The sequence below is a fragment of the Prosthecobacter sp. genome (assembly GCF_044378005.1).
Taxonomy (GTDB): Bacteria; Verrucomicrobiota; Verrucomicrobiia; order Verrucomicrobiales; family Verrucomicrobiaceae; genus Prosthecobacter.
On sequence record NZ_JBILYB010000014.1, the window covers coordinates 1 to 57,671 of the forward strand.

A 57,671-nucleotide genomic window follows, 5' to 3' on the forward strand; every position below is an offset into this window, starting at 1 on the left:
GGGAGACGGCTCTTATTGGCATGGTGCTGGCGTCACCGGCAAAGCGCGCATCCACATCGTGATCAGCGAACAGATGGCCTATTTTTACAAAGGCGAGAATCTCGTGGGCGCGTCTCCCGTGTGTACCGGCAGTGACCAGTTTCCGACTCCCAAAGGCAACTTCCGGGTGATGGACAAGGATCATGATCATCTCTCCTCGCTTTATGGGGACTACATCGACCCGCATGGCAACATCGTGGCGACGCAGATCGACAACCGGAAGGACCCGCGCCCGCCAGGCACCAAGTTTGACGGAGCAAAAATGCACTGGTTCATGCGTGTGAAGGGAGCCGTCGGCATGCACGAGGGGTACCTGCCCGGCTATGCGGACTCTCATGGCTGCATTCGTCTGCCGACGCACATGGCAAAGATCTTTTATGAAAATGCCCCCGTCGGCACGCCCGTGAAAATCACCGAATGATCTACTGCTGGTAGATCACCACGACACTGGAGGTCGGGGAACTCGGGGAGCTGTCGAACCCGAACCCCACGGTCTGAAGATGGGATGCCTCAATGCCGCTCTCGATCAACTGCTGGCGTACGGCCTGGGCGCGGCGCTCGGTCAGAGAACGTGCGAAGTCCTCCGGCAGACCTGGGGCGACGTAACCTGCGATGAGATACTTGGGTTTGCTGACACTCCATTCGGCGGCGAGGGCGGAGAGCGTCTTGCGGTGTCCTCCTGTGATGGCGTAGCCTTCATCCGCAAAGACGAGGGCCGGACATGCCGGCTTCAGGGCACCCAGCAGGGGACTCTGGAATCCATCACGGGTGCCGAGGGCAAACACGACGGAGGGCTCCTGCCCGGAGGAAAGGCCCGTCAGCTTGGACATCACGCTGCATGAGGGGGCGGCGAGCAGAAGCAGCGCAGAAGAGAGGCGTGTCAGAGTCTTCATGGCATCAGTGGGCTCATTTCATCCAGCGTGGCTCGGTGATCTGGCCATGCTTTTGCAGGATGGCGCGGCGCTGGCCTGAAACCAGGTGATGCACATACAAGGTGCCGTGCTGGGCATAACAGAGCGTCAGTCCATTCGGACTCCAGGAGGGGTGCGCGGCACCGCCGGTCTGAATGACACGCGCGAGACCATTGGGCCAGCCTTTCACGACCACGGCCAGAGCACCGCTGATGCGGGTGGTGAAGGCGACGCTTTTCCCGTCAGGGGAAAACTCGGGGTCAGTGCAGAAGCGGTATCCGGTGCGCCAGCGCACCAGCTTCGCTTCAGACTCATTCGTCTCAGGCACTTCGGCGATGTAGAGCTTCGGCCCGTCGCCACGATCATCGGAGAAGATCACCTGCTTGCCATCGGGATGCCAGGCTGGGCTGCTGGGTGCCCCAGTCGTGTCGCTGATGCACGCGGCTGTGTTTGAATTCAGGTCGGTGACGAAAATTTCGGGATTGCCGAGGAAACTCATGACCAGCGCGAGCCGCTGCCCATCAGGTGCAAAGGATGCTCCAAAGCTCGTGCCAGGAGTGTCCGTCACGGTGCGCTCCCATCCCTGGCCGAGATCGAGCCATTGGACGATGGGGAAGCCGTTGCGGTAACTTGTGTAGGCCACGGCAGATCCATCCGCGCTCAGCGATGGCGAGACGGCACCATGGCTGTGATGCGTGACTTGCAGCACTTCACGCCCCTCAGGATCACAGAGATAAACTTGCTTGCTGCCAGACTTGTCACTGACGAAAACGATCCGGCTCGTGGCGAGTCCGGGCTTGCCCGTGATGGCCAGGATGATGTCATCAGCGAGCGCCTTCGCATTCTCATCCAATCCAGGAGCGGCGTAGGTGCGCGCCATGAGTTCCTTCCCAGACGCATCCGCCAGACGGCCGTTCACACGTCCCCCGATGGAACTGCCAGTGACTGTGAAATCAGGTTTTTCACTCGTCAGCATGAAGTCACGGGATGACGTGAGTTCATCCACGAGCGATTGCCGCGCACTGCCGCCAGTGCCCCCGCTGAAATCGCTGACATGGATGCGCTTGGGTGTGGTCAGAGGCGCTTTTGCCCCGGAATCAGATTTCCAAAACGGCAGCCATCTGGGCAGCGTAAGAGCCTCGGCTGCGTGCACATGCAGCACAAGGAGCCAAAGGAGGGAGATAATGCGTGCGACGTTCATCTACTCAATCAGAAGATTCACTCGCAGAGGGTAGCTCTCTTTTGGGAAACTTGAAGGAAGACTCTTGGCAATCTTTGGAATACGATCGAGCGCCGAACGGACAGACGCATCGAGCGCTTTAGAACCCGATGGCGTTTGCAGGACTACCTCTTTCACCAAGCCATCCCTCAGAATGACCAAATTCACGGTCACCCGGCGCTGCGAGTGCGGCACCGTGTCCAGCGGCGGCGGCTCCCACTCACGCAGAAGCGCCTGCTGAAGCGCGTTCTCAACCTCATCGAGTCCAGAACCGGCGCGGGGCTGACCCACCTGGGTCGCCTCATTGAGTTTGGCGATGTCCAGCAAGTTAAGCGTCGGCTTTGCCAGCAGAGCCGCCTTGCTTTCGTGGATGAAAGAAAGCGTAATGTACTTGTTTGCGGCGCGTCCCTGCCCTGCTGGTGGAGCAGGCGATGCAGTTTCTGGAGTGGCTGGGTCGCCTTGAGACGAGGGTGCAGCGGGCTTTTGTGTTGTCAGCAAAGAGTTGCCGAGGCCCGCAAGCGTGTCCGCAGGAAGTAATGACAAAGCTCCCTGGCTCGGCTGGCCTAGGATATGGGTCGGCGAGGATGACACCGAGTTCAACGTGTGAGCCGAAGTCATTCCCGCCAGACTCTCTGTCATCGAGGTTGGAAGCGACGGCCGGGGCCCAGGCGCGGGAGATAAAGCCCCTGCCACGGCAGGCTCCGACTTTACCCCTGCGGACTTCGGCGGGCTTAGATAATCCTCTGGTGAGTGCCATGCATAAGTCGAAGCTGTTGGTGCTGATTTCGCTCTCAGCGGCAGAAACGGGTACACAATCCAAACACACATGACCAGAAGCACATGCACGAGCCCGATCCCCACCACCGCTGGAATAAACGGTTCGAGAGGTGGGCGGCGGGTGGGTGAGGCGGACATGCAGTTGCTACGGTTGTGTCATCGGCTCAGTCGTCACCGCTGTGTGGCGAACATTGGAGGAGCGGAGAGCCTCCATGATTTGTAGCAAAGCTGGAGTTTTAAGTTCGGGCGGGACGCGCACCAGAACCCCCAGGTTCGGCTCGTCTGCCAGACGCGCCTTGAGTTCGCCGATAAGTTCCGTGTCCAGCACACCTTTGCCGGCAAGAGTCAGTTTCAGGTCCGCAGCCACCACGAGTTCCAGAGTCCTTTTTGGACTTTGCCTGACGGCGGATGGCGTGTCGCCATGGCGCTCTCCACGCAACACCGGCACGAGCACAAGCACCGCCAGCAGGAGCATCAGCATCAGATCCAACAGCGAAGTGATCTGCACCTCGGCGAGGAGGCCTGGCAGTTGACGGCTGAAGACTCTCTTCATAAGCGGGCAGGACTGCGCGGAGAGGCACTGGGCATGGGCATCGCAGGAGCACCCAGCGTGCCTAAACTCGGAAGCCCCTCCTCCAGCTTCCGATGGTCCACAAACTGCCGGTCAAACAGACCGCTGAGTTCCGAAGCAAAATTGTCCATCCTGACGATATGACCGCGGATGCGGTTTACGATGCCATTGTAACCCGCCACACTGGGCACCACCACCAACAGTGCCGCAATCGTCGTCATCAGCGCCGAACTGATACCTGGTGCCAGCGCAGCCTTCGCATCCAGATCCAGTGCAGCGAACACATCCAGCAAGCCCACCACCGTTCCCAGGATACCCAGCAACGGAGCCAGCGTGATCACCGTGGCCACCAGGTTCAATCTCAGCTCCAGTTTCAGCGCCGCACTGCTCACCGAGCGCTCCAAAGCATTGTGTACCGAGCCCATCTGACTCGGCGTGATGCGTCCCGCCCCCTGAAGCCGGGCCGAAAAACTCCTCCCCGGCTCCTCCTCTCCCACCAGATGAAACGCCAGCTCACGGCAGGCCGCATTGTAGAGAAAAAACAGCGGTGAGAACTCCACCTGCTCCTTTGTCAGATAGATGGCCAGCGGGTGCGGACTATCATGAAACCCGCTCAGAAAGCGCCGGTTGGCCCGCTCCGTGCGCCTCAGCAGGTGCCATTTGATCAGCAAAGCCGACCAACTGAGCGTGGAAAGAATGGCCAGCAAAATCAGGATACCCCACGCGAAAGGCGTGATGTGATCCAGGCCAAATTGCAGGCCGCTAACGACGGAGAGCGAGGATAAAAACATCACAGAGAAAAGTCTGGTAGTTAATCAACCTGAAGCGTCTGGCGTCAACCTAGGAATCGCTGATTCTAGCCCGCAGCCTGCTTGAGCTTGCCGTGTGGAAGACATGGAGTTGCTGCGAGAGTGGCTGATATAAGCGATAAGTGCAGATTCGAGATGCCGCTGTCCTTGGCCGCAACGGACTGTTCGTGCTCCATGGTGCTGAAGGATCCTCCTCCCCGTTCGGTTTTCCGACGGCATTTCATGGCTTCTATCTTGGAACATGATTGCGCCCAACGAAAGTCACTCCTGGTGAAATGAGGTTTCCAAAGATGCCTTTAAAGGAAAAAGGGCAAAAGAAAAGCTTGGGCTACCTGATGAAAACTGATAAATCAGCGGACTTGTTTGGCATTTGAAAATGTTTTCAATGATTTACCCGCTCGCCCAGTCCTCCAATTACTCCCGCATTAAGCGTAAGTTATTTATTGTCTTTGTTTTAGTTTCACCTGCACTCCTAACTCTGGGTGCAGATTCTGAAACCGTAAGCATCGCCGAGAGGGAGATTCAAAGCCGGATCCATAAATTGGGGGAATCGGAGAGGAAGCTTGAGATAGCAGACAAGTTGCTTCGAAAAAATCAATCCGCCGAATCTCTTGTTCTTTATCAGGAAGCTTACAATGAAATTCCTGATCTACCGGTTACAAAGAGCCTGCGGGCAGTCGCTCAGGAGGGATACCTGCGGGCAGGTATTATCCGGGCGAGAGAACTGGCGAATTCTGGGGATTATCCAGCAGCGACCAAGATTCTCGACGCATTGGATGAAAGTACCGTGTCGAAAGGTGACCCAGAAACCCAAGCGCTTCGGAAAAAAATAGCTGACCCAGATCGCTTTCCGCCTGCCTTGACACCAAAACATATCAAGAATGTTGGTGAAGTGCAGAGACTTCTCATTTTGGCGGCATCACAGCATGAAACTGGCATGTATGACCTCGCGCTTGGGACTTATGAGGAAGTAATTCACATCGATCCCGCCAACACCGCAGCCCGGCGTGGTATGGAGCAGATCGAAGCGGAGCGTGCGCGTTATTTGGAAACAGCCAAGGATCACCAACGCTCTCGCATGCTCAACAGAGTCAATGAATTGTGGGAAACCAAACCCGGCCTTAACCTGAATGAACTGAAAGCATTGGCTGAAAACTCCATTGGAAATACTGATGGTATGTCAGCGAAAACAGGCCGGGACAGTCTGGTGGCAAAATTGCGGGAGCTGAAAATTCAACGTATAGACTTTACCGGCGCTACATTGGAGGAAGTGATCGAGTATCTCAGAGTACGCTCCAGAGATGTGGATCCAGATCACAAAGGTTTGGATTTCGTCATCAGTCTGCCTTCAGACACTCCAAGACGTTCGATTTCCCTCAACTTGATTGATGTTCCAGTCGAGGAAGTGCTGCGTTATGCCACAGAGGTGGCAGGCGTAACCTACCGGATTGAGGAGTTTGCAATCCGCATCATATCTCTGACAGACACAAACACTTCTCTGATTTCAAAAACCTACCGGGTGCCTCCAGATTTCATCACCACGGCAGCAGTTGACCCGGCTTCAACACCATCCGACCCATTTGGCAAGCCTGATGCTGCCGCGACCACTACGGGATTGATCCGCCGCATGGGGGTCAAAGAGTTTTTAGAATCACGAGGGGTCACATTCCCAGAGGGTAGTGGTGCCAGTTACAATCCCGTCACCAGCATGCTCATGGTTCGCAACACTGCCGCGAACTTGGCGTCCGTAGATTCTGTGGTCGATCAGGCTCTCAGCACCTCCCCAAGGATGGCAGTTATCGAAGTCAAAATAATGGAGATCAACAACACGAAACTCGACGAGATGGGTTTCGATTGGTTACTCGGAGGGTTCGGCGGAAAAATCTCTACCGGTGGTGGTACTCCTGGCAACCAGCAGTCATCAACTTTTGCCAACGATGAGTTCCCAAGCTTCAACGGACTCAACAACAATGAACTCGGACCCGTAACCGCAGGACTGAGAAGCTCACCAGACCTCAACTCCACTCTTACCATAGAAGACGTGCTTTATGGCGCTGTGAGTAATACTTCGTCCCGTTCTCCGGGCATCTTCTCACTGGCAGGAGTCTTAACTGAGCCTCAGTTTAATGTGGTATGGCGGGGATTGGATCAAAAAACGGGTGTGGACCTCATCTCCAAGCCTTCTGTCGTGACCAAAGGTGGACAAAAGGCATCTATTGAGATCATTCGAGAATTCATTTACCCGACCGAATTTGATCCACCGCAAATCCCCACGAATGTAGGTAGCACGAACAACAATGCGGTTGTCGTAGGGCCAACCAGCCTTCCACCAATTCCAGTCACCCCCACGACTCCAACTGCCTTCGAGACACGCCGTATAGGAATGGTCTTGGATGTGGAGCCTGTGATCTCAGAAGATGCACGCTCTGTCGATCTCACGATCACACCTGAATTCACGGAATTTGTGGGATTCGTCAATTACGGCAGCCCCATCAATAGTGTTCAGCAAACGACCAATCCAGACGGTTCAATTACTGCCACAGATATTGCCTTAACCCCGAACACTATCCTTCAGCCCATCTTCTCCACCAAAAAGATCAACACGGCAGTGAAGGTCTATGACGGTGCCACTGTCGTTCTCGGTGGACTCATCACCGACAATACCATCATGATTGATGACCGTGTGCCGCTAATCGGCAATCTGCCTGTCGTGGGTAAGCTATTTCAGAGTAAAGTGAAGCAGCGCCGGATGAAGAACATGATCATGTTCGTGAGCGTCAAAGTGATCGATCCCGCCGGAAATCGCGTTAACCGGCCATGATTTCCTTGGAGATATAAGGTGCCGTCGTCGCATGGGTGGATGAACTCACGAAATTAAACTCGAAACAAGGAAGCGGATTTTTAGTCACCCACTCCAACCCGTCGGCTACGCCATTGGATTAACCAGAGTCCCAATGCCACTGATCTCGATGGCGACTTCGTCACCTGACTTGAGAGTGAATTCATCGCCGGGGACTATGCCAGTGCCGGTCATGAGAAAGGCACCTGTGGGGAAAGTGTTGTCGCGGTAAAGGAATTCCGCGAGTTCCTCCGGAGTGCGTTTGAGCTGGGCGAGTGTGGTTTCACCAGCGAAAACGACGGCCCCTGCGCGTGTAATGGCAACAGTGATCTTCGTCTCGCTTGAAATCGCCTCTTTCGTGATAAGCAGGCAGGGACCGAGTGCGGCGCAGAGTTTGAAGCACTTGGCCTGCGGCAGATAGAGTGGATTCTCGCCTTCGATGTCGCGGCAGGAGAGGTCGTTGCCGGCGGTGTAGCCGATGATTTCGCCATGTGGATTGATGACGAGGGTGAGCTCGGGCTCCGGCACCATCCATTTCGAGTCGCTTCGCAGATGCATGGGCTGGCCGGGATGGGCCACACGCTGCGGGGTGGCTTTAAAGAAGATCTCGGGGCGCTCGGCGGCATAGACGCGGTCGTAAAAGCTGCCGCCACCAGCTTCTTTGCTCTCCTCCATGCGGGCGGTGCGACTGCGGAAGTAGGTGACGCCTGCGGCCCAGACTTCCTGCGTGCCGATGGGGGCGAGGATGCTGCCTGGAGTGGGGGCATGGACCACGGTCAACTCATTGGCCACCTGGCTCAAGTAACCGTGCAGGTCTTCATGAGCGATGAGCGCATCCCAGTCGGTGTCAGGCAGGCGGAACCAGGAGTCGGTGTGCAGGAAAAAGCCGTGATTGGTGCGGTAGAGGTGCATGTGGGCGGCGAGGGTAGCGGCAGCCTGCGGCGTGTCAAACTCACGGCTTGGAAAGCGAGCACTCAGCCAGGATGGCAGGAGCCCCGCGTCCATAAATTAAGAAAAAAGATCTATTCCCCTAGTCTTCACGATGTTAGAAGAAGGAATGGACAACCAATCCCTCCCCCGCCGTCTTTGCATCCATGCCGTGTGGATGTTGCTGATGATCCTGACCGGGGGCCATGGTGCCTTGGCACAAGAGCCGAGTACGACGGGCACCTACCATGGGCTCGTCACCCGCACGATCGATCCTCCGCTTTGGAGCAATGCCCATTTGGGCGCGCGATTCGAGCTCACCGTCGCCGCCAATGGCAGCTACAATGGCACGGTCATCACCACCGGCACTCCGCTCAGTTTCAGCGGGTTCATCACAAGCACGGGCATTGGAACGGGAACGAGTTCGACGACGATCCCTCGCGGTGCATTGCCAGCACTGACTCTGGATTTGGATTTCTCCAACGATGCCGTCGGCGGCACGATCACCCATCCAGATGGAGAAATGGCCTCCGTCTCGGCTTGGCGTCGTGTCTGGGATAACACCGCGCGTCCAGCCACGGACTACCTGGGACGCTACAATTTCTATCTACCCACCAGCCTCGGAGAAGCAGGCCACGGCATCGGCACCTTCACCGTCGCAGCGAACGGAGATCTCACGGTCAGCGGGAAGCTGCCCGATGGCACGGCTTTTAAGACCGTCACTTTCCTCGGTCCAGACGGGCAGGTGCTGATTTATCAAACCCTGCCCTATGGCAAAATGGGCAGCCTTATCGGCATGCTGCGGCTGACGCCTGCAGCTGAAGCCATCCTGCCAACTCTGAGCGTGGGAGAGGTGGGGATGAGTTGGTTCAAACCGCAGCAGACGGCCGCTTCAGAAAGGTTTTTCAAAGATGGCTTCATCACCGACTGTTCTGTGATCGGAGGCATCTACGTAGCACCGGCCTCGGGTGACATCGCTGCTGGCCTGCTGGACGTGAATGTGAACGGCGCGATTCTTTTCGAGGGGCTGGCTGCCTATTCGGAAACACCCGCAAACTCCTACTTCACGCTCACTTCAGCGAACAAGCTGACGATGGCTGTGGCCGCCTTCAACCCGGCCAAGACAACCCTTACGGTGAAGCCTGCCACGGGTGAAATCAGCGGCGGGTTCACGCTGGTGGACAATGATTACAATCAGCAAACGGGCACGGACAAGGATGGCAACCCTGTTTACAAGAAGCTCACCCGGAAAGTGAAGTTCGAGGGGATCATCGTGGATGACGGCATCACCGCGACAACCTCTGGCTTCTATATCACCCCGACGAACCCGGACCCCTCCACCGTACCACCGACCACGTTGACCACCTCACCGCTGACCGGCGGCACGGTGAGCCTTGCGCAAAACCCAGAGGCACCGCCGCCGCTCTACATCGGCTTTGATACCGCTTCACTCTACGTCACTGAAGGGGAGCCAGCCATACTGTCCATCTTCACCACTGAGCCCCTTACTGAGACACGCACATTCACCATCTCTGTGGCGCCAGGCACGGCCACAGCGGCGGACCTCAGCGCCACTTCGATCAAGATAAGCATCCCCGCAGGCTCCGATCACGCCATTGTACAAGTTCCCGTGAAGGATGATGGGCTCGATGAAGAAGATGAGATCTTTTATCTTCGGGTGGATGATGGTGCTGGCTTTGATTTAAGTGATTCCGCTGTTTGCGAAGTGACCCTAACCGATGATGATTACCCCGTCGAAATCACCGGAGATCCGCAATCACAAATGCTCGCTCTGGGGGGCGTGGGCGGCTTCCGAGTCGAAGCGCAAGGCAGCGACCTGCAATTCCAGTGGCAACGCAACAGCACCGATATTTCAGGAGCCACGAGCAATCCGCTGGCATTCACGAATGTGCAGCTTAGCCAGGCCGGCCTATATCGGGTCAAGGTGTCCAACGCCATTGCCGCCCCATTCTCTGGCGCTGCCGAACTGGCCGTGGTGGACACGGGCGTAAGACTCGTCTCGCTGGCGCCAGGAAATCAGGCCGTGCTCACGGCGAATGTCGCCGGACCGCCAGGATCGCTGACCTATCAGTGGATGCTCTCGGGCAGCACCGTGGAAAACGACACCGGGGGAACATCCCGCATCACGGGTGCGACGACGCCGACACTGACGATCCGCAACCTTTCGGCTGCGGACATCGGAGACTACGTCTGCGTCGTCCAACAAACCTCTTCATTCCTGGAGTTGAGTTCGGGTGAATTCCGCCTGCGTCTGCCGAGTGTGAAGCCAAGTCTGGCGGATGTGGAACTTCCCGAAGGGCAGATCCTGCGGCCTTACTTTTTTGAGACGCTGTTTGATACCGATTTCGAGGCGGCTCCAGGTAGTTTCAGCGCGACGGGTCTGCCCGCAGGACTGAGCATCGACCCCAATACGGGCATCATCAGCGGCATCCCGACGACTGCGGTCACGAACGTGACCGTCACCATCACGGCAACGAACCTTCTCGGCAGCACGAGCGTGCAAAGCCTGCTGACCGTACTTCCCTTCCCTGCCGCAGCCCTGGGGACTTTCCACGGTTTGGTGGATCGAGTGACCTTGATGGATCCGATGTTTGAATCCACTCCCTGGCCGCGCGCGGAGATGGGAGCACGCATCGAGCTTCAGACAACGGCCACGGGTGGCTTCAGTGGCAAGCTGCTCAATGGCAGCACACTGCCCTTCAGTGGCCAACTCAACTTTGATGACACAGGCATCCTCAGCGGCAAGACCACCGTCGCCCAAACAGCGAGCGGACTGCCACCGCTGCATTTGCAGGTGGTTTTTGATCTCGATACGCAAACCTTCAGCGGCACGCTCGGTGATCAGGATGCCACTCTCGAACCCGATCCTTTTGACCCGAACCCAACCATCGGAACCTTTGCCTCTGTCTGGGGCTGGCGCAATGCCTGGAGCCAGGCCACGCCCGCCACCGCCTACCTCGGACGTTACAACTTCACCCTGGCCAGCGATGGTTCTGGTGATCCCTATTTCACGCCTGAAGGGACAGGATTCGGCACCTTCGTTTCGATTGCCTCGGGAACTTTCAATGTCACCGGGATGATGCCCGATGGCACGACATTCATCTGCAATACCTTCCTCGGTCCAGATGGGCAGGTTTTGCTCTACCAGCCATTGTTTAAAAACCCCGGCAGCCTGCATGGCGCCATCCAGGTGAATCTTCAGGTCGATGATGGTAGCAGCGGCAACCCGCCTGGACTGGATCCAATTCCGCCCACCGTCACCCTCATCCAATCAACCTTCGAGACAAGCCCCGAAGGTCTGCGCTGCTCCTGGAACAAGCCCTCTCAGACAGATGCCAAGGACAAGCTCTACCGCGTGGGTTTCCCCACCGTGTATTTCATGGTGGATGGTGGCCTGTACCCCCCCCCCGAAGCCGGTGCCATCGTGATGGATCTCCCAGACGTGGCCCTGAACGCGGAACTGCAGTTTTACTCCAGCACGGCCAGCACCGAGTTTCCAAGTCAGGATCTGACCATCCCTTCGACGGGCAAGCCGACCGTCCCGACCGACGTGAACAACCCAATGAAACTCACCTTCACGCTGAACGCCGCCACCGGGGAGTTCAATGGCGCTTTCACCAAGCTGGATGAGGATCCCAACCGCCCACCACTTTATAACGATGTGACCGGCAGGCTCATCCGCCCGCAGGGCTACTTCTCACGCAGCGCCCGGTACTATGGCATCATCGTCAACAACTCCATTCTTGCCGGTGGCCCCGGGATGTCCATGGGCAGCGGCCTGTTCACCATTCCTCAATTGCCCACCACGGATACTGATCCGCCCGTGACAACAGCCAACGCCCAAACGATTTCCGGGCGTCTGATGTTTGCACGCAATCCTGAGTCAGAAGAACCCCTGACCATCGGCTTCACCAGCGGAGGCTTCTTCAGCTTCTCTGAGTCCGAAGCTGGCATGGTCATGCCCATTACCGTGAACATGAGCCAGCCGCAGAGCAGCCGGCGCACCATCCCTCTGAGCATCCAGCACCGCACGACATCAGCAGCCGACTTTACGATCTCTGCCACTTCCGTTGTCTTTGAACCGGGAGCAACCGAAGCCTATGTCAATCTCGTGATCACGCAGGACAATCTGGACGAAGTGGATGAGGTCTTTTATCTCAAGCTCGCCGACGGTCCTGGCTACAATCTCTTCAGCAGCCGGCAGGCGATTGCGATCATGGATGATGACACCGCAGTGCAGATCAACCGTGATCCCTCCCACCAATTGGTGAGCACCAACAATCCTTTCAGCCTGGATGTCGAAGTCGAAGGTTCCGATCCATTCAGCTTCCAGTGGCGTCGCGATGGCGTGGACATCCCGGGAGCCATCCAGCAGATGTTGAGCGTTGATATCGCCAAACTCAGCGATGGTGGGCGGTATGATGTGGTCGTCACCAACCGTGTCGGCAGCGTCATTTCGGCGAAAGCGAATGTCGCAGTCATGGACAGCAACGAGCGCTTCTTCCCATTGGCGGCAGGCAGCAATGCCAGCCTGAGTCTGAACATCAACGCACCGGCTGGCTCCGTCACCTACCAATGGATTCGTGCACTGACTGGGACGCCGATCTCTGATGACGCCCACATCACGGGCAGCACGACGAAGACCCTGGTGATCAACAACACCACGATTGATGATGAAGGAGACTATGTCTGCGTCGTCACTCAGCCAAGCTCGGACATTTTCATGCCTGGCCTTGAGCTGCCCAGCCCGCTGCAACATCTGATCATCGTCAGCGAAAAGCCCGCATTGATCGCCTTGCCTGCCCTCACGGGAGCCGTGGCGTTGCCTTTCGGCTATCAAGTCGAGTTCCAGCCAGAATCCTACCGTCGGCCTGCCAGCTTCAGTGCCACCAATCTGCCTGCTGGTCTGAGCATTGATGTGGTGACCGGCCTCATTTCCGGATCTCCCTCGGCGGCAGTTACCAACCGTGCCATCACCGTCACAGCCACCAACGCTGGCGGTTCCGACAGCGTGAACACGACGATCACCATTGATCCCCTGCCCGCCAGCATCATCGGGACATTCCATGGCTATGTGGACAGAAACCTTGGACAGCAGATCTCTGATATCCCGCCAGAATTCCTGCCCCCATGGTCAGATGCCGAACTTGGCGGCCTGATGGAGATCACCACCCTGCCCACGGGCGGTTTCTCCGGCAAGCTGACCTATGGCGGCACCGCCCACGGATTCACCGGCAAGCTCATCCAACAGGAAGGTGCAGGCATCATGGCAGATGCGCTCATCCAGCGAACCGGCAAGCCGCCGCTCTTACTTACCTTCTCCCTCGATCCACTCAATCCCGACATGATCATGGGCCAGGTCGATGTTTCGGCCATGCTCCTCGCCCCAGCACCGATGCAGGCTTGGAAGCAGGTCTGGTCAGTCGGAACACCGGCCACCGCCTATGCAGGCAACTACACCTTTGCCCTGGGGACCGATTCCGGTTTTTCTGACTTCAGCCCTGGTGGCGCAGGTTTCGCCACCTGCACCGTGCCTCTGAATGGTGCTCCGTTCGAGATCAAAGGCCGCCTGCCAGACGGCACAGCCTTTGTCTGCAGCAGCCTCCTCGGACCGCGTGGTGAATTCATCGTCTATCAGGGCCTGTATGCCCGACTTGGCAGTGTCCTGGCCGTTCAGCGTCTAGGTGCTGAGCCGGATGCGCCTGCTGGAGATCCTGTGTTTGTCGAAGCCTATGCGCTATCCACACTCTTCAAGCCCGCACAAACCTCCGCCAGCGAAACCATCTACCGCAACGGCATCGGTCCAGTGGGCCTGATGTTCGAAGGAGGCAGAGCCGTCGTGACTGCGCCCACCAATATTGTCATGGGGCTGACCGACGGAGACGACAACGCGATGATCAGCTTCATGAACGCCAATGTGGAAGGTAGCGAAACGCCCCCCAACACGGTCTTCCGAATCCGCGCAGGCGGAACCACCAACATGAAATCGGGGGTCGAGAATCCCGCGAAAGTCACCGTGACCGTCAAACCTGCCACTTCGGAGTTCAGCGGATCTTTTCTTCTCAGCGACACGAATCCGCTCAATCCATCAAGCAGCCTGCCACGCTCATCGAGCTTTCTGGGCATGTTCATCCAACGGTCGGATGGCAGTCAGATTGGCCGTGGTTACTTCACCCTGAAGCAACTTCCTGATCCGGGAGCCATTCCGCCTACCACAGTGAGCACGGCTCCCAGCTTCACGGGTCTTGTCGAGATCATGGCCGGTCCTGGAGTTCCGTAAGGCAACCGGCGGCCTGTGAATCCGGTTCATTCGAGCCGGGGTTGGCTTGCGCCTTTGGATCACATCAAAAGCGCTCAACGTGTTCTCAACGAGGCCAGCACCCGATGACTGAGAAGGCACCCATCCATCCAATGCTTTGGTGCAGCCACGCTGTGGAGCTTCACACCACTATTTCAGCGACCCACCGGCACCGCTTTTTGAGTTTCGGTGGGCACCTGTGCATCATCCGCAACAGGTGCTGTCTCGATAGGTGAACCACGTTGCGCTTTCGGAGCCGAAGGGACGGAGTACCAGTTGAGTTGCGGCACTGCAGAAAGGTTCACCCAGCTTTGCGAACCGAGTTTGGCCCACTCCAGCTCGGCGATGGCCCAGACTTGGGCACCCCAGGGGATCTTGTCACGAAGCTCGCGCCCGAGGTCGGATTCGCGATCCACAAACACGACGCTGGAGAAGGGGTTCGGGGGGGCTGGGCTGATGCGGAATGCATCCTTGTTATTGGAGGCGTTGGGAACCTTGTCTTCAAAGTAATGAATGCGCGTCATGCCGACGTGGAAACGAGCGGCACCCTCTTGATACCCCTGAAGGAATTTCTCCAGCAGACGATCCTTAAACTCGACGAAACACAGCCAGTCCACTTTGGAATTACCGCCACTCATCTCGAGCATGACGGGAACAGGAAACTCCCACACTTTGCTCTCCATGCCGAAGACAGCATGAGCTCCACCGCCAATCTGGGGCTTGGGATCATAGCGCACAAGAGCCAGGGCATCGACCAAGATGGGGCCATCAGGATTGTTGCTATAATAGCGTTCCATGATCGGGCGCATGAGATCAGCAGCTAATGTGTATTTGAGTCGCTCCTGCAGGTTGCCGGCCTGAAGAAATTTTTTCAGCGCCTCGGCCGCAGGCTTCGCCTCTTCTGTCACGTCATCCAGACGGATCGATGTTGCAGCGGTGCTCCCACCAGCGGCATGAGGTGAAGCGTCTACCATTTTACCGTCTGGTTTCGGCGGCACTTCCACCAGCGGACTGGTTGTGGGAGGATTTGGCGCAGGGATGGGTGTCAGTGGCCCAGGAGCCTGGGGAGAAGGCTTCCGCACCTCTACCACGTCTCCAGAGCCAGTCGGCATGGGCATCTCTGCCGGACGAAGCGGAACCGAATCACCCGGAACAGGGTTTTCAGGCAAGGGTGCAGAAGGCGGACTTTGGACGACTTGCTTGGAGTCTGAAGCTGGCACGGCTTTCGACGGCTCGACCTCTTTCTTTTCAACAACCACTGGGGGTTCTTTCAATTCGGTGATCACCTCAGGCACAGGCACCACTTCGGGGGAGGCCTCAGTGAACTTCGCCACCAACTGCATGACGGGTTCACGGAAAAGCCAGCCCGCAGCCACCAGGAAGCCGCTAAGGAAAAGAAGCGCGAGGCCGATCATGAAAATATTCGTGGCGCGCTTCGGCTTGCGCATCGGGCGGGAGGGGGTGGAAGCCCCACCAAGTGAACTTGAAGGCATCACAAAGCCAGTTGTCGCAGGGGATGGTGAAGCCTGGGCAGTTGCCATTGGGTTGTGGGGAGCAGAGGGGAGCCCTCGGGCCATCAAGGAACCACCCAATTGAGCTGCTTCCCCCCCCAACATCGGCAGCGTGGGTGCGCCCGGAATGAGCGAACTGTGGCCACTGGCCCCTGCACCCTGGCGGGGAACGAGGGGTGACATTTCTCCCATCGGCGCAGGTGCGGTCGGAAAACCACCAGCCCACATCGGTTGCGCTGGCTGTGCGGGGGCACTCAGTCCAACGCTAATTGGTCCAGAAAACGGAATCTGCCCATTCCCTCGACGCTGGGGGAGGAAACTCTCCGCCTGCATGGGCATTGAGGCAGGAGCCTGCGGCATCATGACCTGTGGCTGAGTAGGAATGGCCGACTCAAGGATTGTCTGTCCGAGACCGGGCGTCTGCCAAGCAGGCGCCTGCGGCTGGCTGCTGGGCATTCCCGAAGGCTGCATCATGGAAGCCATGGGCATCTGACCTGAAAAATCAGGGGAGCGTGGCAATGATGGCTGCTGCGGCGCTGGCTGAGCCGCTCCAGGGACAAAAGCTGGCGGCGCAAAGAATGCGGAGGCTGCCGGGGCAGGAGCAGAGGGTGAGGTGATGGTATTCCCACAGACCGGGCATGGCCCACTGATCCCCGCCATGTGGGCGGGCACGGTGAGTACATGCTGGCATGCACCACACGAAAATTGGATGATCTCTGGGTTCATTGGACTGGGGGAAAGAAAACCTAAGTAATGTTGAATTTCGCTCACTGGGCGGGTTTCGACAAGTAAACCTTTCGCTGTAATTTATAATTTTCATAATTGAAAGCGCCTTTATCCCCCTCAATCGCGGGCTTTGAGCACCCCGACCATGTCCAATTTACGCAGCATCCGGGCCACGAGTGCAAAACAAGCAACCGCGGCCCCAATGACGACAAGAACAGCGGTGGCGTAGGTCGCATCACTGATCACCAACGGCAGTCGAACCGTGTCCGTGCGCACCTTGGTGATAATCCAAGTCACCAGTCCCCGGCCAAAGAGCAACCCCACCGGCAGTGCGATGAGTAGCAGCAGAGTCAGTTCGCCCAGCAACACCCCGGCCACCTCCCGCTGGGTAAAGCCCACGACTCGGAGTGTCGCCAAATCACGCCCGCGTTCGCTCAGAGCGATGCGCGCACTGTTATAGACCACGCCGAACGCCACGATGACTGCCAGCGTGAGGTAAAGCCGCCGCAGGATGCCGATGCTTTCCCCCGTCGTGGTTCGGAAGGCTCGAAGTTGGTCCTTTTTCACAATGGTGGCAGCGAGCCGGGGAGTGCTTTTGATCTTCTTCATGAAGGCATCCCACTTCGTGTCATCCACCGTGAGGTACGCACCGCTCACTGTCGCCCCCTCTTTCATTGCACGGCGCAGTGCATCGATTTCCATGAAGGCGGACACGCCTGCGAAGTCTTCGATGAGTCCACGCACTGGCAACTGAAGATGCGGGCGCTGCCCCTCCAGCACCGCCACCTGCACCGACTCCCCTACCCTGATCCCGAGTTTCTCTGCCAGAGCCTGGGACATGACGAGCCCCTCATCCGGCAGTTCGATCCGCCGCCCCTTCCCATCCAGCAGGCGGTTCAGGATGCTTCCCTTCGGCAGACCCGTGATCGAAAGCCGCCGCTCTCTTTGCGCATGATGAAAGCGTGCCTGCACCACGCGGATCGGCTCCGCAAACAACACCCCCGGCAGATGCTCCAGATCATGAAGAGACTCCGCTGATCCCGGCTCCACGAGAAAAGCGATCACGTCCTGCCGCTGTGAATCATTCCACTGATAGGTCAGCAAGTAGTCGATGCTGTCCTCCATACTTCCCGGCAGCACCATGAGGCCCGTGGCCAAAGAAAGACCTGCGACAGTGAAGGCAGACTGCCAGGGACGCCGCTCGATGTTTCTTAACGCCATGCGCATCACTGGAGACATCCAGCCCGTGAGGCCCGCACGCTCCAGCAAACTCGGCTTGAAGCTCGTCGGCGGCTCAGGTCGCATCGCCTCGGCAGGCGGCAGCTTCACCGCCATCCAGACCACGCTTAGCACGCCGATCAGAGATGCCACCGTGCTCACCACCAGTGCCAGCGCCAACGCCGAGTAATCCATCTTGAACTCCAGTGTCGGGAAACGGAAGAACAGCCGGTATAAATTTAGCAGCCCGCTGCCCATGAAGCGCCCCGCCAGCCCGCCGAGGATCGAACCGAGCACCACGATCACAAAAGCAAAGCCCAGGTAATGCCGCCCCACCTGCCAGGACGAGTAACCCAATGCCTTCATCTGCGCGATCTGCTCCCGCTGGAGCCGAACCAATCGTGCGAGCACAGCATTCACCATGAAGGCCGCCACACTGAGAAACACGATGGGATAGGCCACCGATAAGGCATGCAGCACCTCCAGCTCATCTTCCAGACGTTGCGCGCTGCCGTGATCTTTGCGCGTGTAGCCGCCAGTGGCACCGTAAGTCGCCAGCAGCCGATCCATCTCATCAATCACCGTTCCAGCCTCCGCTCCGGGAGATAGATCGATGCAGAAATCATTGAAGGCACCGTCCATGTTGTAGGCCGCCGCCAGCGCGCGGTAGTTCATCCAAAAGACCCCGAAGCGCTTGTTGTCCGGCAGAGTCTCCCCGGCACGCGCTTCAAAGACAAACTCAGGCGAAAGCCCGATGCCCGTGATCATCAATTGATCTCGCCGACCATTGATGATGGCCTGCACCGAGTCGCCGAGCATGAGATGATTTGCCTCCGCGAAAGCCTCGCTCACCACCGTCTCGCGCCGAGCATCCTGCCGTGGCATCCGCCCGCGTCGCAGGAAGACCTGATTCAGCAAAGGCGCGCTGCCATCCTCCGGCAAAGACACCAGATGCCCCGTGCATGGCTCCAGCACACCTGGCAGATCCAGCACCGCATCCCTCACCACGCGCATTTCCAGCGCCGCCACTCCAGGGATCTCCACCAGCCTTTCCCTCAGCGACAAAGGTGCCCGCTTCAGCGAGCCAAACACATCCGCCATCCGATGACTTTGATAATAGGCATCCCGCGTGCCTTCCAGCGTCAGGATCAGACTGCGCGTCATGATCATCATCGCCAGACCACAAGCCATGACAAGCGCCACCGCCATCACCTGCCCCTTCATGCGCCCGACATCGCGCAGGAGTTTTAGATCAAGGGGCGTGAGCATGGGGAAGACAAACTCAGGCTAAGCCAAAGCAGGGCCTAAGTCTCAAAATACGTGTAGCCGCGAAGTCCCGCCTCATAGGCACCCATGATCTCTTTGCGTTCGGAGGGCGTGATGCGCTTCGAGGTGACGGCGCTTTCGGCGAGGTTGCGGAAGCGGGTGGCGAGATCCTTGGGATCGTATTCCACATAGCTGAGCACTTCGGAGACGCTGTCGCCTTCCTGCTCACGGCGGTACTTGAGCTTGCCGTTCTCGATGGAGACGCTGACGACGTTCGTGTCGCCGAGGAGATTGTGCAGGTCGCCGAGGGTCTCCTGATAAGCGCCGACGAGGAAGATGCCGAGCATGTAGTCCTCACCGGACTCGAAGTCAGGATCGTGCAAAGGCAGACTGCCGCAGATCTCACCGCTGTGGGCAAATTTGTCGATCTTGCCATCGCTGTCGCAGGTAATGTCGGAGAGCACCGCATTACGCGTGGGCTTCTCTTTGAGATGATGAATGGGCATCACCGGGAAGATCTGGTCGATGGCCCAAAGGTCAGGTAGGCTCTGGAAGACGCTGAAGTTCCCGTAGTAGTAGTCCGTCATCACCGACTCCATGCGCTCCATCTGGGAGCCGTCATGCCCCACGGATTCGAGCTTGCTGGAGATCCAGGTCATGATGTCCCAGTACATCTCCTCGCCGATGGAGCGCTCTCGCAGGCTGATCTTGCCGTAGTTAAATTCGCTGCGCAGCTTGTCGCGGTAATACACGGCATCGTTGTAAATCTCCTGCACGCGTTCGCGGGAGAGCTTGCTGAGATCCTTGCTGCGTTCGTCGCGTAGTTCCGCGAGGTGGCGCACCATGGGGGGCGCGTCTTTGGCGAGTTCCACCTGACGGTTCATTGGCTCAAAGCGGTTCACATCGAGGATGTTGATCACCAGCACCGAGTAGTAGGCCACGATGGCGCGGCCCGACTCCGTGATGATGTCTGGATGAGGCACGCCGGCTTCGGCAGTGACTTCGCTGATGGCCTCGATCACGTCGGCGCAGTATTCCTTCGTGCCGTAGTTGCTGGAGGCGGAGGTCGCGCCTTTAAAGCCATCGTAACTGATGGCCAGGCCGCCGCCGAGATCCAGGATGCCCATGCGAGCGCCTTCTTGAACGAGGCCGCAATACACGCGGGTGGCTTCTGTGACAGCCTGACGGATCGCACGGATGTTCGGGATCTGGCTGCCCTGGTGATAATGCAACATGCGCAGGCAATCGAGCATCCCTTCATCACGCAGAGTGTCCACCACATGCATGAGCTGGGAGATGTTCAGACCAAAGACGCTGGCATCACCGCCGGAGCCGGACCAGTGGCCTGCGCTTTCCGCGCTGAGACGGAAGCGCACGCCCAGAGTGGGCCGCACGCCCATCTTCTTGCTGCGATCAAGGATCAGCTTCAGCTCGCTCGGCATCTCCAGCACCATGATGACCTGCAAGCCCATCTTCTGTGCATTGAGTGCCAGATCGATGAACTCCTCATCCTTGTAGCCATTGCACACGATGTAGGCCTCCGGGTCGTGCATGTAGGCCAGCGCGGCGATGAGCTCGGGCTTGCTGCCCGCTTCGAGACCGTAGTGATACTTGCGGCCATAGCTCGTGATCTCGTCGATCACCTCCTGCTGCTGGTTCACCTTGATCGGATAGACGCCGCGATAGGCACCCTGATACTTCGCCTCACGGATGGAGCTGGCAAAGCCCTCGTTCAGTTCATCGATACGCCAGCGCAGCAGATCGCCGAAACGAATGAGCACGGGAAGCTGCGTGCCACGATCACGCAGACCTTTGACGATCTGGGCCAGAGACACAGGCTTGGTCTTCTTGCCATCTTTGAGATTCACCACCACCTCGCCTTTGGCAGAGATATCGAAGTAGCCATGACCCCACTCACGAATGCCGTAAAGTTCGGCGCTGTCTTCGATGGTCCAGGTAGGTGATTTGGGGCGGCGTTCCATGAGTAAGTTTGAAGAGAAAGGAGGGGCCGCGATTATGGGGGCATTCCCCCGGATGAAAAGTGAAGATTACCCCTTATCTCACCCCTCCCGCCGCCGCATTTGGACCCTTCCGCGATTCCACGATTGACGCCGCGCCGCTGTGCCGTTCATGCTTCCCCACCTCTCATGACCTCGCGCCGCTCCTTTCTTTCCTCTGCCACCGCCGCCTCCGTCTCGCTCACCGCGCTGCCTTTGCTCGCGGCAGATGGCAAAAAATATCGCACCGCCCTCATCGGCAGCGGCTGGTGGGGGATGAACATCCTGCGCGAGGCCATCGCCTCCGGCCGCATCACCGTCGTGGCGCTCTGTGATGTGGATGCGAACGTGCTCGATAACGGCGTCGCCGACATCGAATCCGAGACCGGAACAGCACCGAAGGGCTACAAAGACTACCGCCAGCTCCTCACCGAAGCGAAACCCGAGATCGTCATCATCGGCACACCCGATCACTGGCATGCCCTGCAAAGCATCGCCGCCTGTGAAGCGGGCGCGCATGTCTATGTCGAGAAGCCCACCGGCCACACCATCGCCGAGAGTCGCGCCATGGTTCAGGCCGCGAAGAAGGCGGGCGTCACCGTGCAGGTCGGCCTGCACCGCCGCATCGGCCCGCATCATGTCGCCGCCATGGACTTCCTGAAGTCGGGCAAAGTCGGCAAGGTCGGCATGGTGCGTCTCTTTGCCCACAGCCGCGGCGGCCCCGAACAGCCAAAACCAAACAGCAAGGTGCCCGACTCCCTCGATTGGGACCTGTGGTGCGGCCCAGCCCCCATGCGCCCCTTCAACTCGAAGCTGCATCCCGGCGGCTGGCGTGGCTTCCTCGACTACGCGAACGGCACCATGGGTGACTGGGGTGTTCATTGGCTCGATCAAGTGCTCTGGTGGAGCGGCCAAAAAGGCCCCAAACGCGTCTTCTGCACCGGAGGTCGTCCCGTCTTCGGCGAGCCTGTCTTGAACGACAAAGAGCAGACCACCGACGCGCCGGATCATCAGGTCGCCACCTTTGAGTTCGAAGGCTTCACCGCCATCTGGGAACACCGCAAATTCGCCGGGAACGCCGCCGAGAAGCACCAGGTCGGCGCTTACTTCTACGGCGACAAAGGCACCCTGCACATCGGCTGGAAGGACGGCTGGACCTTTTACCCCGCCGACGGCAAAGCCGAGATCACTCACGGCGACAACCAACTCCAGGAGCCCGAAGGCGACGGCCATAACATCGGCGCACTCTGGGCCGACTTCATTGATGCCATCGACAAGAAACGCACCCCCGTCGCCGACATCGAGAGCGCCCACCGCTCCAGTTGTCTGCCCCTGCTCGGCATGATCTCCTGGCGCACTGGCCGCAGCATCCAGTGGGATGCCGAGAAAGAAGAAATCATCGGCGATCCCGAAGCCTCCAAACTCCTCCGCCGCGAGTATCGCGCGCCGTGGAAGTATCCAGCCTGATTCCCACCCATGAGATCGCTCATGCACGCCCAGATAACCGGGCTAAATTCACTTTGACGATCCCCCCCTCGCCTCCCACACTCGCGGCGTCACGACAGGGGCGTCCCACCGCAGGGACTGAGACGGATTTGTTCCGAACCCTCCGAACCTGATGCGGGTCATGCCGCCGAAGGGAGTTCGCTCGGAGGTTTCTCAGTTTCAGCGCACAGCGCCCCAACCAACAGAGAACCGAGAACCCTGAACCGAGAACTTTCCCCGCCATGATCGCCGATCCTAAAACCTCCTTCGAAGGCCACTCCTCCGAGCAGCTCCCCGCCTCCACCCGCATTTACGTCGAGGGGCAGATCCACAAAGACATCCGCGTCCCCATGCGCGAGATCACGCTTTCTCCGACGAAAGCCTTCAATGGCCGCATCGAGATGAATGAACCCGTCCGCGTCTATGACTGCTCCGGCCCCTGGGGCGATCCCACCTTCCACGGCAAATCCGAAGAAGGCCTCCCTGCCCTGCGGGAAAAATGGATCGCCGCCCGCAACGACGTCATCGCCTACGATGGCCGCGAAGTGAAGCCTCAGGACAACGGCTACCTCAGCGGCAAACACGCCGAATTCGCCAGCACCGCCGAGCGCAACCGCCTCGTCGAATTCCCTGGTCTTAATGGCGAACGCCGCCGCCCGCTCAAGGCCACCGGCCATCCCGTCACCCAGCTTTGGTATGCCAAACAAGGCATCATCACCCCCGAGATGGAGTTCATCGCCATCCGCGAAAACATGTATCGCGCCAAGATCGCCGACCAGACGAACGACATCGTCCGCAACGACCTCGACAAGCAGCACGTCGGCTCCTCCCAGGTCCAGACCGACTACACCCCCGGCATCTTCAAGCGCTTCCCCCAGCGCATCCCGAACGAAATCACTCCCGAGTTCGTCCGCAGCGAAGTCGCCGCAGGCCGCGCCATCATCCCCGCGAACATCAATCACCCCGAGCTCGAGCCGATGATCATCGGCCGGAACTTCCTCGTCAAAATCAACGCCAACATCGGCAACAGCGCCGTCGCCTCCAGCATCGAGGAAGAAGTCGAAAAAATGCGCTGGGCCACCAAGTGGGGCGCGGACACCGTCATGGACCTCTCCACTGGCAAGAACATCCACGCCACCCGTGAATGGATCCTGCGCAATTCGCCCGTGCCCATCGGCACCGTGCCCATCTATCAGGCGCTCGAAAAAGTGAACGGCAAAGCCGAAGACCTCACCTGGGAACTCTTCCGCGACACCCTCATCGAGCAGGCCGAGCAAGGCGTCGATTACTTCACCATCCACGCCGGCGTCCTCCTCCTCTTCGTTCCCATGACCGCCTCCCGCATGACCGGCATCGTCAGCCGCGGCGGCAGCATCATGGCCAAGTGGTGCCTCGCCCATCACAAAGAAAACTTCCTCTACACCCACTGGGACGACATCTGCGACATCATGGCCGCCTACGACGTCAGCTTCAGCATCGGCGACGGCCTCCGCCCCGGCTCCATCGCCGACGCCAATGACAAAGCGCAATTTGGCGAACTCGAAGTGCAGGGCGAACTCACCAAGCGTGCCTGGGCCAAAGGCGTCCAGGTCATGAACGAAGGCCCCGGCCACGTCCCCATGCATATGATTGAGGAGAACATGGCCAAGCAGCTCGAATGGTGCCACGAGGCCCCCTTCTACACCCTCGGGCCTCTCACCACCGACATCGCCCCCGGCTACGACCACATCACCAGCGGCATCGGAGCCGCCATGATCGGCTGGTATGGCTGCGCCATGCTCTGCTACGTCACGCCGAAGGAACACCTCGGCCTCCCCAACAAAGAAGACGTCAAAGCCGGCGTCATCACCTACAAACTCGCCGCCCACGCCGCCGACCTCGCCAAAGGCCACCCCGGCGCCCAATACCGCGACAACGCCCTCTCCAAAGCCCGCTTCGAGTTCCGCTGGGAAGACCAGTTCAATCTCTCCCTCGACCCCGTCACCGCCCGCGAATACCACGACGAAACCCTCCCCCAAGACGGAGCCAAGTCCGCCCACTTCTGCTCCATGTGCGGCCCCCACTTCTGCTCCATGAAGATCACCGAAGACGTCCGCAAATACGCCGCCGAACAAGCCATCTCCGAGGAAGTGGCGCTTCAGCGTGGGATGGAAGAGAAGTCGAAGGAGTTCGTGGAAGCAGGTGCGGAGGTTTATTCCAAAGCGTAAATCACCAGATCTGTCGATCCCCACAGCATCATATCACATTCAATACACACTCATGAGCTTGGAAGTGCCTGCCAACTGCATAGACCTCAAATTACCGGCAGCTAATAGTGGTAAATATCGCTTCAAAGTCAGAGACGCGAAGTTGCAGTTTGGGAGTAGTTTTAGCGCTAGAACAACGGAGTTTCATGGCGGGTCTATTTGGAATGGCAAATCGGCTACGACGCGATTGTGACTGACGTTAAAGACGGAAAGAAAACGACTGCGCTAACAGATCACTCTTTTGTCGGAGCAAATGGCAAAACCAAGCATCTTTACGAACTCTCCGAATTGTTAGTTCATGCCACAAAGCTTAAGCTTGTATCACGAGAGCAATTGGAGGAATTGCTTGATTCAGCCGGCTCCGTTTTGGAATTCCTGGATAGCAGAGAGATTCAAGTGTCAAAACCTACGGATACTCGGATTGCCGAATTTGACTTCCATGAAACAAACATCGCTTTGCCAACCTTCTACATGTTGGACACGCCGGATCAAACGCAGATCGAGGTCACGATTCAGAAACAGCAATATGCGTCCGGAACTCAACCGATGGTCTATTTTTGCATTCCTGTCTCTTCGTTTAAAAACTGGGGTGATCTAAAAGGGCGGCAGTCCAAACCAGGCGATGAATTCATTTATCAGATCGATAAAACAAATGTCTCGAATCTTTTGTCGCTGATGAAAATCTTTTCGCTATGCTCGAAGAGCCATCAACACGATGTGAAGGAGATTCTGAAGGTGGCATTGGAAATCTGTAAGGATTACGATTGAATGCGTAGATGATGCTAAAATGGACAGGTACACTTCCAGCCACTTAACAGAGGATCAAAGGTTAAAACTCGGTGGCTTTTACACCATCAGAGAGTTAGTGCGAAATGTTGGTGTGTACATAATGCCATTTATTGAAGCGAAAAGAGGCGTGATAATAGTCGATAGCGCTGCCGGAAGAGGAGCATTCGAGGACCTCATCGATGGAAACGACTATCGCTTCGCTGATTGTGACGAATATGCATGTCAGTTCCTCACTGGATCACTTCAGCTACAAAAAGTGTTTCACTGCAATGCCTTGCTTCATGTTTGCAGGGAAATGTTCAATATTCCGGCTGACGCTTTTGTGATTCAAGTGGGCAACCCGCCTTACAACGACACGACCTCCGAATTTAGAAAAGGAGGCAAAGGTGAAAACAGATGTGACGTGGACCTATTTGATCGAGATCTTGGAATATCCTTTCTAAAGTCCTATGACAAACTGAAAGCGGATGTTGTGTGGGCTCCCATGGTCCAGAAGAGGTGCTGCACCTTGCAGCCCCCTTTTTTGGCCGCCTTCCGAAAAGCATCCGCGCGGTGCGGGGATTCGTGGATGTTCTGAAGTCCCTGCGGGGTGAAGTTGATGAGTGCGACGTAGGTGTTCATGGCTTGAAGCGTGGATGGGCCACGAAGAAAACGTCCAGGCAGCCCCCGGCACTCCCCACCCTTGGCGCATGAGTGACCCGTTCTTGTCGCTCCAGAGAACGGGATCAGGGTGTTCTGAAACCCGAGTCAAACACCGCAAGAGGCAGGATAGGATGCTCCTACCAAAGCTATGCCATTCGCGGTTTGTCTCTCACCCAATGAGCGCTTGCAGCCGCAGCGAAACAGAAGCCCGCCAAGATTGCGGAGCCGCCGGTGCGGAGCTAGTCTCCGTATCCATTCGCTGCCTCACTCGACACGCCCATGACCACTCCCCGCATCCTCGCCTTCGGCGGCAGCCTACGCCGCGATTCATTCAACCAAAAACTCGCCGCCGCCGCTGCGGCAGGAGCACGGGAGGCGGGGGCGGAGGTCACCTTGATCGCCCTGCGCGATTTCCCCCTGCCGGTCTTTGACCAGGATCTGGAGGACGCGGATGGCATGCCAGCAGCGGCCAAGGCTTTGAAACAACTTTTCCGCGACCATGATGGACTGCTCATCGCCGCACCGGAATACAACAGCAGCCTCACCGCCGCCTTGAAGAACGCCTTCGACTGGGTCTCCCGCGCCGAAACCGACGACGAACCGCCGCTGGTGGCATTCGCCGGCAAAACCGCCGCCCTCTGCGCGGCCTCCCCCGGAGCCCTGGGCGGCCTGCGCGGTCTGGTGCATGTCCGCGCCATCCTGGGCAACATCGGTGTCACCGTCCTGCTGGATCAAGTCGCCATCAGCATGGCGCACGAAGCGTTTGCGGCGGACGGCACGCTGTCCGACGAAAAGCAGGCTGCCCGCGTGCAAAAACTCGGTGCCCAACTCGCCCGCCACCTGACCAAGATGCTGGCCTGAGACGCGGCCCCTCGGTCGGCTTGATCAGGCCGTCGCCAAATCGACCTAGTCAGGCCGATCCGACGGGAGGCATTGAACGGGACAATAGACAGTGCCCCCAACTCAACTTGTGATGGTAATCGCTGCTGGTGAAGTTTACTGAGTTGGCGCTCGCCCCCCATGAACCCTACCCTCTGCATTCTCGGCGGCTGTAATGGCGCTGGAAAGACGACGCTCGCTCGCGAGTTGTTGCCGCGATTGGGCTTGATGCGCTTTCTGAATGCCGATGAGATGGCCCGCGGGCTCTCGCCGCTTGATCCCTCGCTGAGCGCGTTCCGGGCAGGACGGTTGCTGCTGGAGGAAGCGCGTTCGCTCATCGCGGCGAAGGCCAGCTTTGCCATCGAGTCCACGCTCAGCGGCAAAGTTCAAGTCGCGCTGATCCGCGAAGCCAAAGCGCGCGGCTACCGCATCCTGCTGCACTACATCGTCATCGGCTCCGCCACGCAGGCAATCGCCCGTGTGGCCCTGCGGGTGCGCGTGGGTGGTCATCATGTGCCTGCGGAGGATGTGCGCCGCCGATTTGACCGCAGCCGCAGTCATTTCCTAGAGGATTACCTGCCCCTTGCCGATGAGTGGGGCCTGTGGGACAATCAAGTGCCGCCAGCGGTGAAGATCGCCAGCAGCGAGACACACACGCTCGACCAACTCCACACCATGCTCGCCTCCAACAACCTTCAAGAAACGCCTCCGCGTGAAATGTCGGAGATGTCGAAGATCGTGCTCGAAGCCAGCCGCGTGGCCACCGAGAAGATGCTCGACTACTACAAGCGCATGGGCATCAAGGTGACGCCGGAGATGACCCTGGCCCCCGAGAAGCCGAAGCGGGTCCGCCGCAAGGCGGTGTGATTTACCGAGGTGTGTTTCCGACTCGCGTCGTCACCGCTACAAGTCACAGGTTGAAGAAGCTGGAGCTAACACCTAAACTCCACCATGATCAGCGCAGAAGAACTGGTGGGCGAGGAGTGGGCCGAGTGGTATCGGCTGACTCCGGCTCAACGCTGGACAGAGACCTCGCGTCTCTGGCAGACTTACCTTGCACTTGGAGGCTCCCTTGATCCCGAACCCGATACGCAAAGTCCTTTCTTCGATGCGCGAGCACCAGGTCCAGTGCCTGCTCATGGGCGGCCAGGCCTGCGTGTTATACGGCGCAGCGGAGTTTAGCCGCGATACCGACTTGGCGATCCTCGCCAGTGAGGAAAACGCCGAACGGCTCACGAAGGCCATGCAAGCCCTCGAAGCTGAGGTCATCGCCGTGCCGCCGTTTCTGCTCCAGCATCTCGAAGCCGGTCATGCCGTGCATTTTCGCTGCCGTCATCCCGAAGCCGCAGAGATGCGGGTGGATGTGATGTCCCGCATGAGAGGCGTGACGGACTTTCACACGCTCTGGGAACGCCGCACCACGCTGGTGATGGATGATGGCACTCTGTGCGATCTCCTTTCCTTGGGCGATCTCGTGCAGGCCAAGAAAACCCAGAGCGACAAGGACTGGCCAATGATCCGCCGCCTCTTGGAAGCCAACTACTTTGCCAATCAAGCAGCACCAACGCCCGAGCAACTCACCTTCTGGTTCCAAGAACTCCGCACGCCCGAACTGCTGCGTGATCTCGCCCAAGCGCATCCTCTCCTCGCTCGCGACGCAGTCACATCCCGTGTACTGATCTATCACGCTATCTCTGATGATGTCCCCGCACTATCCGTGTCGCTGGAAGACGAGGAGCGTCAAGAGCGCCTCGAAGACAAGGCTTACTGGCAACCGCTGAAGCAAGAGTTGGAGCGTCTGCGTCGGCAGTAAGGCCTTCGCTAACGCCACATAACACTCGGAAACTTCTTAGCCACCGCTTGGCGATGCTTCGGCCATTCGCGAGCCACGAAACCCGGCCACTCACTGGTAATGGCCAGACGTTTGCCATCGGGCGTGCAAAGCTGGAGTTGCACTGGAAGCCTTCCTTCGCAGAGCGTTGGATGCGCTGTGAGAGCGAAGCATTCCTGGAGCTTCACTTGGGCTTCGGGGGTGTCGTTGATGTAGCTGAGCTTGATCGTGCCGCCGCTGTGCCAGGGGATGCTGAGTGGCGCTAACTCATCCAGCCAACTGACTTGGCCTTTGTCCAGATGCTGATGGAAGGCGGGGAGGAGTGGCGCGGCTTGGGCTTCTTTGACCATCGTGAGGCCGGTGAAGGCTCGAGCGAGGCTGGTGGTGAGGGCGGCTTCGTCGAAGGGGGCGAACTCGAGTTCGGGCAGGGTGGCGTGGACGAGGTTCACGCGGGCGATGAATTGCTTCAGCCGATGATCCATCAGCGGCAGATCGAAGGCTCCGGCGCGGTGGGCTTCGGCGAGGCAGCGTCCGCTGGCGACGGGATCGAGGTCGCGCTGCTGGGCTTTTTGCTCGATGACGAGATCGCGATAACGCACGAGCTTCATGGCGGCGACCCGCTTGTTTTGGGCATCGAAGAGGTGCTCGATGGTGGTGCTCAGATGCTGCGGAAACATCTCGGCGATCCACGCGGGCTGCACGGCGGTGGCGAGGCTGAGCAGGGTCTGGCGCGACGGTGTTTCGCGCAGATTGGCGGCGACGAAGTAGGCGGCGGCGGTCACCACGCTTTCGCGCGCGAGCTGGCCGCTGCGTTGATCGGTGAGGTCGCACTCGGGCTTGCCGGGAGTGCGGCGTTTGGCGAGTTGATCGACGAAGCCGGCCATGAGGCAGCGCAGCAGGGCTTCGTCTTTTTTTGCCGGACTGGCGGGAGCGGCATCGCGGTCGTAGAGGCGCTGCTGGTGGGCGGCGTGCAGGATCTGCTGGCAGGTCTGCTCCACCTGACGAGCGACTTGGGTATTGATGCCGTAGCCACGACAGCGATCAAAGCTGAAGCCGTTCGCTTTGGCGAAGTCGTAGGCTCGCATCAGCGTGATGAAATCGGAGTCCGCGCTTTCCTCGAACATCTCGCGTGCGGCTTTGGTTTGCGCATCATCGCGATCCAGTCGCGCGAGCAAGTCGCGACCACTCACCAAAGCGGCGCACAAGGCAGCATCGGGCACGCAGCCGCGTTGGCTGGCCTCGATCAACATGCGTGAGTAGCGCGGATGCATGGGCAGGCGCAGCATTTGGCGACCGATGGGCGTGAGGTCGGCATCGAGCAAAGCCCCGAGCATGGTGAGCAGGCGCTCGGCTCGGACGACGGCCTGCGGATCGGGTTTGTCCAGCCAGTCAAACGTGGCGGCTTCATGGATGCCGAGCGAGTGCAGCAGCAGCACGACCTCCGCGAGGTCGCTTCGCTGAATCTCCGGCGTGTTGCGCTCGTCGCGGTCCTTGTGGCCGATCAAGGTCCACAAGCGATGACAAGTGCCCGGTGCGGTGCGTCCTGCGCGGCCTTTGCGCTGATCCGCACTGGCGCGGCTGATCGGCTCCAGCAACAGCGTGCCGATGCCGCGCTCCGCATCGTAACGAGCCACGCGGGCGACACCGCTGTCCACGACATGGCGGATGCCGTCGATGGTGATGCTGGTCTCCGCGACGTTGGTGGCGACGATTACTTTGCGCAGCGAGTTCGGCGCAAAGGCGCGGTCCTGCTCCTGCGGCTCCAGTTCGCCATGCAACGGGATGCACGCCACGCGCTCCCGCGTTCTCAGGCCGCGCAAGGCATCCAGCGTGCCATTGATCTCGCCACGCCCCGGCATGAAAACGAGGATGTCGCCGGGGTCTTCGTCTTGAAGGATGCGCTCCACCGCATCCGCCGCCTGCACCGTGATCGGGCGCTGATCCGGCATCGAGAGATAGCCGACCTCCACCGGATAGCTTTGCCCTTCGGACACAAGGATCGGGCACTGATCCAAATACGCCGCCACCGGCTCCGCATCGAGCGTGGCCGACATCACCACCATCGCCAAATCCGGCCGCTGCGTCTGCTGCAAGTGCTTCACCAACGCCAGCGCCACATCGCTGAGCAGGTTCCGCTCATGGAACTCATCAAACACCACGGCACCGATCTTCGACAGCGAGCGATCATCCTGAAGCCAGCGCAGCAAAATGCCCTCGGTGACAAAACAAATGCGAGTGCCCACGCTCGTGTGGTCATCAAAGCGAATCTGATAGCCGACTTCCGCACCCAGCTTCCCCTCCCGCTCCCAAGCCACCCGCGTCGCCACCGTGCGAGCCGCCACGCGTCGAGGTTGCAACACCACGATCATCTTCTTCCCCGCGATCCCCGCATCCAGCAGCATCTGCGGCACCTGCGTCGTCTTCCCCGATCCCGTCGGAGCGACGAGCACCAGACGATTCCCATCACCCAACGTGCGCAGGATGTCAGCGTGGATTTTCCAGATGGGCAGGGACGTGGAGGCAGGCATGAAGGGGGGCTGCATGAGCTACTTCAAACCCCCAGCATGCGTAGCGTGGACGCGGCGAAGGCTTGGTGGAGTTCTTGGATCACGGCGGGGGGCTGACCGCGCAGGGCGGGAGGGAGACGTTTGCTGCCGGAAAGGAAGTAGCGCAGGGAGCTGAGGAAGATCTCAGGCTGGTCTTCAAGCTCGGCGTCGAGCGTGGCGGGGAAGACGGCATCGAGCAGCTCCACGCCGTCCTCGGTGAGCACAGCGAGCTCTTGTGCCCAGCGCATCACGGTCTCCACCGGCGCTGGCTTGGGGTAGCGCCGTTTCACCAGCGTGAGAAGGTCCGCACGGGTGGCGGCATTCATGAGCAGGGCGAGGAAGAAGCGGTGCTCCGGTGCGGCGATGGTGCTGCGCATATTTTTGATGAGATCACAACGCACGCCTTCTTCGAGGGTGTCCTGCACACCAGTGGCGAGCTGGCCGTGGCGCTGGCGGAAGACCTTCAAGGCCGCGTGCCACTCGCCGCGATTCCGCAGCCGGGCCATGCTGTGCTGGAGGATGTAAAAGCCGCGCTCGAAATCCAGTGTTCCCAGCATTTCATTCACGATCCCAGAATAGGTTGGGTCATCGCCCTGCTCCAGCACGTCGAGTAATTGCTTCCGGCGCATGGTGAGCGTGTCCGCATGCATGGGGTCGATGGCAATGTGAGGCGGCAGGAAGTTGAACTGCGGACTGGTGCCGGGGTCATTGTGAGTACGCACGACGACGGTGACGGACGGGCTGTCGAGGTGGAAGAGGGAGTGAATGCAACTTTGCCCCGAGACGATGGGGACGGTGCGGCCGGTTTCGAGCAGCTCTATCTGTTTCATGCGCACGTCTCCCAGGCGCAGATGCGGAGTGACGGACCGGGCATTTTCAAAGGTGTAGTGAGCGTGGATGCTCGATCCGTGCATGACATGAAACGCGCCGGAGAACTCGTGCTGATGGATGTCCGTGGTGCCGTCGAGCCAGAAGAGCAGTTGGATGTAAAAGCGCGGATGCTCGTAGGCGATGAGTTCCGGCTGCCCAAAGCCGGACATGGACTGGAGCGGCTGCTCGTCATTGAGCAGATACTCCCGCATCAGTTCCGGCAGCGCGACGTGCTTGCTCGGCGGGCGAGATTCGAGAGCTTTGCGGGCGATAGAGGGGAATTTCTCCAAGGAAAAGTTCACCTTATTCCACTGCGCGAGCACCTGGCGGCCCAAATCATTGAAGAATGCGTTCATCAACCTTCCCTTGGACCCACCTGAAGGGAGCAACAAGGATGATCTAGTGAGCTCGGCCACTCGGTGGTGGTAGCGAGGCGCGTTGCCTTGAGGTGCTGAGTGCGACAACGAGGCGGTCTTCGCAGGGGCTGAGGATCGCGAGGGGCGCGGCTTGGGCTTCGTTTACCAGGAAGATGCCTGTGCCTTTCATCTCACTCCGCCGCAGCCGGGCGGAAGCGTTCAGCAATGCGATCCACGCCGCCGTGTTTGCCGTCCACGGGCACGAAGCTCTTCGTCGCCGCATTCCATCCGGTCTGCATTGGATACGGATAAATCGTCATCTCCCACGAGGGCTTGCCATTCTCGGCATGACGGCCTTGCAAGGCGAAGGGTGCTGTGCCGGTCTCGCGCCAGGAGCGGACGGCATCGAGGAGGTTGGGCGGTTGATTGATGCCGGGGCCGCCGCCGTGGGCGAGGCCGGGGACGACGTAGAAGCGGAAGAAGGACTGTGCTTGGTCGAGTCCGCCGAGACGCTCGATCACGCGCTCGTAGTAATCGATGGAGGCGTGGTAGGGCACGACGGAATCGGCGGTGCCGAGGGTCATGATGAGCTTGCCGCCGCGCTTGGCGAAGGCGCTGAGGTCGGGGTTCTCGGCGTTGAGATAGGGCGCGAGCTTGGCGGTGTAGGTGTCGATGTCCGCGCCGAAATTGATGTCCTCCAGCTTCTTGTCTTTGCCGAAGACCCAGTGGAAAAGATAGAGGTGCCCGTGCGAGGCTTCGATGGAACTGCCGAGCGGGATGCCGTTGAAGATGCGCTCGCCAGTGACCGCATGGCGGGGTCCGTCGAAGAGTTTTGTCAAAGCCGCTGCGTGCTCGTCGGTGAGCGTCGAGTCCTTCTTCCGTGCCAGCGTGATGACGGCTTCAATGTCCTGGGCGGTGCAGCGCGGGTCAGAGACGAACTTGCCTGCGGCGATGGGTATCTCGCGCGAGGTCATGTATTCATTCGCAGCAGCGATGACGCTGGCGTCCTGCGACTTCGTGAAGGGGCACTTCTTCAAGATCTGCTCGTTCCACAAGAAGTAGGCATGCAGCGGCGTGCGGCAGTGCGCGGCCACGGCAGCGGCGATGCCATCATAGTCTTCGGGATAACGCTGCGCCTCCTGCAAAGCCTGCTGGCCGCCGGTCGAGCCGCCGCTGAAATACGAAAGCTCTGGGGCCTTGCCATAATGCGCCCGCACGATCTGCTTGCCCACGACGGTCATTAGATGTGTCGCGCGATAGCCGAAGTCCTTCCATACTTCGGGATTGCCGATGCCCGAGTCAGGATTCGGTGCCGTCCCCATGTCCGTCGTCGCCACGGCATAACCCGCCGCACTCTGTGACGCTAGGCCAGCGGGATTGATCTTCCCAGCCGCACCGCCATTACCGAGGCCGAGAAAGCGCGCGTTCCACTTGTCGGCATCGGGCAACCAGACTTCGACGTTGATGTTCGAGCCCTTCGCCGGATTGAGCACCAACTTCACAATGGTCCGTGTGGTTGTGGAATCACGCTCCACGGTTGTGATTGTCGCGTGTTTGATCTTCAGCGAGCGCAGGGCTGCGAGCTTGGCATCGGCGACTAGAGGTGTCTCTGCCAAGACTGAGAAACAACTGAGCAATGTCGCGAAGCCAAGGAAGGTGATGTTTCTGTTCATAAGATGAGTTTATTCGGGCGTGTCATGAGTCGTCGATCAAAACTATCGATTTGTCCTTCGAAGGCTGCCTTGACGGAAGCTCTCCATCCATGATCTCATGGACAAAATAGCATCGCTCTTTCTAAAGCATCGAAATGAAAAAGAAGCTCTCACCCATCCAACGCGAAGAACTGCTCGGCACCTTGAAGGTCCGCTTTGAGCGCAACATGAAGTGCCATCAGGGGCTTGAATGGTCGAAATTGCACGCAAAGCTGGAGGCCAATCCTGACAAACTGTTGTCGCTCCATGAGATGGAAGCCACCGGCGGTGAACCTGATGTGGTGGGCTATGACAAGAAGACGGGCGAATATCTCTTCTTCGATTGCTCACCTGAAACGCCGAAGGGCCGCGTGAGTGTTTGCTACGACCGCGAAGGCCTGGAATCGCGCAAGGAACACAAACCGAAGACCACCGCGATGGACATGGCAGCAACCATGGGCATTGATCTACTGACGGAAGAGCAATATCAAGAGCTGCAGAAGTTGGGCGAGTTTGACCAAAAGACATCGAGTTGGGTGAAAACGCCTGCAAATTTTCGCAAACTCGGTGGCGCTCTTTATGGAGAACGTCGCTATGGCCGCATCTTCGTCGGGCACAACGGTGCACAGTCGTATTATGCCGTCAGAGGGTTTCGTGGTTCGCTGAAGGTCTGATTTTTGCATGTCTGGGCACAGCATTCACTTTCTCCGCTTCTCTTCCCCACACTGCTTGCTTAGTCATCCGCAGTGCTTTCACCAGAGCAAAAAGGAGACCTCGACAGGATCATCGTTGCGCCAGAGGATGTTCTAGCCCACATCCAGAACGCTCATCATGAAGTCGATCCCCTTTTTCCTAGCCTCCGTGCTGTTACTCCTCACCAACTGCGAAACGTCACCGAAGAAAAAAGATCGTGTGCCGCCCTCGCCAGTCCCCTTGTCAGCATCAGAGCCGTTGCAGGCGTCCCAAGCGCCAACGGCGACAGTGGATGCTTCAGGCGTAGTGACGACGCCCAGCGGCCTGCGTTACCGCGTGCTGTCCTCCGGCCCGGCGGATGGGAGATCGCCCAGCACTTTCGACACCGTCCTGGTTCACTACCGTGGCACGCTTACCGATGGCACGGTCTTCGATAGTTCGTATGACCGCGGTGCGCCTGCGAGCTTTGGGGTCGGACAGGTCATTGCCGGTTGGACTGAGGCTCTGAAGCTCATGAAACCCGGCGACAAGTGGATGCTGCACATTCCCTCAAACCTGGCCTATGGCAGCCGTGCCGTAGGCGGCAAGATTCCCCCGAACAGCGACCTGATCTTCCAGGTCGAGCTTCTGCAAGTCGTAGGTGGTCTCTGAGACGGAAAACGGGGGGCAAATCATTAACCCCTCCTGGCTGGAGTGTCATTACTCCTCATCCCGCACATTGCTCAGACTGGCGATGCACTCACGCACGATGCGCAGACAATCCTCCGGACTCGCAGGCATAGGCAGGGTCAATGGGTGCCCCTGAACTCGCAACTGGCGGACGTCTCCCTCACGTCGGACGTGGGTGACTTCAATGCCGTGGGAGGCGAAGAAGCGGGTGACTTCCTGATTGCTGGCGTAGCGGCTCATGGGTGGGGGTTACTCCGCCTGACGAAGATAGGCGACGATGTCCGCCACATCCTGCGCGGTCATGCCGAGCATGGTGGCGCTCATCATGAGGGATCGATCCATCTTCTTGCGGCTGGAGATCTTTTCCTTTGCCACAAATTGAGTCTGTCCGCCCATGCTACGCACGATGAGGATGTCTCCCTCACTGAGGACCATGCCGTCGATCTTCGTTCCGTCTTTGCACGTGATGGACATGCCATCGAAACCGTGGGCGATGTCTTTGCTGGGCTCGATCAATGCCTGCGCAATGATTTCGCTCGGCTGGCTGATGCCCCAGCCTTGAAGATTCGGACCAAACTCGACGCCCTGACCATTGAACTGATGGCACATGACGCAGCGGACGACGAGTGACTGGCCGTGCTGCACGTCTCCTTTGAGCTTGAGCACTTCATCGACCTTGATCGTGCTGGGAATGGCGGGCGGCGTCTCGATGGTGACGAGTTTGGTGGCATCAGGATCAAAGATGCCCTGCTTCTTCAATTCACCTGCGATGCCATAAGCGGACCAGTCATTGGTGCTGCGATTGATCAGCCACCACATGGCATCGCCATGAATCGGTGAAGTCTTGTCTTTGGCAGCGACGAGCATGGCCTGTGCAGCGCTGGCGTCATTCGTGAAGGCCAGGGTATCGAGCGCCAGTTTGCGCTCGGCAGGAGTGAGTTGCTTGCTGGTGGTGCGCATTTGCAGATCTGTCACGGCTTCGACGGGATGAAGTCTCCAAGTCAGATTCGCGAACTTCTCTGACCAGGAGAGAGGATCTCCATCCAAGATCTTCTTCAGCACCGTCCACACAGGGGCTTCTTTGCCAGAGCAGCCGAGGCCCCAGGCTTCGAGGTAGGAGCGGTCCTTGCCATCGTAGCGCTTCGCCAGTTCGACAAGGATGTTTTGGCTCTGTGCCACAGGAACATCACGAAGCGCCACGGCGACTTCACGACGCACGGCAGGCGAGCCATCGTGAGCCATGGTGTTGAGCAGGTCGATAACATCAGGATTCGCTACGCGAAGAGCACGAAGGGCGACGAGGCGCTGCGTGGCATCTTCCGATTCGAGCCAAACGCGCACACGCTGAGTTCCTGCTTCACCAAGCTGCGCCAGGAGCCAGATGGCCCGCGCGGCGACGTAGGGGTTCTCATCATTCGACAAAGCGGACACAGCCTTGGCTGACTCGCCTGCCTTTTCCTTCAGGCGGGTGAAGGCGACGTGGCGGATGTTCGTGGCCGGTGATTTGAGCGCGGCGATCTGGCCTTCGACGCTGTCGAAATCGTGCTTCGGCGAGGTGGACTTGGAACCTTTGGCGATGATACGGTAAATGGTGCCGCTGCAAGTTTCATCGGTGTCCTGATGGCCGCCAGTGCGTTTATCAAACCAGTCGGCGACGTAGATCGCACCATCGGTGCCGACGCAGACATCACTGGGGCGGAAGAGCGTCTTGCGCTCATCGGACATGTTGTTGCTACCGCCAACGAAATCGCTGCCTTTGAAGACGCCGCTGGTGTTTGTGGTGCAGAAGTCGATGCGCTCCAGCTTCATGCCAGCGCCATCGGGCTTTGGCAAATAGCCAAAGACGACATTACGCCCCGTTTCACAGCTCAGGAGAAGGCCGTTCCATTTTTCGCCGAGCGCGCCGTTTTCATAAAAGGCCATGCCGGTGGGTGCGCCGCCGCCATAAACATCGCCCGCAGGAATGCTGCCGGGATCATCCTGACGCCACTCCGCCGTGGGAATGGTCTGGCCTGGGCGCTTGTCCGCACGCCACTGGCGCTTGCCATCAGTGGAGAAGAAGCCAAAGGAACCGCCTTCGATGAGATGACTCACACGGCATGCCGGTGGATCGTCGTTGTCGTTCAAATACATGTCACCGAAGGAGTTCTTCACGCCTTCGTAGCTGTTGCGGTAGCCGTGACCAAGAATGCGTGCCCCGTGGCCGCTTGGATCAATGCTGGCTGTGAAGCCTCCGGTATAAACATGGCCGTCGTCGCTTTTTTCGCCGGTGTAGGGATTGTTCAGATAAGCGCCACCGATGCGGAAGGTGTTACCGCTTTTGTCGCTGAACATGGCACCGCAGTTGCCATTGCTGAAATACCAGCGGCCATCGGGTCCGGCATAGACACTGTGCAGGCTGTGATCGTGCTGCTGCTGCTCGAAGCCGCTGAGGAAAACTTCACGCGTATCAACGGCGGGGTCGAACTTCAGATCGCGGTTCACATCCACATACTTGATGATGTTTGGCGCGTTGGAGACGAGCACCACATTGTCAAACACTGCGACTCCGAGCGGGCATTCGAGTTCTTTTTCACGCACAAAGACGTGGCTACTGTCCGCCTTGCCATCGCCGTCCTTGTCCTCCAAAACGCGGATGCAATCCCCTTCCCGGCTGCGTCCGCTGTGACGGCGGTAGTTGATCCCTTCCGCCACCCAGATGCGTCCAGCGGCATCCACATCCATGTTCGCTGGATTAAAAAGCATCGGCGAGGTGGCCCAGACACTGATCTCCAGCCCTTCGGGCACTTTGAACATGCTCGTGTCGAGATGCTCGGGCGTCACCTTTGCCGCATCAAAGGCAGGCGTCTTCGGATCAGGGGTGAAGGCCGGCTTGCCGACGACATAGTTGCTGGGTTTCTTGGGTTTGTCCGGCTTCGCGGCGAAGACGGTGAACGAGAGACCAGCGAGGGCAAGCAAGGCGAGGGTTGGGCGCAGCATGAGGGGCGGATGATGGAGGGCCGCACAGAACGGGCAAGACGATTGTGGTCTTGCTGAAATGCGAACTCAAAGAAAGCCCACCAATCACGCCCCCAGCAGCCGCGTAAACGGATGGCCTTCGTTTTGGTCGATGCGTTCAGGCAGGCCTTTGTGATTGTAAGTAAGCTTGGTGTGGTCCAGACCCATCAAGTACATGATCGTGGCGTGCAGGTCGTGGACATGGAGACGATCTTCAATGGCATACAAACCGAGATCATCGGTGGCACCGTAGGTCTGCCCGCCTTTCACACCGCCACCGGCCATCCACATGGTGAAGCCGGTAGGATTGTGATCGCGGCCATCGCCTTGTTCGCTCATCGGCGTGCGGCCGAATTCGCCGCCCCAGATGACGAGGGTCTCGTCCAACATGCCGCGAGCTTTCAAGTCGGCGAGAAGTCCGGCGATGGGTTTATCGACGGCGTTACAGAGCTTCGAGTGATTCACTTCGATGCCTTTGTGGCTGTCCCATTTGCTGCCAGCACCGCTGTAGAGCTGCACGAAGCGCACACCGTTTTCGATCAAGCGACGCGCGAGCAGGCAGTTGCGGCCATAGACAGCCGTTGCCTCGTTGTCCATGCCGTAGAGCTTCTTCGTGGCTTCAGTTTCCTTGCTGAGATCCACCGCCTCGGGCGCTTCGGCCTGCATTTGATAAGCGAGTTCGTAGCCCTTGATACGGGCGTCGAGTTCCGTGTTGCTGGCACGCTTGGCACCGTATTCTCGATTCAGCGCGCCGAGCAGATCCAGCTTGTCGCGCTGACGTTTGCGATCCACGCCCTTCGGGTTGTCGAGATACTTGATCGGCGTGCCGTCGCTGTTGAAATCCACGCCCTGATACACGGCAGGCATGAAGCCATTGCCCCAGTTGCGCACGCCATTCACCACCGTGGCCTCGCTGTCTTTGATGACGACAAAGCCGGGCAAGTTATGATTCTCGGTGCCGAGTCCATACTGTGCCCAGGCTCCCAACGATGGCCGGCCACCGAAGACAGAGCCGGTATTCATCGAACACACACCGCCCGCGTGATTGATGCCGCTGGAAGCGCAGGAATGGATCACCGCGAGGTCATCGGCATGCTGCGCGACGTTGTTGAACCAATCGGAGATCCACAGCCCGCCCTGGCCGTGTTGCTTCCAGGTGCGTTTGCATTCGAGCAGCGGCGACTTCGATTCACCCATCGCCGTGATCGGTGGCTTGAAGCTGGCGGGCAGTGACTGACCGGCGAGCTTGTTCAGCAACGGCTTGTAATCAAAGGTGTCGAGATGGCTCGGGCCGCCTTCCATGAAGAGGAAGATGACGCTCTTGGCCTTCGCGGCGCGCTGAGGCACTCGCACGGGAGCCGCCTGGGCTTGGTCGCCCATCAGCGCCGCCAATGCCACGGCGCCAAAGCCTCCACCTGCGGTTTGCAGGAACTCACGACGCGTGTTGGGAATGTCGAATCGGTTGCAACTCATAGTCTTAATGAAGGTAAAAGAACTCGTTCGTGTTGAGAAGGATCTGGCAGAGGTCGTTCATCGCTTGTCGATAAGGATCGTCCGCTTCGACGGTCTTCGTGTCGGAGCCATTCCAGGCGAACTGCGAGGTCAGCGGATCAGCGCTGCGCCAGGTGACGAGACCCGCGCTCCATTTTTCAGGATCAGCGTTAAGCGCCTTGTCCGCGAGAGCGCCGCTGACGACGCGCAACGCTTCGATGTGGCCGTCCCATTGATGCGTCGGCGCACGATTGTTTAATCCACCGATCACAAGCTGCGAAGCACCCACGCTGAGCTTGGAGCGGATGTCCATCGGCACCACGGCGGACTGCACGGCGGCTCCAGGCGTGTCGAGATCGCGCACGCTGAAGGTGACGCTGTGCCCAACGCAGGAAACACGCGCGGCAATGTGGTAACGGCGGCCCAGCTCGATGTGGATATTCGACGGCACGACCTGGTAGCCGATGTTCGCGTTTTCATCTTCACCGACGACTTGCACGATGACGTTGCGCGGCTTGTAGCGCGACTTCTCACCGGTCACGCCGAGGCTCCAACCAAAGGCTTCGAGACTGTCTTTACCGCCATTCCAACGCGAAGCGATGGTCCTAACGGAGGCGTTCACATCAATGCTGTTGAGGCTGGCGATGGCCTCCACGGTAAACTCATCGCCTTCCTTCTCACCGCTTTGAACGATGAGGCGCTCATGTGGCGAGTTCTCTTTGAATCCGCCGAGTTCCTCGGTCGCTTCAGCGCTCTTCTCCGCCGGTGGTGTGGAGGTGCCCGCTCGTTTTTTCAGGAAGCCTTCCGCCGTTTCGCGCTCGCTCTTCGATGGCGGTCTGCCGAGTACCGCAAGCCAGGCATCATCAATATTTTCAACACGATCCGCCAGTTTGCGGGAGCGGGCGAGCAGCCAGTCGCCGTTGAGAAGTTGCAGCGCCTGCGTGGGCGTCGTCGTGCTTTGACGCTCGGCGACGCTGGAGAATCCGGCAGGCGCATCGAGTGCGCGCAGCAGCTCGTTCTGGTTGTTGCGCTTCTTCATCGTGAAGACGGAGCGCCGCGTGCCATTGCCATCTTCAGCAGGGCCGCCGGACTTCGGATCGAGTTCTCCGCTGGCGGCGAGCAAGGCATCGCGCACTTGCTCAGCATCAAGTCGGCGCGGATTGAAACGCCACAGATAGCGATTCGATGGATCTGTCTTCAATGCGGTCTCGGATGGCTCACGTCGCGCCGTCTGGCGATACGTCGCTGACAACATGATCTCGCGATGCAACGGCTTCAATTTCCAACCATTGGCCACGAAGCGACTCGTGAGAAAATCGAGCAGCTCAGGATGTGTCGGTGGCTCGCCCAGCTTGCCGAAGTCGCTCGCAGTAGCGACGATGCCGCGCCCGAAATGATACTGCCAGACGCGGTTCACGATGACGCGCGTGGAGAGCTGGTTGTCGGGCCGTGTGATCCAATTCGCCAAAGCCGTGCGGCGTCCGGTGGAGTTGCCTTTCGGTGTGATCTTCGGCTCCTTTGGATCTAGGAGAGAAAGGAACCCCGGCTCGATCTGCTGCTCGCCTTTGCGCGTCTTGATCGCCACCGCAGGCGCTTTCGGGCCTGCATCCGTCGCCACGAAGGCATCCAGCAGCGGTTTCGGCTTCAGTTCGTCGAACTTTTTTAGCTCTTCTTCCAGCGCCTTGTATTCCGCCTTGGCCTCGTCGGTCTTGAGACTCTTCATCGGGTCAAAGGTTTTGCGTTCCTGCTGCATCTGCCGTTCGACCAGACCCGCGAGCTGCTTTTCCAAAGCCTCGCGCTCGGTGGCTGGCTTGCGCACCATCGCCTGCAAGTCTTCTGTGAAGCGTGTCAAAGCGCGCTCCACTTTCGGTTCGAGCAGCGGCTTGGTCAGCGCGTCCATCTTCGCGCGGATCTCGGCAGTAGCGGCTTCCCATTTCGCCTGCTGCGCATCATGCGCTTTCTTTTCCGCAGGCGTGGCCAGCTTCAAATCATCGCGCCATTGCACCGGAGCCAGGAAGGCCCGCAGGCGGTAGTAGTCCTTTTGCAAGATGGGATCGAACTTGTGATTGTGGCAGTGCGCACAGCCCATGCTCAAGCCGAGGAACAGCTCGCCCGTGGTGTCCGTCATGTCGGTGAGAATGATGTCCCACTGGCCGCGAGCATCGCGCTGATTCCATTCATACACCGGATGCCGCAGGAAGGCGGTGGCGATGAGCACGTTCGGATCGTTCGGCGCGATTTCATCGCCCGCGAGCTGCTCGCGCACGAACTGATCATAGGGCTTGTCGTCGTTGAGCGACTTGATGACGTAATCGCGATACGGCCACACCGACGGACGATACGCGTCCGCATTGTAGCCATCGCTCTCCGCATAGCGCGCGAGATCCAGCCAATGCTGCGCCCAGCGCTCGCCGTAGCGCGGACTGGCGAGCAACTCATCCACCAGCTTTTCATAGGCCTGCGGACTCTTGTCATTCACAAAGGCATCCACCTGCTCACTCGTCGGTGGCAGGCCATGCAGATCAAAATACGCGCGCCGCACCAGCTCATGGCGATCCGCTTCCTCGGCGGGATCAAGTTTCATCTCGGCCTGCTTCGCCGCGACGAAGCGGTCGATGTCATTGCGCACCCACTTGCTCTCCACCTTCGGCGGCGAGACCTTCGCCACTGGCTTGAAGAACCAGTAGTTCCGCTGCTCCTCCGTGAATCCGCCTTCAGTCACCACCACCTTCTTCGCCGAATCCTCAGGCCAAGGCGCGCCGAGCTTGATCCACTTCTCCAGGATCGCGATCTCCGCGTCCGGCATCTTGCCGCCATTGTTCTTCGGCGGCATCTGGAAGTCCTCGTCCTGATAGCGGATGGCTTCCATGAGCGGTGATTTTCCCGGCTGGCCAGGAATCAAAGCCGGACCGGTGTCTCCGCCCGTTTTCAGATAGCCGATGTGATCCACGCGCAGGCCGCCCTTCTGCTTCGTGTTGCTGTGGCACTCAAAACAGCGCTTCACCAAGATCGGCCGCACGTCTTTCTCAAAAAATGTCATCGCCGCGCGCTGCGCGTCATCAGCGGCAAAGGCATTGCCGGCGGCGAGGCCAGTGAGCAAGACAAGGGTATGGGAGAGTCGAAACTGATTCATTTCACCAGTATAAGGCCTCAGCGCCCCGACTTTGGACGCTAAAATTGGCAAAACTGCTGCCAAAGCAGTGTCGCTACTTCGGCACTGCCTTGACCATCGCCTCTGCGATGGCCGCCATGCCCGCATCGCCGGGATGATTCGCCACGCCAGCGTGTTTGAAGGGCCGCTCGGAGCGAGCGTAGTTTTTCTCGTCTTTGCTGAGGGCACTGATGTCCACATAGACGCCATTCACGGCGGTGCAGGCTCCGCGCAGCGCCTCGTCCTTCGCTGCATTCGCCCAGAAGCAACTGCGCACAAGGATCATGGGCTTACGGTCGCCTTTGAGCGTCGTGAGCAGCTTAGTGACGCTCTCCTGGAGTTTCGCTTTGTCTTCCGGCGTCTTCAATCCGGGCACGTTTTCGCCGATGGCGATGATGATGAGGTCCGCCTTGAACTCGATGGCCTCCTTGAGCTTCATGGCGATGTCGTAGCCCGCATACGCCCGCTCAAAGTCGGCGATGTTCTTCACCAGCACTTCGGGCGCGGCGCCTTGTTTCTCGGTGAGGGCTTTCGTAACGAGATGAACATAATCTTTCGTCTCCGCGCTGGCCGCCATGCCCCAGTTGCCCGACCAGTCGATGTCGGCCTTCGGACCATGCTTGGTGATGCTGTTGCCGAGGAAGAGGACTTTCTTGTAGTTGGTCTGCGCGAAGGATTGAGTGACGAAGCAGGCGAGGAGGAGGAAGATGAGGCGTGTCATGATGGAGTGTGGTGAATGTTTACGGAACGGACGGGCTCATCACCCAATCCCAGCGAGCGGAGGCTTGCTTGAGCTGCGGTTCAAGATCGGCGGTGGTGAGAAAACGCTGTTCGATGAGCTTTTGCACGGCGGCTTTGATTTGGTCGAGGTAGGCGTCTTTGGAGGCGTAGCGTTCTGCAAGAGACGGACGCGGATCGTTGGCGTCTTGGGTCTTCACAAAGGGCACCCAGGCACCGCGTAAGAGGTAAAATTCATGCGGTGAGCCGAACGCTGCGGGACGGAACACCCAGCCGGTGGCGGTGCCGAGTGGCACGCCGACATCGGGCATGCGGATGCCGCCCAGGTCGTTGCCATCAGCATCGACTTGCGGCACGAGCAGCGGTAGCTCGGCACCTTCGCCAACGCCGCCGGGGAGTTGTGGATTGCGCACGCGACCTCCAGCTTTCACGGCATTCGGGGAAGCCATGCCGGGCACTTTGGGCCAGCGCACTTCGGCCACGGGCACGAGTGTGCCATCGCTGAGCTTTGGATGCACACTCGGCGGCGGCGCGAGGCCTTCCGTGACCCAGCGATGCATGGCGAGGCGCAAAGCGAGGATGGCGGGAGAGGTGTTGACGGGATTCGCCAGCGGTGAGCCTTTGACTTGCGAGGTCGGTGGAAAAGGCGCGGCACCATGCGAGGTGCTGGCGAAGAAGTATGAGCGCACGTTTTCCGGCAGCGCGATGTCTTGTTTTCCATCTGGCGTGGTGTGCGTGAGCGCTCCGACACGGCCCGCGCCCCAGTATTCGGCGGCCATGTTGGTGTAAAAGATCTTCGGCGCATGTCTCACGCGAGGGTTGGCGAGGATGCCTTCGCTTTGACCGCTCACCGCATCAGCCTGCGCCGTGTCGGCAAAGGGATATGAGGCTGTGTAGTAGCCGGAGACACTGCGCGGCGTGGACCAGCGTTGATTCAGCACGAGGCGACCCGCTCCTGCGACGTGCGACAGGATGCCATCGAGTGACATGCGGTCTTGCTCGTCGGTGTTGAAGCCGAGATAGACGAAGTCACGCAGGAAGCGGCCGCATTGCGACGCACCAAACGCATACGCGTGCTTCACTTTCGCAGGCGAGGCGGGATCATGCTTCAACCACGCGACCGCATCGCGAATGGCCGCGTAGCCGAGTCCGGCGATGGGCGGTGCTTCCGCGAGATAAAACACCTCGTAGGTCTTTCCGGGCTCAAAACCTCCTTTGAGTCGAATGCGGCCGTTTTGAAGGCTCCAGAGCTTTCGTGGCACTTCCTGGCCAGCGGGGAAGGCAGCGCGATATCGCACGATGAGGCGGCTATTTTCGCCGTCGATGTCCACCGGCGGATAATCGGTCAAATCGATGAGAGATTGCTCATCAGCGCGTTTGTCCGGCGTGATGACAGCGCTCACGACGCCGCGAATCGGGCTACCGTCCTTGTTTCTCGCCCGAGGCACTTCCAGGCGCAGTTTGTCCGTCGACACATCGAACTCCCAGCCGACATTCAGCATCGTGAATCCCTGCGCCATCATCGAGGCTGGCAGGCTCGATTTGCCACCGCGATTTGGAATCTCCACCCACGCAGCGCCATTGCTGCGCGAGTCGTCTTTCGGTTTCCACAGCCTCAAATCGGCCACAAAACTGACTTTGCCCGACGCATTCACCGGAGCCAGATCGACATCCGCGATGACTGCATTGCCCGGCAACTTCGGATCGGTTTCGAAATGCAGTTTGCCAGTGATCTGCTCGTAGCCCGCGTTGCCGACATCGGATCGCTCCAGCACCTCTACCCGCACGACTTCGGCGAGGGCAGACGATAGCGCAGCGAGAAACAAACTGAGAAACAGGAGACGGGAGGACCAAGACATCTCGCTAATACGTCAATGAAGGCGTGGCTTGGCAATGATGATGTTCATCAACTCATCAATCTGTTGATCATCACGTCAGGCGATGCAGCGGCTACGTGAGCCCAACGTGCTTCAACGCCTCGACCGGCGGACCGTCGAAGGTCGCGCTCGGTACGTTACCGACATAGCCGATGGCCTTCATGCCTTCCGGCGTGGTGTAGTAGCCACCGGCGGTGAGATCGCGGAAGCGTTTGAAGAACGAGACCGCCTTCTTGTCCTTTGGCTTGCCGGTGGCAAGATCATCACAGATCGCCGTTTGTTGTTCGAGCGTGAGATCAGCAAAGGTCTTCTGAAAGCGGCGCATCGCTTCCTCGTCGATCCATTTTAGTCCATCGTGAATGATGCGCCGATCACCGGCCTGCGCTGGATACGGCGAGCTGATCCATTCATCGATGAAGTCGGGCACGCCGACAGCGGAGGCGCTGGGTGAAGCCTCGTCAGATGGGATGATCACGTCGCACAAAGCACGCGCGGTGCGCCGCTGCGGTTCGGTGAGCGTGAGTGGCCAGACATCGCCGGGTTTGTAGATCGTGACCATGCTCGGATCAAGGCCGTAGCCTTTCGCCTTGATGGGAGCATCGGCACCAAAGGCATTTGGATCACGCACGGCCAGGGTCGCCGTGGCGCTGAGCATCCACTGCATCGCCTTGCGGCGGTCCATGCGCGGGAGATTGTCGGGCAGGCTCATCTCAGAGGTTTCCTTTCTTCATTTCATCCATGAGGTGATCGGCCATACGCCAAGCGAGCGCCATGATGGTGAGCGTGGGGTTCTTGTCAGCCGTGCTGGCAAAGGGTGCGCCATCGGCGAGGAAGACGTTTTTCACGTCCCAGGTCTGGCTCCACGCATTCGTCACCGAAGACGCAGCATCCGCGCCCATGATCGCGCCGCCGACTTCATGAATCACCGTGCCGCCCTGCTTGATCGCCTTCGCGGGATCGGTCTCGGGCTTCGATACCTTGCCACCCATCGCTTCGAGGATCTCGCGGATATGCTGCTGCTGATGTTTAACGAGGTTAAGTTCCGCGTCGGTCCACTTCCAATGAAAGCGCAGCACGGGGATGCCCCACTGATCCTTCGCCTCGGGATCGAGTTCGGTGAAGCAGCCGTCGTTTGGCAGCATCGTTCCCTGCGCACCAAAGCCGAGCTGGCAGCCATAGAACCGACGCGCTTCCTCTTTGAGCTTTTTGCCAAACAACACGCTTGGGCTGCCCGCTCGACTGTCGATGCCATTCACCACTCCGAGCGACGGCATCTGTCGTCCGCTCGTGAACTCCAGATGATAGCCGCCAGGGAAACCCAGCTCACCTTTGCGATTCTGATCGTGCAGCGTCCACGGCACATACGCATGAGGACCTCCCGCGCCATCCTCGTTGTGAATCGGCATTCCCTCGAATGCTGGGATGTGGGCACTGACACTGCTCTGCACCGAGTCGGTGATGTATTTGCCCACCTTGCCGCTCGAATTCGCGATGCCTTGTGGGAAAAGATTCGACTTCGAGTTCAACAACAAGCGCACCGACTCCATTGCACCCGCCGCCAGCACGACCACGCGTCCTTTCGCATGACCTTCACGTCCCGTTGTCTTGTCGATGAAGGCGATGCCCGTAGCCTTGCCTTGCTTGTCGATCGTCACCTCGCGCGCCATCGCGTTCGGCAAGATGTCGAGATTCCCCGTAGCCAGTGCGGGCCTCAGATGCACGGTTTGCGAATCGTAGTTCGCACGGATCGAGCAGCCGCGATGACAGTCCGTCGCCCAGAAGCACGGTGACCGCGTGCGCATGTGATCCGCGAGGATGCTTTGCGCCTTAGCGTTGCCCGGATGCAACCTCTTCGGCAGTGTCTCCGCATCCTGCGGACGTGTCAGCACCGCGCGATGAATCGACGTGATGTGCGCCCCGACCTTCTTGCCATGCTTCTGCGCATAAAGCTCACCGACGCGCAGCTTCGGTGCTGGCTGCAACACACCCGGCGATGAATCAGGTGAGTTCTCCAGTCCTTCGTTCGTGCCGAAGACACCGATCAACATCTCCACCTTGTCATAGTAAGGCGCGATGTCTTCATAACCAATCGGCCAGTCAAAGCCCGCGCCAAACCGCGTGCGCGGCTTGAAATCATAAGGCCCGTTGCGCAACGAGATGCGGCCCCAGTGATTCGTGCGCCCGCCCATCATGCGCTGTCGCCACCAGCGGAACTGGTTCTCCGGCTCCGGGTTCGCATTCGTGTAAGGCTCGCCTGGAATCTCCCAGCCGCTGTTGATCGAGCAATCGTGAAACCCGTACTGCTTGTCCGGCGTCTTCTCACCACGCAAGGGTGCATGACTCGGCAGTTGCAGCATCGCCACCTCCGTCTGCACATCAAACGAGCGCCCTGCCTCCAGTACGAGCACCTTCACGCCTTCCATCGTCAACGTGTAAGCCGTCTGCCCGCCGCCCGCGCCGGAGCCGACGATGACGACATCGTAGGAAGATTGAAGTTGATCGGCGGTGATGACGGGCATGAGGGCAGTTTGCTGGTTGAATCAATGGTTGCAAGCAATGACGTTTTCCTGTTCTTCAATGGACATGAATTCTGCGGATGCAAAAACAAGGCGGACAACCTCAAGATGGGGATTCCTCCCAATCGCGGGAGCAATCGTTTTGTTTTGCTCGCTTCCATTCATTCACTGCCTGCTCACGTTCGGTCTTCTGTTCCCAGAGAACCAAGCAATCGGGAGTACCTTCTTTGTGGACGTTCTTCTTTTCGGGGGTGCCGGTCTTGTAGCGGCTGTTATCGTGGTGCCAGTCGCAATTCTATGTGTTCGCCGCAATTGGGATCGCCTGTTCGTCAAAATTGCCGTGTTCATCGCCCTGGCTGCCATTAGCACTTCAGTATTCAAGCGTTGGCAGTCCCCTCCCTCTGCGGCGCGCTACTTCGAATTGGAGTTTGGTGCCACTCTGCCACCAAGCGCAAAAGAGATTCGGGTTCATCATGTTCCGTTCGATGGGGTAACAGTTTACTTCTTTTCTTGCACAGCCTCAGATTGCACGGCCTTGGTTCAGCAACTTGGGATGATGGAGAATCCGCTGGCTCCAGACTACCCACGAGAGAATTTGTCGTTCTTCACAGTTCCACTCAAAGGAATGCCAGACTGTAGCCTGTGGAAGAACTCGCACCTATTTGAACGCCGCGAGGGTAGGATCGGGCGAATAGACAGCCTTCTGTGTGATGCTTCAGGAACGCAGGTCTTCTTATACAAAGATCCGCTCGCATCAAAAACTGATGTGGAGATGAATGGCGACTATACCCGGTGATTGTCCATCACACCTCTTCCAGCATCTTGGCCGCATCGCCAAAAGCTTTCGGGCGCACGTCCATCTTGTCCATCATCGACATGAACAAGCGGCAGAGCTGGCGCTCGGGTTTGTCTTTGTAGTCGAGTGCGCGGCCGGTTTTGAGCCGCCCTCCCGCACCACCGAGGACGATGACCGGAAGCTGGTCGTTGTCGTGCTTCGCACCGGCCATCATGCTGGAGCAGTGCATGATCATCGTGTTGTCGAGCAGCGTGCGCGGGCCCTCCTGGATGGAGTCGAGCTTTCGCGCAAGATACGCGAGCTGCTCCATGAAGAATTGGTTCACCTTGAGGAAGTCCTCGCCGTCGCTGTGCGACAGCAGGTGATGGATCATGTAGTCGATGCCGTGTCCGGCCTGCTGCACGCTGGGCAGATTCGGGAAGCGCAAGGCGCTGTGGTCGTTGTTGAGCTTTAGCGTGGTGATGCGTGTCGTGTCGGTCTGGAAACCGATGACGAGCAGGTCCATCATGAGCCGCATGTGCTCGCCAATGTCCTGGGGAATGCCGTCGGCTGGACGTTTCATGTTCGGCTTGTCGAGCGTGGGCCGCCAGCCTTGCAGCTCGCCACGTTTGCCGGCGTTTTCGATGCGCTTCTCCACCTCGCGCACGCTGTCGAGATATTCGTCGAGCTTGTGTTGATCGCTGGCGCTGATGCCGCGGCGTAAATCCTGCGCATCGGCCAAAACGGCATCCAGCACGCTCATGTCGGCAGGTGAGGCGTCGTCTTTGAAAAGACGATCAAAGGCCAGCGCGGGGTAAAGCTCCAGCGGCGTCGGCGTGGTCGGTGAACTCCACGAAATGTGCGAGCTGTAGAGCATCGAGTAGTTCTTGTGCACCGACGGATTCGACTTCTCGCACGCCAGCACGAGGCTCGGCACCTTCGTGCTGCGACCATACGTTTGTGCCAGCATCTGATCAAAGCTCGTGCCTGACCGGATCTCACCACCGCTCGCGATGGGAGCACCCGAGAGCATGTTTCCTGTCTGCGAGGAGTGAATGTTCCCCTTCCGCGCTTCCTCGTGATAGAGGCCGCGAACGAAGAGCATCTTTTCACGAAACTCCGTCAGCGGCGTCAGCACTTTGCCAAGTTCCATCGCCTTCCCCTCGCCTTTTGCCCACCATTCCTTCGAGTGAAAGCCATTGCCTGAAAACGTCACGCACAGCCGCAGCGGCGCTTCGCTAGCTGGTCGGTTCTTCTTCGGCTCATCGCCCCAAACATTGACGGATTCCATCCACGGCAGCGCCATGCTGACGCCTGTACCGCGCAGGAAAGCCCGACGAGAGTAGCGATGGGTGCTCATGGAGAAAGCAGCTTGGCTATGCGATCAATTCAGGAATCGCACGTCCGTTCTCGACGATATGGACTGGCCGACCGTTGAGGTCGTTGAGCGTGACCTTGCCGTAGTCGATGCCGAGGTGATGGTATATCGTCGCGAGAAAGTCACTGGCGTTGCAAGGGCGCTCGACCACGTCTTCACCGCGTTTATCGCTCGCACCAATGACGCCGCCGGTCTGGATGCCGCCGCCTGCCCAAATGTTGGTGAAGGCGCGCGGCCAGTGATCGCGGCCCGGTTGCAGCGTCCCCGTGGGGCCGCTGGCATCGCCCGCGCCGGTGCTGCGGTCGAAACTGATCTTCGGCGTGCGGCCAAACTCGCCCGTGACGACGACGAGCACCTTTTTGTCGAGTCCGCGCGCGTAGATGTCCTCAATGAGCGCGGAAACGCAGCGGTCGTAAGTCGGCATGCGGAAGCGCAGCGCTTCGAACTGATGCTGGTTCACGGCGTGGTCATCCCAGTTGTTCACGCGACCGCAGAGCGGACCGCTGAGACTGCTGGTAACGATCTCCACGCCGGATTCGACAAGACGACGAGCGAGGAGCAACTGCTGGCCCCAGCGATTGCGGCCATAGCGGTCGCGAACTGCTGGATCTTCCTTGCTGAGGTCAAAGGCATCGCGCGTCTGCGGATTCGTGAGCAAAGTAGCGGCTTGGGATTCAAACTCATCGAGCGCGCCGAGTTCGCCCTCGCGATCAAAGGCACGCTCCATCTTGTCGAGACTCTTACGGAGAACGATGCGGTCGCTGAGACGGCGGTTTTCCGACTCGTCGGCCAGACCGATGTTCGGCACCTGGAAGTTCGGGCGATTGGGGTCATCACTCACCGCGAAGGGCGCGTAGGCATCGCCGAGATAGGCGGGGCTGGAGTATTCACCCGACGCCGCTGGCACGCCGATATAATTCGGAAGCGGATTGGTGCGCCCGCCTTCTTTCGCACGCAGGTAGTGCGCGACGGACATCCAATCTGGGAGACGTGGCTTGGGCTTATCACGTGTGTCTTTGTCACCGGAGAACATCTGCATCGTGCCTGCTGGATGGCCACCTGCGGTTTGATTCATGGAGCGCAGCACCGTGAACTTGTCCGCGATCTTCGCGTTCATCGGCAGCAGTTCGGTGAAATGCGTGCCCGGCACCTTGGTGCTGATCGTCTTGAACGGCCCGCGATACTCGCTGCTCGCGTCCGGCTTCGGATCGTAGGTGTCGATGTGCGATTGCCCGCCCGGCAACCAGACCATGATGATCGACTTCCGTTCGCTCTTCGGCAGTGCCGCGTTCGCCGCGCGCAGTTTGAGCAGGCTCGGCCAGCTCAGCGTCGCCATGCCGGTCAAACCAAATTGCATAAAGCTGCGACGCGAGAGCGGACCGGCGCAACGAACGAGTGATGGGGGCTGAATGATGGGGGACATGTGTGAAAACCTACGGGCTGAGATGCGCTGCTTTATCCCTGAGAACGATTACTTCGCGCCAAACGCCACGAGTTCCTTCCCTGCGGCATCCCAAACACGCAGCAGGCTGTCTTCGCCTCCGGCGATGATGGCGCTGCCATTGGGGACACTGACGGCGGCTTGCATGTAGTCGGGGAGATTGGCGATGGCGCGGACTTCGGTGCCGTCGTCGGTGACGATGCGGACGCGGTTGTCTCCAGCACTCGTGACGATCTGATTCGTGGCCCCGATGAATTGGAGTGACGTGACTTCCTTGGTCCAGCCTTCGATCTTCTTCTTTCGCTCGCCGATGATCATGTCCCAGGTCGAAACGACACCGTCCGCGCCAGCGGTGGCGAGCACGCGGCCATCGCTGCGAAAGGCGATGCCCATAACATGATGGGTGTGACCTTCGAAGAGGTTCACCTGCTTGCCGGAGGCGATGTCGGTGACACGCGCGATCTTGTCGGCAGCACCTGTGGCGAGTCGTTTGCCATCGGGCGAGAAATCGAGGCAGAGCACGGTGTCGATGTGCTTTTCCTTCCATGTCTGCGTGGCCTTGCCGGTCGCGACATCGAAGATGATGACATCGCCGGTGCGGGAAAGTTCGCCGCCGCCAGTGGCGAGCGTTTTGCCATCGGGACTGAAGCGCACGGCGTTCACGCGGTCGGCGAAGAGGCCCTTCGGGTCGATCTTGCGCTCCAATGTCCAGCGCGGTGTGCTGCCGACGGTTTGAGTGACGGCTTTCGTGGCCACAAACGTGCCATCTGGAGCGGCGGTGATCGTGGTGGTCGCAGCGACGTTGCCGCCGCTTTCTTCGATCGGCGTTCCCGTGGCTGCGGCCCAGACGCGCAAGGCACCATCTTCAAACACGGACGCCACACGCTGCGCATCGGCGGAAAAAGACACGGCGACGGGCTTCGTGGTCGTTTTGGTCAAAGCCAGCTTCAAGGCAGCGAGATCTGCCGTTGCCTTGTCCTGCGTGGTTTTGGCAGCGGCGATGGCCGCATTGGCTGCGGCAACGGCCTTGGCGTTCGCGGCTTTCGAGTCGGTGATGCGCTTCACATCATCCTCGGCATCCTTCACATTGCTCTCGGCGGCAGAAACAGCGGCGAGGGCGGACACTTCGGTCATCTTCGCGGTGATCAGCTTGTCCTGCGCGGTTTTGAGTTCCTTCTCAATGGTCGTGTCCTTGGCAGCGGTAAATTTGGCCGCAAGGTCATCCACAGCCTTCTGCGCGGTGGTTTTGGCCTCGGTGGTGGGTGGCACGAGCTTTTGCTTTTCAGGCAGCACCTTGCTCATCGTCACGATGGCCTCCTTGGCTTTGCCCAGCAGCACGTCGAGCGCCTTGTCCTGGGCTTCGATGCGCGTGATCTCGCTCTTTTGGAAAGCCGCCTCCAGTGTCTGTGCCGCGATGATCCAGTCCAACTCCGCCGTCTTCTTTGTCGCCGCCACACTGCCCCGAAGCTCGATAACTTGTTTCGCCGTCACCGCATCCCAAACGCGCACGGAACCATCGGCGCAACCGATGACGACCTGCTTGCCATCGGCAGACAGGGCACTGCTCAGCACGACCACTTTGCCTGCGGTGGTGATCTTTTTGATCAAGTCGGCACTCGCTGGAGGCGAGACAGTCTTGGCAGCACTTGCCGCCGGTTTGCCAGCTTCCAGCTTCCAAATCTTCACCTCACGGAAACTGCCGCTTGCCAGCTTCGTGCCGTCGGGGCTGAAGGAAAGCGACTGCACCAGCGCTCGATGCGCCGCGCCATTCTTTTCCGCCGGATCGCTGATCTGTGCCACGAACTGCCGCGTCGCCAGATCATAGAGGTAAATCTGGTTGGAGCGCCCGCAGGCCGCGTAACGACCATCTTTCGTCATCGCCACGCTGTAGATTGGATCAACGCTGGCCGAGAAGGCCTTCAGCACCACGGCGCGCTCCTGCTGCACGGATGCTTTCGCGCCCTGATCAATCCATTGTTTCAAAATCGCGATCTCCGCTGGAGTCAGGTTCACCGCACCCGATTTGTTGTTCGGGGGTGGCATCTCCATATCTTGCGTGTGCAGGGACGCCGCCACGACGAGGCTCTCCGCGCTTTTCCCAGGTATGATCGACGGCCCAGCTTCGCCGCCTTTGATCATCAGTTCCGGCGTCTCCATGTTCAGATCGGCCTTCGTCGTGGTCTTGTTGTGACACGAGATGCAGTTCGTCTTCAGGAACGGATAGACGTCCTTATAATAATCCAGATCGGCAGCCAGGGCGACGGTCGAGGAGCAAAGAAGAGCGAGGAGGGCGTGCTGTTTCATCACTTACTGGCGGTGGTGGGTGCTGCGGGTTTCACGCTCACGCGGATCGGCTGTGAGATGAGGATCTCGACGGTATCCGTCGGATTGGCAGTCGTCGTCACGCTCTTCATTCGCGTGGTGGCTGCGGTCATGGCGGCTTCCGCCTGCTTTTGCTTTTCGGCGGCTTTCTTTGCTGCTTCAGCATCAGTGGCGGCGAGCTTTTTGGCCTCGGCGGCAGCAGCGGCGAGCAGTTGCTCGGCCTTCTTTTGTTCGGCTTCCGCCAGCGGAACGGCGGCGGGGTTGTAGCGGTATTTGCAGATGCCTAGGCTTTGCAAAGCGAAGGTGTAATCGCCCGGAGCGATCTTCAACTCGGCGAGATTGAGCACGAGTTCATGGGTGGCAGCCTTGAGCGGGATGTCGAACTCCTTGATGGCGCTGAAGCCTTCGCCGTAGGCCTTCACTTTGATCGATGTGCCATTGAACTCGTTGCGCCAGGTGAGCTTGAGCGGGATCTTCAGCGTCTCGCCCGCCTTGGCTTCGAAGACCTTGTTTTCGGCCAGCGCGATGGTCAGCGGGGCTTGCTCGGAATCGGTGACGGAGACGGGAATATCCGCCATGAGGCGCGGCGCCGGGATCTCACCCTTCGCGTCCTTCACGGGCCATTCCATGCTCGCCACGCGCACGGGGCGCACGACCTCTTTTCCACCGATAACGGCCTTGCCGATGATCTTCGCGAGCGAGAAGCCACGCGGGGCTTTTTCATCCGCCGTGAGGATGAGGTGGCCGTAAGGCTTGCCCTTGCCGATCTTTAAACCGGCGGCGCTGACGCCCGGTGGCAGGTTTTCCATGGTGATGTCGATCTCGCCATCAAAGCCATCACGGCGTTGCACCGCGACTTCAAACGCACGCGAATCGCCCAGACGGAGGGACATCGGCTTGGAAAGCGAGGCGCGGTCGCCATTGCGTAGCGTCATGTGGACGGCCCATGCGGCGAGCGCGAAGTCGGGCATGGCCTGACGAACGATGAGTCGGTAGATATTGTTCGCGTCAGTGCGGGTGCCGCCGAAGAGGTCGCGCACTTGCAGGCGGTAGGTACCGTCTTCCTTGATCTCAAACTTGCCCATCACATCCGGAGAACCGGCGTCGTAAGGCGGGCCGTCGTAGGAGTAGCCATTGCTGGTGGTCTTCATCGGCGGTGCGATATCATAGAGTTCGGCCACATCGGTGAATTTGCCGTCCTTCACCTGCTGCACGAGCACGAAGGGATCGGTGTTCAGTCCAAGACGTTCGCTGGCGACCTCCACCCACCAGGTCTCACCTTTTTTGGCGGTGAACTCGAAGGTATCGACATCTGCAGCGGGGTAGAACGCACCCGCGATGTCGCAGGGCAGCGCGATCTTCTGCGCGTCCTTGTTGTTCGGCTCGGTTTCTTTGGCTGGAGCCGAAGCGGCCAGACCTTCTGGCGGCCAGGACATCGAGCTGACTGTCGCCGTCTGCGGTTGTGGCTGCGCGGGGCTGTTTTGCAAAGCGAGGCGATAGAAGTGCCGCTCGCCGCCCTGATAGGTGAGATCGCTCACCTTGATGATGTAAGCGCCATCGGCAGGTGGTGTGAAGTCGATGATGCCGCCCGTGCGGTTCACTTTGAGATCCGCGCCTTTGCCATCCGCGAGGATGACCACCGGCGTGAGCCGCGAGTCGATGCCTACCGCCGCACAGTCGATGGCGACGGCCTGGCCCTTAACGCCTTGGAAGGAATAAAAATCCACCGCCCGCTTGGTCATCGTCGCATTGCAAATCGTGCCCACGGGCAGCGCCATCGCTGTCTCCACCGTGTTGTTCGCTTTGGTGCGCACGACTTCAGGCAGCTTGTTCACGGAAAACGCCCGCACCGACGACACACCCAGCCGCGACAGCACCCGCGCATCATAGACTCCCACCGGCGCATCCGGCGCGATGCTGACTGCGAACTTGTTCGCTGCTCCAGCGACCGGCTTCGCGGTGATTTTCGGGGTGGAGAAGGTCAGTTCGGTCACATCCTCGATGTTCTCGCCCGTGATCGTGACTTCGACATTCGTGCCCGCCTGTCCGCCCATCGGCATCACGGTAAGCAGGCGAGGCAGCGGCAGCGTGACCTGCTGGGCAAGAGCGGCGGCGCTAAAAACGAAGAAGAGACAAAGGAAGCGGGAGATCATGACCGCAAACCTACGCTGATCACAGGCGATTCTGTTCACAACATTGCCTGCATCATGCGAGCCTGAGGTTCGCTCCCTGATAGCCGCTGGCATTATCTCATGCCGACGGGTTGGATTGCCCGAGATCCTCTCGTCCAGGCTGTCTTACTTTTTCAAACCCGAACATTTCCTCGACAGAAAGGCGCGTTCCGTCGTTTGTTTCAGACCCCACCCATGAAGTCCCTGCTCCGCGTTGCCTCGCTCTGTCTCCTCGCTCTCACCTTTGCCCACGCTGACTGGCCCCAGGCCACCAGCGACCTCAAAGCCGACCCCAAGGCCAACTTTGGCCAACTGGAAAATGGCGTGCGTTACGTCATCGTGCCGAATGACGAGCCTCCGGGCCGTGCCAGCATTCGTCTTTACATGGATGTCGGCTCCTTGATGGAAGAGGACGATCAGCAGGGCATGGCGCACTACCTGGAGCACATGGCCTTCAATGGCAGCCGTCACTTCCCCGGCGGGGAGATGGTGGAGTATTTCCAGCGCCTCGGGATGGGCTTTGGTGCGGACACGAACGCTCACACCTCCTTTAAAGAGACGGTGTACATGCTGGAACTGCCGAAGGTGGAGACAAAGCTTCTCAACGAAGGCATGCAGCTCTTCCGCGATTACCTCGACGGCATGGCCCTCGGGGAAAAGGAGATCGACAAGGAACGCGGCATCATCCTCAGCGAAAAGCTCAGCCGCGACAGCATCGAGTATCGCACCCAGATCGCGGGCTATGAGTTTGCCATGCCCGAGTCGCTGCTGCCAAAGCGCCTGCCCATCGGCACGGAGAAGACGATCAAGACCATGCAGCGCGCGCGCTTCGTGGACTTTTATAACAAGTGGTACTCGCCGAAGCGCACGACCGTGGTGGCGGTAGGTGACTTCAAGGATCTGGCGCTGGTGAAGGCGGAGATCGAAAAGAACTTCGGCGATGCCAAGGCACGCGCGGAAGACGTCAAAGACCCGAGCTTTGGCAAGA

General features: G+C 59.1%; 39 protein-coding genes and 1 riboswitch (1 of these 40 running past the window's edge). Of the genes, 13 read left to right on the forward strand and 26 right to left on the reverse strand.

Going from position 1 to position 57,671, the window contains the following annotated elements:
- Positions 1-460, forward strand: a 460-nt coding sequence (locus tag AC6FTP_RS04945) for a L,D-transpeptidase (RefSeq protein ID WP_497205795.1), incomplete at its 5' end; no start/stop codon positions are given.
- 1 nt (position 461) lies between these two features.
- Here the strand turns inward: AC6FTP_RS04945 and AC6FTP_RS04950 are convergent.
- Genes AC6FTP_RS04950 through AC6FTP_RS04970 form a run of 5 tightly spaced genes read right to left on the reverse strand, consistent with a single transcriptional unit; the run spans position 462 to position 4,308 of the window.
- Entirely contained in the window at positions 462-932 is a 471-nt protein-coding gene (locus AC6FTP_RS04950) for an OmpA family protein (RefSeq protein WP_497205796.1), read from the reverse strand.
- A 13-nt stretch (positions 933-945) separates the two neighbouring features.
- Positions 946-2,151 carry a hypothetical protein gene (locus tag AC6FTP_RS04955; RefSeq protein WP_497205797.1) on the reverse strand — a complete coding sequence of 402 codons (1,206 nt, stop codon included), beginning with the start codon at positions 2,149-2,151 and terminating at the stop codon, positions 946-948.
- Positions 2,152-3,084: a TonB C-terminal domain-containing protein gene (locus tag AC6FTP_RS04960; protein WP_497205798.1), complete on the reverse strand. Its 933-nt coding sequence runs from the start codon at positions 3,082-3,084 to the stop codon at positions 2,152-2,154.
- A 7-nt stretch (positions 3,085-3,091) separates the two neighbouring features.
- Entirely contained in the window at positions 3,092-3,499 is a 408-nt protein-coding gene (locus AC6FTP_RS04965; RefSeq protein WP_497205799.1) for an ExbD/TolR family protein, read from the reverse strand.
- Complete coding sequence (locus AC6FTP_RS04970; RefSeq protein ID WP_497205800.1) at positions 3,496-4,308, reverse strand: MotA/TolQ/ExbB proton channel family protein; 813 nt, start codon at positions 4,306-4,308, stop codon at positions 3,496-3,498. The genes AC6FTP_RS04965 and AC6FTP_RS04970 overlap by 4 nt, the downstream gene beginning before the upstream one ends.
- 403 nt (positions 4,309-4,711) lie before the next feature.
- Between AC6FTP_RS04970 and AC6FTP_RS04975 the strand changes: the two genes are divergently transcribed.
- Complete coding sequence (locus AC6FTP_RS04975) at positions 4,712-7,147, forward strand: Amuc_1098 family type IV pilus outer membrane protein (RefSeq protein WP_497205801.1); 2,436 nt, start codon at positions 4,712-4,714, stop codon at positions 7,145-7,147.
- A 105-nt stretch (positions 7,148-7,252) separates the two neighbouring features.
- Here the strand turns inward: AC6FTP_RS04975 and AC6FTP_RS04980 are convergent, their stop codons facing one another.
- Positions 7,253-8,170 carry a fumarylacetoacetate hydrolase family protein gene (locus AC6FTP_RS04980; RefSeq protein WP_497205802.1) on the reverse strand — a complete coding sequence of 306 codons (918 nt, stop codon included), beginning with the start codon at positions 8,168-8,170 and terminating at the stop codon, positions 7,253-7,255.
- A gap of 37 nt (positions 8,171-8,207) precedes the next feature.
- Between AC6FTP_RS04980 and AC6FTP_RS04985 the strand changes: the two genes are divergently transcribed.
- The gene (locus AC6FTP_RS04985; protein WP_497205803.1) at positions 8,208-14,393 is read left to right on the forward strand and encodes an immunoglobulin domain-containing protein; all 6,186 of its coding nucleotides are present in this window, start codon (positions 8,208-8,210) and stop codon (positions 14,391-14,393) included.
- Positions 14,394-14,566: 173 nt separating this feature from the next.
- Here the strand turns inward: AC6FTP_RS04985 and AC6FTP_RS04990 are convergent, their stop codons facing one another.
- From AC6FTP_RS04990 to speA, 4 genes are all read right to left on the reverse strand, one after another.
- Positions 14,567-15,859 carry a hypothetical protein gene (locus AC6FTP_RS04990; RefSeq protein WP_497205804.1) on the reverse strand — a complete coding sequence of 431 codons (1,293 nt, stop codon included), beginning with the start codon at positions 15,857-15,859 and terminating at the stop codon, positions 14,567-14,569.
- 565 nt (positions 15,860-16,424) lie between these two features.
- Entirely contained in the window at positions 16,425-16,613 is a 189-nt protein-coding gene (locus AC6FTP_RS04995; RefSeq protein ID WP_497205805.1) for a hypothetical protein, read from the reverse strand.
- 152 nt (positions 16,614-16,765) lie between these two features.
- Positions 16,766-19,135 (reverse strand): ABC transporter permease, encoded by a 2,370-nt coding sequence (locus AC6FTP_RS05000; RefSeq protein ID WP_497205806.1) that lies wholly within the window; start codon positions 19,133-19,135, stop codon positions 16,766-16,768.
- A gap of 35 nt (positions 19,136-19,170) precedes the next feature.
- Entirely contained in the window at positions 19,171-21,114 is a 1,944-nt protein-coding gene (speA, locus tag AC6FTP_RS05005) for a biosynthetic arginine decarboxylase (protein ID WP_497205807.1), read from the reverse strand.
- A 165-nt stretch (positions 21,115-21,279) separates the two neighbouring features.
- Here speA and AC6FTP_RS05010 point away from each other — a divergent pair, with 165 nt between their 5' ends.
- The 3 genes from AC6FTP_RS05010 to AC6FTP_RS05020 all read left to right on the forward strand — a co-directional run bounded on the left by AC6FTP_RS05010 (position 21,280) and on the right by AC6FTP_RS05020 (position 25,628).
- On the forward strand, positions 21,280-22,596 hold the full coding sequence (locus AC6FTP_RS05010; protein WP_497205808.1) for a Gfo/Idh/MocA family protein: 1,317 nt from the start codon (positions 21,280-21,282) through the stop codon (positions 22,594-22,596).
- Positions 22,597-22,682: 86 nt separating this feature from the next.
- A riboswitch (TPP riboswitch) is annotated at positions 22,683-22,789 on the forward strand.
- A 67-nt stretch (positions 22,790-22,856) separates the two neighbouring features.
- The gene (gene thiC / locus AC6FTP_RS05015; RefSeq protein WP_497205809.1) at positions 22,857-24,821 is read left to right on the forward strand and encodes a phosphomethylpyrimidine synthase ThiC; all 1,965 of its coding nucleotides are present in this window, start codon (positions 22,857-22,859) and stop codon (positions 24,819-24,821) included.
- A 198-nt stretch (positions 24,822-25,019) separates the two neighbouring features.
- The gene (locus AC6FTP_RS05020) at positions 25,020-25,628 is read left to right on the forward strand and encodes a R.Pab1 family restriction endonuclease (RefSeq protein WP_497205810.1); all 609 of its coding nucleotides are present in this window, start codon (positions 25,020-25,022) and stop codon (positions 25,626-25,628) included.
- Between the two features lie 468 nt (positions 25,629-26,096).
- On the opposite strand, the gene AC6FTP_RS05025 is transcribed toward AC6FTP_RS05020, so the two are convergent.
- A complete protein-coding gene (locus tag AC6FTP_RS05025; RefSeq protein WP_497205811.1) occupies positions 26,097-26,270 on the reverse strand; it encodes a GYD domain-containing protein in 174 nt (57 codons plus the stop codon).
- Positions 26,271-26,570: 300 nt separating this feature from the next.
- On the opposite strand from AC6FTP_RS05025, the gene AC6FTP_RS05030 reads away from it, so the two are divergent.
- From AC6FTP_RS05030 to AC6FTP_RS05040, 3 genes are all read left to right on the forward strand, one after another.
- The gene (locus AC6FTP_RS05030) at positions 26,571-27,152 is read left to right on the forward strand and encodes an NADPH-dependent FMN reductase (protein ID WP_497205812.1); all 582 of its coding nucleotides are present in this window, start codon (positions 26,571-26,573) and stop codon (positions 27,150-27,152) included.
- A 159-nt stretch (positions 27,153-27,311) separates the two neighbouring features.
- Positions 27,312-28,037, forward strand: a complete 726-nt coding sequence (locus AC6FTP_RS05035; protein ID WP_497205813.1) for an ATPase — start codon at positions 27,312-27,314, stop codon at positions 28,035-28,037.
- A 241-nt stretch (positions 28,038-28,278) separates the two neighbouring features.
- Complete coding sequence (locus AC6FTP_RS05040; RefSeq protein ID WP_497205814.1) at positions 28,279-28,983, forward strand: hypothetical protein; 705 nt, start codon at positions 28,279-28,281, stop codon at positions 28,981-28,983.
- 8 nt (positions 28,984-28,991) lie between these two features.
- On the opposite strand, the gene hrpB is transcribed toward AC6FTP_RS05040, so the two are convergent.
- The 3 genes from hrpB to AC6FTP_RS05055 form a co-directional block, all read right to left on the reverse strand.
- Positions 28,992-31,529, reverse strand: coding sequence for an ATP-dependent helicase HrpB (gene hrpB / locus AC6FTP_RS05045; protein WP_497205815.1), 2,538 nt, complete (start codon positions 31,527-31,529; stop codon positions 28,992-28,994).
- A 23-nt stretch (positions 31,530-31,552) separates the two neighbouring features.
- Positions 31,553-32,773: a hypothetical protein gene (locus AC6FTP_RS05050; RefSeq protein ID WP_497205816.1), complete on the reverse strand. Its 1,221-nt coding sequence runs from the start codon at positions 32,771-32,773 to the stop codon at positions 31,553-31,555.
- A 191-nt stretch (positions 32,774-32,964) separates the two neighbouring features.
- Positions 32,965-34,446, reverse strand: a complete 1,482-nt coding sequence (locus AC6FTP_RS05055) for a tannase/feruloyl esterase family alpha/beta hydrolase (RefSeq protein ID WP_497205817.1) — start codon at positions 34,444-34,446, stop codon at positions 32,965-32,967.
- Between the two features lie 134 nt (positions 34,447-34,580).
- Between AC6FTP_RS05055 and AC6FTP_RS05060 the strand changes: the two genes are divergently transcribed.
- Entirely contained in the window at positions 34,581-35,138 is a 558-nt protein-coding gene (locus tag AC6FTP_RS05060) for a DUF4256 domain-containing protein (RefSeq protein ID WP_497205818.1), read from the forward strand.
- 157 nt (positions 35,139-35,295) lie between these two features.
- A complete protein-coding gene (gene bamJ / locus AC6FTP_RS05065; RefSeq protein ID WP_497205819.1) occupies positions 35,296-35,808 on the forward strand; it encodes a BamJ family beta-barrel-assembly machinery protein in 513 nt (170 codons plus the stop codon).
- Between the two features lie 48 nt (positions 35,809-35,856).
- Here the strand turns inward: bamJ and AC6FTP_RS05070 are convergent, their stop codons facing one another.
- The 8 genes from AC6FTP_RS05070 to AC6FTP_RS05105 form a co-directional block, all read right to left on the reverse strand.
- Positions 35,857-36,066 (reverse strand): hypothetical protein, encoded by a 210-nt coding sequence (locus AC6FTP_RS05070; protein ID WP_497205820.1) that lies wholly within the window; start codon positions 36,064-36,066, stop codon positions 35,857-35,859.
- 9 nt (positions 36,067-36,075) lie between these two features.
- A complete protein-coding gene (locus tag AC6FTP_RS05075) occupies positions 36,076-38,805 on the reverse strand; it encodes a PVC-type heme-binding CxxCH protein (protein ID WP_497205821.1) in 2,730 nt (909 codons plus the stop codon).
- A gap of 84 nt (positions 38,806-38,889) precedes the next feature.
- Positions 38,890-40,296 carry a DUF1501 domain-containing protein gene (locus tag AC6FTP_RS05080; RefSeq protein WP_497205822.1) on the reverse strand — a complete coding sequence of 469 codons (1,407 nt, stop codon included), beginning with the start codon at positions 40,294-40,296 and terminating at the stop codon, positions 38,890-38,892.
- 4 nt (positions 40,297-40,300) lie between these two features.
- The gene (locus AC6FTP_RS05085; protein WP_497205823.1) at positions 40,301-43,414 is read right to left on the reverse strand and encodes a PSD1 and planctomycete cytochrome C domain-containing protein; all 3,114 of its coding nucleotides are present in this window, start codon (positions 43,412-43,414) and stop codon (positions 40,301-40,303) included.
- A 106-nt stretch (positions 43,415-43,520) separates the two neighbouring features.
- Positions 43,521-44,186 (reverse strand): SGNH/GDSL hydrolase family protein, encoded by a 666-nt coding sequence (locus tag AC6FTP_RS05090; protein ID WP_497205824.1) that lies wholly within the window; start codon positions 44,184-44,186, stop codon positions 43,521-43,523.
- 19 nt (positions 44,187-44,205) lie between these two features.
- Positions 44,206-46,062 (reverse strand): alpha/beta hydrolase domain-containing protein, encoded by a 1,857-nt coding sequence (locus AC6FTP_RS05095; protein ID WP_497205825.1) that lies wholly within the window; start codon positions 46,060-46,062, stop codon positions 44,206-44,208.
- A 91-nt stretch (positions 46,063-46,153) separates the two neighbouring features.
- Positions 46,154-46,789 carry a gluconate 2-dehydrogenase subunit 3 family protein gene (locus tag AC6FTP_RS05100; protein ID WP_497205826.1) on the reverse strand — a complete coding sequence of 212 codons (636 nt, stop codon included), beginning with the start codon at positions 46,787-46,789 and terminating at the stop codon, positions 46,154-46,156.
- Between the two features lies 1 nt (position 46,790).
- Positions 46,791-48,599, reverse strand: coding sequence for a GMC family oxidoreductase (locus AC6FTP_RS05105; RefSeq protein WP_497205827.1), 1,809 nt, complete (start codon positions 48,597-48,599; stop codon positions 46,791-46,793).
- A gap of 64 nt (positions 48,600-48,663) precedes the next feature.
- On the opposite strand from AC6FTP_RS05105, the gene AC6FTP_RS05110 reads away from it, so the two are divergent.
- A complete protein-coding gene (locus tag AC6FTP_RS05110; protein WP_497205828.1) occupies positions 48,664-49,392 on the forward strand; it encodes a hypothetical protein in 729 nt (242 codons plus the stop codon).
- A 7-nt stretch (positions 49,393-49,399) separates the two neighbouring features.
- Here AC6FTP_RS05110 and AC6FTP_RS05115 read toward each other — a convergent pair whose 3' ends face one another.
- Genes AC6FTP_RS05115 through AC6FTP_RS05130 form a run of 4 tightly spaced genes read right to left on the reverse strand, consistent with a single transcriptional unit; the run spans position 49,400 to position 56,665 of the window.
- Complete coding sequence (locus AC6FTP_RS05115) at positions 49,400-50,731, reverse strand: DUF1552 domain-containing protein (RefSeq protein ID WP_497205829.1); 1,332 nt, start codon at positions 50,729-50,731, stop codon at positions 49,400-49,402.
- A 16-nt stretch (positions 50,732-50,747) separates the two neighbouring features.
- Positions 50,748-52,172 carry a DUF1501 domain-containing protein gene (locus AC6FTP_RS05120; protein ID WP_497205830.1) on the reverse strand — a complete coding sequence of 475 codons (1,425 nt, stop codon included), beginning with the start codon at positions 52,170-52,172 and terminating at the stop codon, positions 50,748-50,750.
- A gap of 48 nt (positions 52,173-52,220) precedes the next feature.
- Positions 52,221-54,494, reverse strand: a complete 2,274-nt coding sequence (locus tag AC6FTP_RS05125; protein ID WP_497205831.1) for a c-type cytochrome domain-containing protein — start codon at positions 54,492-54,494, stop codon at positions 52,221-52,223.
- Positions 54,494-56,665: a PPC domain-containing protein gene (locus tag AC6FTP_RS05130; RefSeq protein WP_497205832.1), complete on the reverse strand. Its 2,172-nt coding sequence runs from the start codon at positions 56,663-56,665 to the stop codon at positions 54,494-54,496. The genes AC6FTP_RS05125 and AC6FTP_RS05130 overlap by 1 nt, the downstream gene beginning before the upstream one ends.
- A gap of 213 nt (positions 56,666-56,878) precedes the next feature.
- On the opposite strand from AC6FTP_RS05130, the gene AC6FTP_RS05135 reads away from it, so the two are divergent.
- Positions 56,879-57,671, forward strand: partial view of a M16 family metallopeptidase gene (locus tag AC6FTP_RS05135; protein ID WP_497205833.1) — the 5' end (the start) only. The gene runs 2,021 nt beyond the window's last position; only the first 793 of its 2,814 coding nucleotides appear in the window; its start codon is at positions 56,879-56,881; the stop codon falls past the right edge of the window.

What these genes read in the sequence shown, in the direction of transcription:
- AC6FTP_RS04950 (WP_497205796.1), bottom strand. Translation starts at nt 932, where the DNA reads ATGAAGACTCTGACACGCCTCTCTTCTGCGCTGCTTCTGCTCGCCGCC.
- AC6FTP_RS04955 (WP_497205797.1), bottom strand. Translation starts at nt 2,151, where the DNA reads ATGAACGTCGCACGCATTATCTCCCTCCTTTGGCTCCTTGTGCTGCAT.
- AC6FTP_RS04960 (WP_497205798.1), bottom strand. Translation starts at nt 3,084, where the DNA reads ATGTCCGCCTCACCCACCCGCCGCCCACCTCTCGAACCGTTTATTCCA.
- AC6FTP_RS04965 (WP_497205799.1), bottom strand. Translation starts at nt 3,499, where the DNA reads ATGAAGAGAGTCTTCAGCCGTCAACTGCCAGGCCTCCTCGCCGAGGTG.
- AC6FTP_RS04970 (WP_497205800.1), bottom strand. Translation starts at nt 4,308, where the DNA reads ATGTTTTTATCCTCGCTCTCCGTCGTTAGCGGCCTGCAATTTGGCCTG.
- AC6FTP_RS04975 (WP_497205801.1), top strand. Translation starts at nt 4,712, where the DNA reads ATGATTTACCCGCTCGCCCAGTCCTCCAATTACTCCCGCATTAAGCGT.
- AC6FTP_RS04980 (WP_497205802.1), bottom strand. Translation starts at nt 8,170, where the DNA reads ATGGACGCGGGGCTCCTGCCATCCTGGCTGAGTGCTCGCTTTCCAAGC.
- AC6FTP_RS04985 (WP_497205803.1), top strand. Translation starts at nt 8,208, where the DNA reads ATGTTAGAAGAAGGAATGGACAACCAATCCCTCCCCCGCCGTCTTTGC.
- AC6FTP_RS04990 (WP_497205804.1), bottom strand. Translation starts at nt 15,859, where the DNA reads ATGCGCAAGCCGAAGCGCGCCACGAATATTTTCATGATCGGCCTCGCG.
- AC6FTP_RS04995 (WP_497205805.1), bottom strand. Translation starts at nt 16,613, where the DNA reads ATGCCAGCATGTACTCACCGTGCCCGCCCACATGGCGGGGATCAGTGG.
- AC6FTP_RS05000 (WP_497205806.1), bottom strand. Translation starts at nt 19,135, where the DNA reads ATGCTCACGCCCCTTGATCTAAAACTCCTGCGCGATGTCGGGCGCATG.
- speA (WP_497205807.1), bottom strand. Translation starts at nt 21,114, where the DNA reads ATGGAACGCCGCCCCAAATCACCTACCTGGACCATCGAAGACAGCGCC.
- AC6FTP_RS05010 (WP_497205808.1), top strand. Translation starts at nt 21,280, where the DNA reads ATGACCTCGCGCCGCTCCTTTCTTTCCTCTGCCACCGCCGCCTCCGTC.
- thiC (WP_497205809.1), top strand. Translation starts at nt 22,857, where the DNA reads ATGATCGCCGATCCTAAAACCTCCTTCGAAGGCCACTCCTCCGAGCAG.
- AC6FTP_RS05025 (WP_497205811.1), bottom strand. Translation starts at nt 26,270, where the DNA reads ATGAACACCTACGTCGCACTCATCAACTTCACCCCGCAGGGACTTCAG.
- AC6FTP_RS05030 (WP_497205812.1), top strand. Translation starts at nt 26,571, where the DNA reads ATGACCACTCCCCGCATCCTCGCCTTCGGCGGCAGCCTACGCCGCGAT.
- AC6FTP_RS05035 (WP_497205813.1), top strand. Translation starts at nt 27,312, where the DNA reads ATGAACCCTACCCTCTGCATTCTCGGCGGCTGTAATGGCGCTGGAAAG.
- AC6FTP_RS05040 (WP_497205814.1), top strand. Translation starts at nt 28,279, where the DNA reads ATGCGCGAGCACCAGGTCCAGTGCCTGCTCATGGGCGGCCAGGCCTGC.
- hrpB (WP_497205815.1), bottom strand. Translation starts at nt 31,529, where the DNA reads ATGCCTGCCTCCACGTCCCTGCCCATCTGGAAAATCCACGCTGACATC.
- AC6FTP_RS05050 (WP_497205816.1), bottom strand. Translation starts at nt 32,773, where the DNA reads ATGAACGCATTCTTCAATGATTTGGGCCGCCAGGTGCTCGCGCAGTGG.
- AC6FTP_RS05055 (WP_497205817.1), bottom strand. Translation starts at nt 34,446, where the DNA reads ATGAACAGAAACATCACCTTCCTTGGCTTCGCGACATTGCTCAGTTGT.
- AC6FTP_RS05060 (WP_497205818.1), top strand. Translation starts at nt 34,581, where the DNA reads ATGAAAAAGAAGCTCTCACCCATCCAACGCGAAGAACTGCTCGGCACC.
- bamJ (WP_497205819.1), top strand. Translation starts at nt 35,296, where the DNA reads ATGAAGTCGATCCCCTTTTTCCTAGCCTCCGTGCTGTTACTCCTCACC.
- AC6FTP_RS05070 (WP_497205820.1), bottom strand. Translation starts at nt 36,066, where the DNA reads ATGAGCCGCTACGCCAGCAATCAGGAAGTCACCCGCTTCTTCGCCTCC.
- AC6FTP_RS05075 (WP_497205821.1), bottom strand. Translation starts at nt 38,805, where the DNA reads ATGCTGCGCCCAACCCTCGCCTTGCTTGCCCTCGCTGGTCTCTCGTTC.
- AC6FTP_RS05080 (WP_497205822.1), bottom strand. Translation starts at nt 40,296, where the DNA reads ATGAGTTGCAACCGATTCGACATTCCCAACACGCGTCGTGAGTTCCTG.
- AC6FTP_RS05090 (WP_497205824.1), bottom strand. Translation starts at nt 44,186, where the DNA reads ATGACACGCCTCATCTTCCTCCTCCTCGCCTGCTTCGTCACTCAATCC.
- AC6FTP_RS05095 (WP_497205825.1), bottom strand. Translation starts at nt 46,062, where the DNA reads ATGTCTTGGTCCTCCCGTCTCCTGTTTCTCAGTTTGTTTCTCGCTGCG.
- AC6FTP_RS05100 (WP_497205826.1), bottom strand. Translation starts at nt 46,789, where the DNA reads ATGAGCCTGCCCGACAATCTCCCGCGCATGGACCGCCGCAAGGCGATG.
- AC6FTP_RS05105 (WP_497205827.1), bottom strand. Translation starts at nt 48,599, where the DNA reads ATGCCCGTCATCACCGCCGATCAACTTCAATCTTCCTACGATGTCGTC.
- AC6FTP_RS05110 (WP_497205828.1), top strand. Translation starts at nt 48,664, where the DNA reads ATGAATTCTGCGGATGCAAAAACAAGGCGGACAACCTCAAGATGGGGA.
- AC6FTP_RS05115 (WP_497205829.1), bottom strand. Translation starts at nt 50,731, where the DNA reads ATGAGCACCCATCGCTACTCTCGTCGGGCTTTCCTGCGCGGTACAGGC.
- AC6FTP_RS05120 (WP_497205830.1), bottom strand. Translation starts at nt 52,172, where the DNA reads ATGTCCCCCATCATTCAGCCCCCATCACTCGTTCGTTGCGCCGGTCCG.
- AC6FTP_RS05125 (WP_497205831.1), bottom strand. Translation starts at nt 54,494, where the DNA reads ATGAAACAGCACGCCCTCCTCGCTCTTCTTTGCTCCTCGACCGTCGCC.
- AC6FTP_RS05130 (WP_497205832.1), bottom strand. Translation starts at nt 56,665, where the DNA reads ATGATCTCCCGCTTCCTTTGTCTCTTCTTCGTTTTTAGCGCCGCCGCT.